Below are 56,351 nucleotides of genomic sequence, written 5' to 3' on the forward strand. Positions count from 1 at the left end.
AGATCCGGGTAAAGCCCGCGCACGAGGCGGTTAGCAATCTCGATGGGGTGCTCCTCCCAGAGCTTCGCCAGAGAGTCGAAATACTCCTGGGCAAAGGCCTCGGTGAGGTGGGCCGAGCACGGGGCGTTAAACGCCGCGAGCAGGGAATCCACCTCCGCGTTGGAGTACTTACCCGGCGTGCGTACGAGATCGAAGACTTCGCGCTTGAGCTCGGCAGATGGGAAAGCGTGGGAGGCGCCCAGGTAGGCGGCGGCACCGGTGAGCGTGTTATCGCGCTCCTTCTCCGCCTCCAGCTCATCGGAGTTCACGGCATCGCGGGCGGCCAAGGCGCGGAGGATGGCCCAGCGGATGTCCGGGTCGAGGGCGAGGCCGTCGAGGGAGCCGTCGTAAAGCGCGCGCAGACGTGGCGTGCCGGATTCTGCTGGGTTGGCCGCGAAGGCCTGGATGGCGGCGCGGGCGACGGTGAGCTGCGCATCGGAGCCTGCCGGCGCCTGCTGCAGAACCTCCCAGAGGCGCTCGGCATAATCGGCGCGAATCTCTTCGCGGTCATCCTCGCTCACGAAGTGGTCGATGGCATAGCGGGCATTGGCAAAGGCTGTGGTCAGAAGCGTCGGGTTGGACTCCGCCGGGGCGTGGTTGAGCACCGTGTCCAGGTAGGAACGCACTGGCCACTCGCCATCGCGGGTGAGATTCCACAGGGAAGTCCAGATGACCGCGCGGGAAAGCTCATCCGGAACTTCAGACAGGCGCGTGCGAATGGTCTCCAAGGAGGTCTCGTCGAAGCGGACCTTGGCGTAGGTGTGGTCGCCGTCGTTAAGCAGCAGCAACGCCGGCGCCTGCAGCCCCGATGCCTCATCGAGGATGGTGCGCTCGCCCTCCAGATCGACGTCGAGGGTGGCGTACTTGTTCAGGGAGTCATCGAAGAGTGCCACGTTGAGGCGGTGCGGGCGCGTGGTGTCCTCGGCTTCCACCGCGATGGCGAGCTCGTGGATCTTATCGCCGTCCGTGTGCAGCTCCGGGGTGAGCGTGTCCGGGCCCCACGTGCGCAGCCAGGCTGTGGACCAGGCGTCCAGGTCGCGGTCGGTGTGCTTCTTCAGCGCCGTGAGCAGGTCCTCGAAGGTGGCGGCAGCAAAGGCGTGCTCCTGGAAGTAGTCGCGCGCGCCGGCGTAGAAGTTCTCCCGGCCCACGTAGTGCACCAGCTGCTTGAGCACCGCTGCACCCTTGGCATAAGTAATGCCGTCGAAGTTCTGGCGCGCGGCATCGACGTCCGGGATCTCGGCCTTGATCGGGTGCGTGGTGGGCAGCTGATCCTGCAGGTACGCCCAGTTCTTTCGTTGCCCGGCGAAGTTCACCCACGCCTCGGTGTATTCGGTGGCGTGGACCGAGGAATCCGCGCCCATGAACTCCGCGAAGGACTCCTTGAGCCACAGGTCATCCCACCACTGCGGGGTGACCAGATCACCGAACCACATGTGCGACATCTCGTGCAGGATGGTGTTCGTGCGCCCGGCATGCTGCGCGCGGGTGGCGGCAGAACGGAAGAGGTAATGCTCCGTAAAGGTCACGAGGCCGGGGTTCTCCATGGCGCCCAGGTTGTATTCCGGAACGAAGATGGAATCATACTTGGCCCACGGGTACGGGTAGCCAAAACTGCTGTGGAAGAAGTCCATGCCTTGTGCTGTGACCTGCAGGATTTCATCATCCAGGTATTCGGCCATGGAGGCGCGGGCAAAGGCGCGCAGCTCCACTTCCAAGGAGCCATCGGGGGCGGTCCAGGTGCTGTGCTTCTCGACGTACGGCCCCGCCGCAAACGCCGTCAAATACGTCGACAGCAGAGGGGTCGGCGCGAAGTGTGCCACTTCCCCGCTATCCGTCTTCTCGCGGCTGATCTCCGGTTGATTGCTGAGCAGCTGCCAGCCTTCCGGGCCGGTGAGGTGCACCTCGTAGCTGGCCTTGAGATCCGGCTGGTCAAAGCAGGGGAAGATGCGGCGGGCATCGGATGGCTCGAGGTGCGAGTAGAGGTAGGTGGTGTCATCGGCCTGGTCGTGCATGCGGTGCAGGCCCTGGCCGGTGCGGGAGTAATAGGAGGAGCCGGTGATCTCCACGGTGAGTTCCTCCCCCACTGGAAGGTTGCTCAGGTAGACCCGTCCACCGTCGAAGGTGTTCTCCACCTCCTTGTCGTTGACGCGCACTGCGTGCACGGCCTTGCCCAAGTAATCCACGAAGGTCTCGGGCTTAGTGGTGGTGAACGTAATACGTGAGGTGACCTCGTAGGAGTCGGCGTCGGTTGGCGCGCTCGTGACGTCGAGGTGCAGATCGTAGGTGCTCAAACGCAGCGCGGTGCTGCGGGCGGTGGCTTCTGCATGGGTGAGGTTTGCGGTAGTCATGCGCTACATCTTAAACGTCGCTGCGGTGCGTATCACAGGTAAGCTGCCCGGAGTTGTTTATTACTCGGTTGTGGCGCCTTAGTCGTCAAAAAGTTGTTGCCCGTAGTGCCGAAATGGGCACTACGGGCAACAACTAAAAACTACTTCTCAAGGCGAGGTATCACGCCTGACGGCCTACTGCTTGATGGCAGAAACCTCGAGCTCGATCTTGATCTCCTCGGAGACGAGCACGCCGCCGGTCTTCAGCGGAGCGTTGAAGTCGATGCCGAAGTCGGTGCGGTTAATGGAGGTCTTAGCCTCGAAGCCAAGGCGGGTGTTGCCGAAGGGATCCTCGGCCACGCCGGTCTCTTCTACCTTGAAATCAACGGACTTGGTGGTGCCCTTGATGGTGAGGTCACCGGTGACGGTGCCCTCACCCTCGTCGTTAACGTCGAACTTGGTCGCGGTGAAGGTCATCTCCGGGAACTTCTCTACGTCGAAGAAGTCCTCATTCTTTACGTGTGCATCGCGATCAGCGTTCTTGGTATCGATGGACGCCGTCTTCACCGTGGCGGTGGCGGCGGAGTCAGTAATGTTCTCCCCTACGGTCAGGGTGCCTTCGAACTCGTTGAAGTTGCCGCGCACCTTGGTGATCATGGCGTGGCGGGCAACAAAGCCGATAGTGGTGTGTGCCGGGTCCAGTGCGTACGTTCCTGCGGTGATAGTCATGGGTTCCTCGTTTCTTCTAGGTTTCTCTAGATTGTTGACGTGACAACAAGAATTATACGCTCCTTCACTTATCTGTCAAGGGAAGAAATTGCAAGAACACTAAAGCCCCAGACCTGCTACCCGAAACCTGCAGGTGGGCGTCGTCAAGCGCGTGGCGCGTCTGAGTCAGCGAGCAGGGAGTTTCGGGATCGAGGTCTGGGGAAATGCGTGAGGTGGTGGGTTAGTTGGTTGGGATGCCCACCAGGGTGGCCTCCTTCAGTGTGACGGAGCCGGACTTGGGCATGTCGGTGAAGACGATGAGGGCGCCGTCGAAGGCCACGGGCTTCTCCTTGAGCTCGATGTCTTGGCGCGCGTTGGTTAGCGTGCCGTGTGCGAGCTCGGTGAGCTTGCCGGAGTCAGGATCCGTGGGGTCAAAATCTTTGGTATTAACGCCATAGACTTCGTACTTGGCGCCGGTGGACTTGCTCTGCTGAAGCGGTAGCGCGCGGAGTTGCGTGGGCTTGTCAATGCTGAGCAGGAGTCCAGTGTCTGCCTTCTTCGTGGACCATGAACCAGATACTTCCTTGCCCTCCGGAACGGAGGTGGTCTTGACGTCCTTCAGGAGCACCGGCGGCACGTTGGGGAATGAGGTTTCAGTCGTCGATTCGCTCTTCGTCACCACTGGGGAAGTCTTTTCATTTCCCACATGAGACAGGATCCACACGCTGAGCGCGGCCATTGCCACGACGAAGAGGGTGGCCAGCGCGCCTAGGACGATGATGCCGGAGCCAGAGTAACCGCGGCCGCCGAAGCCCGGTGCGGGGCTCGGGTCCTCCTTGCGCGGGGTCTCCTCGACTGGAATCTGGAGGGTCTCCTCGCCCTCGTCGCCATCGCCGGCGAAGGCCGCCAAGCGGTTGGCGATGTCCTCGAGATCGGAGTCCTGGCCCTCCTCGGCGTCGGCAGCAATCTCCTGTAGCACCTCCGGTGTCGGACTGGTGGACTCCACGAGGAGCGAGATGGCGGAGGCCAGCGCCGAGCGGTCAGTCTCCTCATCGTTGCTGTGCAGCACCGCGGGGAAGGCCAGGGTGGCAATGCCCTCAGTGGAAATGCGGATGCGGTTGCGGTTCTCAATTCCCAGCACGAGGCCCGCCGCGTGGGCAGCAGCCGTGGTGCGCACCAGCGGGACTAAGGCGTGGGCGACGGCGCGCGGATCGAGGTCCTCATCCTCCGAGACCGTCTTCAGGGAGGTGCCCTCCACCCAGTCCGCCACGACGAGGCAGCCCTGGCGGTAGGACAGGATGTCGATGTTCTCCGCCATGGCATCCAGTTCCATCTCAGCCAGGCGGCGCGTGGCGCGGGAGACTTCGGCGGAGCGGCGGGCGGCTACCGCCGGGGTGGCCGGTGCCATCGGGGCCTCGCCCGTGGTGTCCACGAATGTCAGCGATACCAGGCGGCCGGTGGCCTGCTCGCGGGCCTTCCAGAAGCGGGTACCCGCGGCAGAGCCGTAGTCCTTGAGAAGGCGGAAGCGGCCATCGGAGACCGGGGCGCCCGGCACCAAGCGCGGCCCGCGGACAATACCGGCGGACATCGGCGGCGGTACCGGCGAGGAGTTGAAGGCATCCACGCTGAAGATCGGCTGGATCTCCAGCTGCTCTGGGGCCTCGACCTCGATGGCCTCGGCATGCTCGATCTTGATGATGCGGGACATGCCGGGGATGCGCTGCAGCTGGCGGCCAAGGTTGATGACTTCCGGCAAGCCCGAGCGCGAAAGCACGATGCCGGTAACAGCCACGAAGATGAGGCCCGCCACGGCAAGCTTCAGCAGGTACACGAACGGCGGCACCTGCTCCGGGAGCACGAGGTTGATGACGTAATTGATGACGAAGGCCACCACGAGGCCCACGAGGGAGGCCAGCACTGACCAGATAGTCGTCGCGATAACCGCGCGACCGCCCAGGCTGCCCAGCTTTCGCTTGAGCAGGAAGCCGCCGATCACCGCGCCGGCCACGAAGCCGAAGCCATTGGCAGTGCCCAGAAGGACGACCACGCGGTCGGGGGAATCCGCCACGTGTGGGGCAAGCAGGGAGAGCACCGACTTGGTCAGCGTGATGCCGGCGATAATAAACGTCGGCGTCCACGCTTCCTCACGGGCGTAGAACACGCGCAGGTGCAGCAGCACGAGGGCGTATGGGATGAGGGTAAAGGCAGAGAAGCTCAGCGTGAGGCCGAGTACCTCGGCCGCCTTGGCGTTGAAGGCGCCGTACTGGAAAAGGCCGCGGGCGATCGGGATGCCGAATCCCGTCATGAAGATGACGATCGGAATCAGGGCGATAAACGTCAGCTTCGTGCCCAGCGTGAGATCCCGGACCACGGCCTTGACGTCACCGTCCGCGGCGTTGCGGGACAGGCGCGGCATAATTGCGGTGAGCAGCGTGACGCCAATGACGCCATAGGGTACCTGCAGGAGAAGCCATGCCTGCTGGTAGATAAACGGCGCTTCTTTGTCCGCATGGGCCGCCACGCGGGAGGTGATGACGTAACCCAGCTGGGAAACCGCTACGTAGGCCACGATGGCCATGGCCATCCCGCCGAATTGCTTGAGGCGGTCATCCAGGCCCCACAGCGGCTTGAGGTTAATGCCCGCCTTCTTGAGATAAGGGAAAAGGATGAGGCATTGCACCACCACACCGGCCGTGGTACCTAGGGCTAGGAGCAGCACGTGCCGGTCTGTGATCGGCGAAGGCGCATCGGGATGCAAGCTGCCCGGGAGCAGCTGGTAGGCCACGAGCACCGTGATCGAGATGATGTTATTGACCACCGGTGCCCACGCGCCTGGCCCAAAGATGCTCTTGGTGTTGAGCACCGCTTGGAAGAGCGCGAAAAGCCCGTAGAAGAAGATCTGCGGCAGCAGCAAGTAGGCAAAGGAGGTGGCCTGCACGGCATTGACCTCGCCGTCCTCCGGCAACATCATGCGCGTTAACTGCGGGGCAAAGATGCAGGAAAGCACCGTGATCGTGGCCAGCAGGGAGAAGGCCAGCGTGAAGAGGCGCCGGACAAAGTCCTCGCCACGGTCAGCGTCTTCCTTTTCCGCGCGCACCAGCACGGGCACCACGAGCGAGGTCAGCACCGCGCCCAGCACGATCTCCGTGATGAGGTTGGGCAGCTGGTTCGCCGTGGTGAAGGCGGAGGAAATAGCCGGGCCGAGCGACGAGCCGATGAGCACGTTGCGGATGAATCCCGTGATGCGGGAAATCATCGTCGCAATGGCCATGGAGCCGGTTGCGCGAACGACGGCGCCGTCGGAGTTCTTTTCGCCGGAGGGCTCACTCGAGGCAGCGGCTGCCTTGCCCTTCAGTCCCGAGCGGTCCTCGAGTTCGTCGTCGACAGCAACGACGCCACTCGGCGCGCGCTTTTCCGGTACCGGCGCCGGCGGCGAAGGCGTGACAATGCGTCGGCGGGCACCAGACTTAGGTTCATGTGTCATTGAGAAAACTATCCGTGAGACTTCTTTTTCTTCCGCTTACCCAGACGGAACAGGGCAGCTAGGATGAGGGCGAGCGCGGCGATTGCGCCGACTCCATAGACGCTAACGATACCGGCACGCGTCTGCACCGTGATATCGATTGGATCCGATATGAGGTGCTCAGATGGTGTTGCAAGCCATAGGCGCAACGACATCTGGTCAACGTTGCTGGGCAGGTCAGCGGTCATGGACACGGTAATAGATCCCTTGGCTGGGATGTGAATCAAGTCCTGCGTGTTCAACGTGGCGCCGTCGGGGGCGTCGTAGGCTAGGTGGGCGTCGACAGGCAGCGGCAGGCCGTTCTCCGCCACGATGAGCAGCGGTGATGACTCCGAAACGCGGGTAAAGACGTTGCCCGGCGGGATGAGCGCCACGGAGGCGCGAAGCTCGCGGAGCATATCCGCGTTTTTCTCCAGCCGGGCGCGGCTCTGCTCCACCGAGGATGGAAAACCGTGGAGGCTGGAGCGGTCGGTAGCGCTGAGCGCCGTGAGGAGATCGCGGCGCAGGGGTGCCGTGAAGTTATAGCGCGTCATGGCGATACCGGGATCGTTGACCATGATGGACATCAGCTCATCGGTATAGCGCGCCTGCTGTGTTACCTGTGTGATCTCGGCGTCGTGGAAGGCTGCGGGATCTGGGTAGGGACTTCCGGGGTTGCCGCTGCCGGGCTCGATGGGCAGGGCGGCAACGGGACGGGGCTCGAGGCGCCCGGAATTGAGCAGGCGCTGCGCTGCTTCCATCACCGCGCGCGCGGCGGCAGGGTCCTGGAAGTTCGGCAGCTTGGCCACGGTCTCCTCTTGCGCGGACGCCACGCTTATCGATGCCCCCGCCGTCAGCGCCCTCGCCTGCTCCGAATCCATCGAAAAGTCGTAGCGCAGCTCCGGGTTGGAGTACCCAGTGGTCTGCGGCTTAGAACCGGTCTGGGCCAAGAGGGCTCCGAGGGAGGCATCAAAGGTGGCGGCCTCGCCGGCCCACTCGGAATTATCCGCCAGCAACAGAGGGACGGGCATCGCGTGCTCGCTTGTCCCTGAGGCAGGCGCGGTCAGTGGCGTGCTGAGCGGGGCGCCGAGGACGCGTTCGATGGTGTCAGCGCCCTGCTCGACGGCCTCGTGGGTGAGCCACTCGTTTCCTACCTGGGCCACGGCATCGGTGTCTGCGTTAGCCCACGGCATGAGCATGCGGCAGTCCACCTTTTTCAATTTCTCCAGCCACGCGGCGGCGTCTTGGGCGCCCGCGCCCGGCTTGCCGCGATTGGAATCGGTGCTGCTAAACCAGGAATCGCGAAGGCGCGTGGGGTGTTTGGCAGTGGAGGGGCGGGTCTCGTTGACGGTGTAGCCGGCGGACATGCGGTCGGCGGCGTCGACGAGCGCGGGGTCCAGGGCCACGCAGCCTGAACCGTGCAGATCATGCTGCAGGTAGGCGTCGAGCAGCTGATCGAGGCGCCCGCCCGGTGAGAGCTGTTCAGCGAGCTGCTCGCTTTCTAAGATGAGCTCTTCGCCGCCGGTATCCCCCGGCACGACGTCGACCTGGGCGGTGAGGGGATAGATCAGTGAGAACTCGTGTTTGCCGTCGTCTTCTGCGTCGGGCGTCGGATCCTGATTTCCGCCCCTGAAATCCAGGATTGTCCGCTCTTCTGCAAAACTCGCGGCCTGGCCGTCGCGGGTGCCGGTGAGCGTAAATAGGAGCGGGTAGGCGCCGGGATCGGTGATGGCCAGCGTGGAGTCATCTCCCAACGCGGTGGGAACCTGAACGGTTACGTCGCGACTCTCCCCCGGCTCCAGTGCTCCTGCGCCGAGCGAAGCCCCATAATAAGGAAAGGACCCAGCTGCTAGCTGCTGGCGAGCCTGCGACGTTGACTCCACGGCGTCGCTGCGCCGGGAGGTTATTTGCAAATCATCAACGGCGCTCTCGGTTGGGTTGTGGATGCGCAGCTGGACTTTAAGCGTCTCACCTACTCGCGCCTCCGTCGCGCTGAGCAAGCTGAGTTCGAGCTCATCGGGGCCGCGGGAGCCGAGCCAATAGTGGGAGTCGTTGCTCTCGGCGTCGGGAGTTTGTGCCTGGGCCACGGGGACGGCGCAGCCCACCGCCAGCGCCGTGATGGCAACCGCTGCGCGCCAACTCACCGCGGAGTCGCCTTTCCTGCGGCAGCTTCCTTTCGCGCGAGATCAGGGAGGAGGTCGTGGGCGATGCGGGCCAGCTTGCGCTCGTCCGCATAGGCAAGGTGCTCGATGAGCTCGGAGACCGGGATCCAGGAGACCTCGGTGACCTCCGGATCCTCGTCATTCATGATGCCGTCCACGAAACGCAGCAGGTGGTGGTGCACGGTCTTGTGAATGCGCACGCCATCGGAGACGAACCAATAATCAATCATGCCCAGGTCCGCGAAGACCTTGCCGTGGATTCCGGTCTCCTCCCATACTTCGCGCTCGGCGGTGAGTTCCTTGGCCTCGCCGTTTTCCACATGGCCCTTGGGCATGGACCACAGCAGGCGCCCGCGGCGGTCCAACCTGCCGATGAGTGCCACATAGATCTGGGACAGGTCGACGTTGCCGTCTTCGTCGACGGCCTCCGCCAATCCGGACACGACGAGTCCGCCTGCGGACGTCTCATCCCGCGTGGTCATGCGGTTGGTGGACGTGCGCTGGGGGCGTCCCGTGCGGTGGTTCCGGTGGCCCGCGCCCCGCCGGCGGCGGCGCTTGGACCCTGGCGTGTTCTTAGTCATCCCTGCTAATCGTAGTAGACTTCGATCCGTGAATTTTCAGGACACTCAGCTAATCGGCGTTCTTGCTCGCGCGGACGCCACCGTCGCCCAGCTCAGTGGCCTCCTCAGTGGCCTGGTGGAACGCTTCGCGCTTCACGACGCCCCCCTCTACCTCGTCGGCGGCTCCGTCCGCGATGCCCTGCTCGGCCGCCTGGGCAATGACCTCGACTTCACCACCCCGGCCCGGCCCGACGTGGTGTATTCGATTCTGGAGGAGTGGGCGGAAACCGTGTGGGATACCGGCATCGACTTCGGTACTGTCTCGGCGGCTTATAAGGGCCAGCAGATTGAGATCACCACCTTCCGCTCTGATAGCTACGACGGCGATTCCCGCAACCCCGAGGTGGTCTACGGTGACACGCTCGAGGGCGATCTCGTGCGCCGCGATTTCAAGGTCAACGCCATGGCCATCGAGCTGCGCCCGGACGGTACCCGCGAATTCCACGATCCAATGGGCGGACTCGATGACCTGGCGAATCGCATCCTCGATACCCCGGATGCGCCGGAGATTTCCTTCCACGATGATCCTCTTCGCATGCTCCGCGCTGCGCGATTCGCGGCGCAGTTGGAGTTTGACGTCGCCCAGCGCGTGCGCGATGCCATGACAGACATGGCCGCTGAAATCCAGCGCATCACCGTGGAGCGCGTGCAGGTGGAGCTCAACAAGCTCATCTGCGGCACCGCGCCCTGGAAGGGTATTGACCTGCTCGTTGACTCAGGTATTGCGGACTATGTGTTTCCGGAGATCCCGGCATTGCGCATGGCCCCCGACGAGCACGCGCAGCACAAGGACGTGTACGCGCACTCGCTCACCGTGTTGCGCCAGGCCATGGAGCAGGAAGAGGACGGCCCCGACCTGATCCTGCGGTGGGCTGCCCTGCTTCATGACATTGGCAAGCCGGATACCCGCGACACTACCGACGGCAAGGTCAGCTTCCACCACCACGAGGTTGTTGGTGCGAAGCTCACCCGCAAGCGCCTGCGCAAGCTGAAGTTCCCCAAGGCCACGACCGAAGATATCGGCCAGCTGGTCTACCTGCACATGCGTTTCCACGGTTTCGGCGATGGTCAGTGGACCGATTCCGCCGTGCGCCGCTATGTCACCGATGCCGGCGATCTTCTCCCGCGCCTGCACAAACTTGTGCGCGCCGATTGCACCACCCGCAATGAGCGCAAGGCCCGCCGCCTCCAGCGCACGTATGACCAGCTGGAGGAACGCATCGCGGATATCGCGGCCAAGGAAGACCTCGCTCGCGTACGCCCTGATCTCGACGGCAACGAGATCATGGAGATCCTCGGCCTTGAACCCGGCCCGGAGGTCGGCCAGGCCTGGTCTTACCTCAAGGAGCTGCGCCTCGAAGAAGGCCCCTTGGAGCGCGAAGTTGCTATTGCGAAGCTGCGCGAGTGGTGGAATTCTAGATAGGGATGTACGCAGACAGACTTTTCAACGCCCTTGAGCGCAATGATCCCGCCCCTGGCCAGCTCCTCGTGGCGGCTCCCGACGTCCTCGCGCCCCAGTACAATCGCTCCGTCATCCTCATCACCGAGCAACATGCCGGGCGCACGTATGGAGTGGATCTGACCAAGCGTTCCGAGGTCGCGGTCTTCAACGTCATGCCGGAGTGGCTGCCTGTGGTGGCTAAGCCGCAGGCCCTCTACATCGGTGGTCCGCACGACCAGCAGGCTGCCATTGGCGTGGCGCTGACCAAGCAGGGCGTCGACATCGAGAAACAGCCTTCGTTGAGCCGTCTCGCCCCACGTGTGGCACTCGTCGATCTGCGCGTGGGTCCCGATGTCGTCACCGAACTGGTGGAAGGTATGCGCTTTTTCGCCGGTCATTTCGAGTGGGGACCGGGCGAACTCGATGAGGAAATCGATCGCGGTGAGTGGTACGTGGCCCCTGCGCTGCCCCAGGACGTGGTCTCCTCCGGATCGACAGATACGTGGTCAGACGTCATGCGCCGCCAAGCTATGCCCCTGCCGTTGTTTGCCACCTTCCCGCGCTATATCGATGAAGATAATTAGAGTTCCTCTCTACCCTCTGCGCTAACATCTCTGCCATGCGTGCGGAGATCATCAAGGCAATACGGACCTGCATGCCCATCGCCGTGGGGGTGGTGCCGCTGGGCCTCGCCTTCGGCGTGCTCATGGTCCAGACCGGTTTCGACTGGTGGTGGACCCCCATCTTTTCCATCGTTATTTACGCTGGTTCGATGGAATTCCTCGCCATTTCCATGGTGACCGGCGGCGTGACGCCCGCCGTTGCCGCGGTGACGGGTTTCATGGTGAACTTCCGCCACATCTTCTACGGGTTAACCTTTCCGCGCGATGAGATTCGGAATCGTTTCGGCCGCGCCTATTCCACGTACGCGCTGACCGACGAATCCTATGCCGTCCTTTCTGCCTTCCCCCGAAACTCGCAGCCGAGCGGCGTCTTCGTCTTCACCGTGCAGCTTTTCTGCCAGGTGCTGTGGGTTGTCTCGGGCATCATTGGTGCGCTGGCAGGCCAGGCTATTCCGCCCTCGGTGAAGGGTCTGGATTTCGCCCTCGTCGCCTTGTTCATTGTCCTGGCGATTGATTCCTTCCAGAACAACAAGGATTATTCGCTTCCGCTGTCCGCGGCGGTCCTGGGTGTCCTCGCGGGCTGTCTGTTTCCAGGGCAGCTACTCATGGTGGCGCTGAGCGCCTATTTCCTGCTCTTGGTGGTGCGCTACCTCTCTCCTCGTGTCGACAGCGCGATGATTCTACGCAGGGAGTCCTAATGCCAGCTGGAGTAACCCTGCTCAGCATCCTCGCCGTGCTTATCCCCGTCGGGGTGGTGACGGTTGTTTTGCGCTGGCTTCCTTTCGCCTTTGTGAAGGCCCTAAAGGATAGCCAATTCATTAGCATGCTGGGCTTCACTATGCCCGTGGGCGTGATGACGGTCCTGGTGGTCTACACCTTGTTTAGTCAGACCCAAGACACGGGAAGCTTTGTGGCTCCCCTTGTAGGCGCCGCGGCTACTGCTCTGCTGCACCTGTGGCGCCGCAACTCCGGGTTGTCCATCTTCGGAGGCACCGCCGTGTACATGCTGTTGGTGAACGTGGTGCTTTAAAAGTCCCCGTACAGGGCGATGGCCTCTGTCCACAGGGAGTGGAACTGGAAGGCGTCGATAAGCTCGGCATTGATGTCGGGGAATGCGTCGTAGGTGTCGGGGTGTGGAACCACGCGCTGTGGGACCTCGGCATTGCCCACTGAGGTCTCCGGTGTTGCAGCGCCGACGATAGAGTCATTCGGGGCGAGGGCGATCATGCGCAGCATGGAGCAGGCCTCAGCGTTGATTTCCTCAAGCTCCGCGATGTGTGTGGCGGTTCCGACCTCCGGGATGGTCATGGTGGTGCGAACATAAAGCTTTTTCATGTGCTCTCACTCTACCCGGGCGTAGCGAGCCGCCATAGACGCGCAGATCATTAATTGGACCTGGTGGTAAATCATGAGGGGAAGGATGAGCAGCCCCAACGAGGTGCCGCCGGAGGCAAAAATCACCGAGGCCATGGGCAATCCGGTGGCCAGGGATTTCTTTGACCCGCAGAACTGAATAGCAATGGTGTCTTCCCTGTCGAACCCCAGCTTCTGGCTGACCACCTTGGTGAACCAGAGCATGAAGAAGACGAATGCTGTTGAGAAGACAATCTGGAATAGGATTTGCCACACGCTAATCGACGCCCAGATCCCGTCCACCATTCCCTTAGAAAAGGCCGCATAGACGACCATCGCGATGGAGCCTCGGTCCACCACTTTCGTGGCTTTGCTTGCCGCGAGTTTTCCCACCCATTTTCTGGTGAGCTGGCCGAGCACGAAAGGTAGGAGCAGAAGAACAGAAATCTCAAAGAAAACGGAGCTATCGATGTGAATCCCATCGCCGGCCCCTATGAGTGCCATGACGAGCAATGGCGTAAGCAGAACTCCAGCGAGGTTTGACGCAGACGCAGAGACGATTGCCCCGGGAACATTTCCGCGGGCGATCGAGGTAAAGGCTACGGACGATTGCACTGTGGACGGTACAAGCGTGAGGTAGAGAATTCCCAAGTAAAGATCGTTTGGGATGAACGCGGTGAGCGGGCGCAGCGCGAGGCCGATGACCGGGTAGACCACAAAGGTAAACGCCAGAATAGTGAGGTGGAGCTTCCAGTGTTTGATCCCGTTGATGGCTTCGCGCGTTGAGAGTCGGGCGCCGTAGAGAAAGAAGAGAAGAGCGATCGCTATATTCGTGAGGACATCGAAGCTGTCTGCAAAGCTTCCCCGCGCGGGAAAAACAATAGCGATTGCGACGGCGCACAGGATGAGGACGATGAGGGGGTCGAGTCTTTTTAGGCGCTCAATCATAGAAGAGAGTCTAGACGCCCCTCACGGTTTCACGTGAAACATCTTTTCAAACCCCCTGAGCCTCCGGGGGTATCCATTAGGCGGAGACGTTTTTGACTGTTCCCCCGTTGTTTTCCACTCCGTACTCAGTGAGCGGTTTAGGGCTGGGGCCGCCGGTGACTTCGCCGCTGCTGAGGTCAAAGCTTGAGTAGTGGCTCGTGCATGTGGCGGTCAAGCCTTCAATCTTCGTGATGAGGGATCCCTGGTGCGGGCAGGTCTGCGAATATGCCTTGAACTCTCCCTCGGTGGGTTGAGCGAAGATCACCTTGTCCACAATGATGGCGGAGCCAACGGGGATTTCCGTCGCTGCGACTTCCGCGGAAGGTTCCTTACCGCAGGCGGCGAGGTAGGCCCCAGCAAAGGTGGTCGCAGTACCGAGCAGGAAAAGGCGGCGTGAACACGTAGTCATGTGGATTACTCTATCTGATTCGTTGGCTGTGTAGGGAGAGGACAATGTGCTGTTAGCTAAGTTTGCCGTCCCACACGGGAAGCTCCTCTTCCCTGCTGCCGCTGAAATCGTAGGCACCGTATGATGTGCCGACATCGCTATAGATCGTCCCAGCTTCGTTGTGTGCTCCGCGACGTTCTCCGGCGAGTGCATACGTGGCCCCCGCGCCGAGGATGCTGAGGCTGAGCGCTGTTGCAGCGACGAGCCGTAGCGCTTTAGTTTTGGTGCTCGTGGTCATGAACACGATCGTGCGCCGTCCGACTCCTGTTGTCACGTCACACTGCCGTGTTCCCACGTAATTTATGTTTAGCTCTCAGCGCTCGCACAGGACAAAGAAAGGTGGCCACACCAATCATCGGGTCTACCCGGTGTTGAGCTAGCCACCTAAAATATAGTTTGTGATGAAATAATATGGGGACTTCTGTCTGCCCAGATTACGTCACTGTGCTTAAAAAGTCGCTCTAGTCTCGGCCCGTCTTGTCGGCGTGTTGTGCTGCGGCACGGATCGCGGAGACGTCGACAGCCGGCGCCTCTCCCCCGCAGCCGCCGTCGCCACAGTTGCAGGAATCGCCGCAACCATCGTCGTCTTTATGGGCTTGGTCCCACAGGTAGGCCGCGCGGGCACCCATGTTGGAGCCGATGGAGAGCGCGAGGATAGCTACGACGGCTGTGAGTGCGGGGATTAGCCACATCCAACCTTCGGCGCGAAGCGCGATAACGCCACCGAAAACGAGAGCGATGCCTCCCAGGAACCAGAACGGGCCCGCAATAGCGTGGGCGTTGTCCCATGCCTCCCGGGTTTTGCGGATCTCCGCGAGACGCAATCCAACAACACTGTTGCCGGGGAGTTTACGGAGTGTGGCAAGGCCGCCGACGATGATGAGGACCGCGGCAAGGATGAGGAAGATGATTCCGACTACGAGCATGCGTCTAAGTCTATCCCGCCTCCTAGCTAGCGAGAAAGCTGGTTCAATTTATTCGTTTCGTGCTGTAATATACATTTCGTGTCGCTTGGTAGATAAATAAGCGTTTATCGCCGGGCGAGAAACTCGTAGTGGTATCAACCATAGAAAAGACTCAATCATGACATTCAAGAGTGTTCTCAATTCTCTGCTGTTCAAGATTATCGTAGCGATAGTCTTGGGCATCATAGTTAGCCAATTCGCCCCCGAGTGGTTCGGCAGGGCCTTCGCAACATACAACGGACTGTTCTCGAATTTTCTTGGCTTCTTCATCCCCATTCTGATTCTTGCTCTCGTGGCACCGGCAATCGCGGGCCTCGGGCGCGGTGCCGGCAAGTGGCTGGGTATTACTGCCGGAATTGCGTATGGTTCCACTATCGTGGCGGGCCTCGTTGCCTACGGTTTGACCCAGGTCCTGTACCCCACGTTGCTGGGTGGGCAGACGCTCAACACTGATGTGGCTGACATCGATGCCGGAGCGCTCGAGCCCTACTTCACCGTTGAGATGCCGGCTCCATTCGAAGTTATGACGGCGCTGCTGTTGTCCTTCTGCGTTGGCGTGGCGATGACCACTGTGAAATCCGACAACCTTTACGCGATTACTAAAGAATTTGAGAACGTCGTCATCAAGGTGATCTGGGGCTTTGTGATTCCCCTCCTGCCGTTCTATATCTTCGGCATGTTCCTCTCCTTGGGTATGAATGGCAATATCGGGACGGTCCTCGTTGCCTTCGCCAAGGTTCTCTTGCTTGCGGTCCTCATGACGCTGGTTTACCTGGTGCTTCAATACATCATTGCCGGCGCAATCGCGGGTAAGAATCCATTCCGCGCATTGAAGAACATGGCACCGGCCTACTTCACCGCGTTGGGTACTTCCTCTTCGGCGGCGACGATTCCGGTGACATTGGACGCCACGTTGAAGAACGGTATTACCAAGCCCGTTGCTGGCTTTGTCATCCCCCTCTGTGCGACCATTCACCTGTCAGGTTCGATGATCAAGCTGACGTTGTACGCCTTCGCGATTGTGTACATGGCTGATGGTATGGAAGCAGATTTGGGTAAGGCCTTGGGCTTCATCCTGCTTCTTGGAATCATGATGATCGCGGCCCCCGGTGTTCCGGGCGGTGCCGTGATGGTTGCCGTTGGTCTGTTGCAATCCAATATGGGCTTTGATGATTCGATGGTGGCACTGATGATTGCCGCTTACATCGCTATCGATTCCGTGGGTACGGCCGCGAACGTTACTGGCGACGGCGCCATCGCCATGATTGTCGACCGTTTCGCTCGCAATAAGATTGTTGGGTTGGAGGCCGAGGCCGACGCCTCTGCTGCCGACGAGGAGCTGAGCAAAGCTTAGGTTTCAAGCTTAGGTTTCACGTGAAACCCTGAGAGCTTCCCCCTCCCCTAGCTTGCGTTCCATTTCTGGTCTATACGTCTAGACCAATCAATTGGAAGGTTGGCTGCGGGAGGGGGATTTTTGTATGCCTTGTTGCCGACGTCGCGGGCCGCTCGGTTGCGCTAGGGGTTACCGAAAACTTCGACGAAAGCCGAAATAACTCTTGTGGAACGAGCTTAGAATATGTATTCTAAAGGTGGGAGTGGGGGAAGCAATTATCCGGCTAATTTAGGGATGCAGCTCCCCATGGGAATCACAATAAATTCTTCAACCTCGCTACCTACTGCGTATTTTTCTCACTCAAACCCGCATGATCCAGAATGTATGGCGGGTCAACTCATGCGAAGAATAGAGTATGAGTTTTGGTCACGTGTCCAGCCACCGCTCAACGCAGATTCAGACACTGCATTTATGACCCTGGGCCAAAAGACGGGAAAGTCTCCGGCACATGTGGCGCGGAATGTCATGGGGCTTATTCGTCTCAGTGAATTGCCGAAGGTGAAGGCGATGCAAGACTCTGAATACCTACTCGATATGCAAGCCTTGGTTGCTATTGATCAAGTACTGGCAAAGCTGGGCAACCCTATTCCTTCAGTTATCTCAGAGATCGATAGTCAATTGGCGGCGTGGCTAACACCGACTAAACCCAACCAGGTCTTTCCCAGCGCAGAAAAGATTCGGCGCAAGGTGCGCGACATCGCTAAGGTCTTGGATGATTCGATCGCGTTCCGGGATAAGCGGAAGAACCGGTATTCACTCCTCACCCGGGGAGAACGTGCCTCGATCGAGTTAGAGGTCGATAGTAACGTCGGCGTCGTAATCCACGAGACAATCAAGCTGGCCGCAAAAGAACATGACGTCTCAATGGCGGATGCCTTAGTTCTCCTCATTACGGGCAAGATTCAGCCGGAGGCTGGAAAAGTTGTTGTGCATGAATTCAAAGCCACTGACGTGGAGGGAGCGCCGGTCTATGTTCAGGGACACGGCTGGACCGGTGAAGGAGTGCCGGCGTCGAGAACTGTGACGAGAGACTTTAGTGCAGCACCAGAACCGTGCGAAGGCTACCAGCCCTCAGATGTCACGCGAAAGTATGTCGAGGGGCGCGACGGGACCTGCCGGGCGCCTGGCTGTAATCGACCGGCGTGGACATGTCAATTGGACCACAGGATTAACTACGCCGACGGTGGCCCTACGCACCCATCTAACCTGGTTGCCCTTTGTCAGCACCACCACAACATGAAAACTGACGGACGGGCTTTCTATATCCTGGACCCAGTTACTGGTGATGTTGTCTGGTTGTTCGAGGACGGCACCTGGGCGGTGACTGAAGCAACCGGTCCTCTGGCCCCGGCATCTAAGGTGTGGGCACGAACCGTCGCGGAAGACTTCATTGCTCACCGGCGGAAGATGCACGAAGAGGCCAAAGCCTTGAAGGTTGAGCTTGATGGCGGAGAGTTGGTCGAAGTCTTCGACAGGACGGACCCGGCGGATCGCTACTCGAACGCATCCGATGATATCCCCTTCTGAGGGCCAAGAGACTATCGCTGTTGGGGATTAGGGAATTAAGGAGGCTTTGGAAGGCACAGAAGGCGGCATTATTATTGATTGCTGGCTACAACGACGGTAGCCGATGGGCTTGTGCATATGGAACACGCGCTGTTTCACGTGAAACGACCCCTTCCATCGTGACGCGTGGTGGCGCACGACGTGATGGAAGAGGCCGAGGTGGGTCAGGATTGTTCGGGAAAGCGCTTAGCCAACGGCACGCTTGGTAGCAGCCTTCATCTTGGATACGAAGTCGGTGACTGCAGAGGCGAGTCCGTCGGTGGGCTTGTTGTTCTCGTCGAGGTGAGCGTCGACAATCTTCGTTAAAGCAGATCCGGTGATGGCCCCAGCTGCGCCAGCGGAGATGGCATCGGCGACATGCTGAGGGGTTGAGATCCCAAAGCCAAGGAGAATCGGTGCCCCACCAAAGCGTTTCACGTTGTTCACTACATCAACGAGCCCGCGGGTTTCCGATTCCTTCTCGGTGCCGGTGACGCCGTCGCGAGAGATTGCGTAAATGTAGCCCCTCGAGTATTGAGCCACGCCCTGGAGGGTCTGCTCCGAGGCTTGTGCCGGGGCGATGAAGATCGGGTCAATGCCGGCCTTGTCGGCGGCGGCGACGAAAGGTGCGCCTTCGCGGACGGGGACGTCGGGAAGCAAGATGCTATCAGCACCCGCTTCTTGAAACTCGGAGTAGAAGGTCTCCAACCCACGAGTGAAGGGAACATTGCCATAGATGAGCATGCCAATCGGAAGGTCTGGGAATTCGGCTCGAATCTGGCGGATTTGGGCGATGGCGGAATCAACCGTTGCCCCTCCTTCGAGCGCGCGGATGTGTGAGGCCTGAATGGTGGGACCGTCGGCAACAGGGTCCGAAAAGGGGACGCCGAGTTCGAGCGCATCGGCCCCGCCGGCGACGGCCGCGCGAACGATGTCGAGGGCAGTGTCTGGGTCGGGATCGCTCAACATGATGAAGGGAACGAAGGCCCCTTCATTGCGGGCGGCAAGGTTGGAGAAGAGTTTCTCGTATCGGCTCATTACTTGTCCTCCGTGATCTTGAATTCGGGGTGCGCGTCGAGGGTGCGGCGGACGTGGTCGATGTCTTTGTCGCCGCGCCCGGAAAGGGAAACGAGAATGGTGATGTCCTCATCTTTGCGCTTAAGCGCATAGGCCAGGGCGTGTGAGGATTCAAGGGCGGGAATGATGCCTTCGCGGCGGCTGAGGATCTGGAACGCTTCAAGTGCCTCCGCGTCGGTGATGCCGACATAGGTGGCGCGGCCCGTCTGCGCCAGGTGAGCATGCTGTGGACCGACGCCGGGGTAATCGAGGCCAGCGGAGATGGAATAGGACTCCTCTACTTGACCGTCGGCATTTCGCATGAGGTAGGAGCGGGCGCCGTGGAGGATGCCAATGGTTCCGTTGTTGATCGTGGCACCGTGGTGTCCGGAATCGAGGCCCTCTCCCCCAGGCTCGGCACCGACGAGTTCGACCGACTCCTCGTCGATGAAATCCGCGAACATGCCGATGGCATTGGAGCCGCCGCCGACGCAGGCGACGACCACGTCGGGAAGCCCGCCCGTGCGCTCAAGCATTTGGGCCTTGGCTTCCTCGGAAATCACCCTGTGGAACTCGCGGACAATCGTGGGGAAAGGATGGGGGCCGGCAGCGGTGCCGAGCAGGTAGTGGGATTCGTGGAACGTTGCGGTCCAATCGCGCAGCGCCTCATTAACGGCATCTTTGAGGGTGCCAGATCCGGAGTCCACGGGAATGACCTTCGCGCCCATGAGCTCCATGCGGTAGACATTGGGCTGTTGCCTCTCGACGTCTTTAGCGCCCATGTAGATGACGCACTCAAGATCGAGCAGCGCGCAGGCGAGCGCAGTCGCGGTCCCGTGCTGGCCCGCGCCGGTCTCAGCGATAATGCGGGTCTTTCCCATGCGCTTGGCCAAGAGCGCTTGGCCAATCACCTGGTTGGTCTTGTGGGCGCCGCCGTGGACGAGGTCCTCCCTCTTGAGGAAAATACGTGCCTTTCCACCGAGCTTGGTCGCCTCGGTGAGAGGGGTGGGACGGCCAAGGTAGTCACGAAGATAGCCGGACAGTTCTTTGCGGAAGGCGGGATCGTTTTGCGCTTCGACGAAGGCCTTCTCGAGTTGGTCGAGTGCGGGAATGAGAGACTCGGGAACAAATTGTCCGCCGAACTCGCCGAAATACGCGGGAAGGAGGGTTTCCCTGGCGTCCTGTGGGTTAGTCATGGTGTTCCTTTTGGGTAGGTTTGGGTTAAGGGTTAATACGTAAAGTGACGAATGGTGTTGAAGGCCGTAGCGATGAGGGCGGTGTCCTTCCTGCCGTTAACTTCCACGCCGGAGTTGATGTCCAGTCCGGCTGTGCCAACGCCTAGCGCATCGTGAAGGTTGTCGGGTTTAAGGCCACCCGCGAGAAGTGCCTTTTCTTTGACGTTGTCGGGAATTGTTGACCAATCGAAGGAGTTACCCGTACCGCCGGCGCCAGAGTCGAGGATGAGCATGTCGGAGGCGTCGGCAAGCGCAGTGGCGAGCTCCGGGCCGTGCGGCGCTGTCATATCGATGGCGCGCCATACCTGCCGCTCCCCCGCTACCGCGCGGACAGACTCTATGAGTTGAAGTTCGGCGGATGTGCTTCCCTGGTAAGGGGCGTGGATCTGCAGGGCGGAGATGCCGTCGAAAGCGAGCTCCTCCCAGCCAGTGGTGCGGCGAGAGACCGCGACGTAGCTGAGATCGGGTTCGTGGGCGATGATGTCGAGCGCGGTTTCACGTGAAACATTGCGCGGCGATGCCTCTTCGAAGATAAGCCCGCCGTAGACTGCGCCGGCGGCGCGGGCGGCCTGAGCTGCAGACCACGCCGTAAGTCCGCAGACCTTATTGTGGCCATAGACAAGCTCGCGTGCAGCACGATCGATATCAGGCGTACCCGTGAGTTGGGAGCCGACAAGGAATGCGTTGGCATGAGACCCAAGGCGGCGCACAGTCTGATTGTTGCGGATGCCGGATTCCGAAACCACAACTTTGCCGGAGGGCACAAAGCGAGACAGGCGCTCGGACCGGGTGAGATCGATGCTGAGGTCGTGGAGGTTGCGGTTGTTAATGCCAATGACGTCCACGCCAAAGGCAGTGGCGCGCTCGACTTCGTCCTCAGTGATCGCCTCGGTGAGAACGTCGAGCCCAAGGGAATCTGCCAAATGTTTGAGCTCTGCATAGGTTTCATCGTCGACGATGGACATCATGAGCAGTATGGCGTCGGCGCCAAAGTAACGCGCGGCATACACCTGGATCGGATCGATAATGAAGTCTTTGCACAAGACCGGCAGGTGCGTGGACAGCGCCACGGTCTGCAAATGGTCATAGTCACCACCGAAACGGTCCGGTTCGCAGAGAACAGAGATGGCTGAGGCATAGCGCGAATATACGCGGGCGATGGCTCCCGGTTCATAATGCTCACGGATGAGGCCGAGTGACGGGGACGCGGACTTGCATTCCATGATGAAACGGTTGGTCCCGTTGAGCGCGTCGTAGAAGGAACGCTCGGAGCGCGGGAGAGCCGTGAGGTCCACGTGGGCGAGGCGCTCACGGATGGCTGGTAGATGCGTGCGGCGCTTGGCGACGATCCCCTCAAGCACGGTCGGCAGAGCCATAGTTCGCCTCCTCGTGCTTCTTCAGCCATGCGGCCACGGTGCCGTCCTGGATGAGTTGGTTGGCGTGCGCGACGCCCTCTTGGATGGAGTCGGTCGTGCCATTGAGATAGAACATCGCACCGGCGGTGGCGACGATCGCGTCGTGATGGGCCGGCTTGCCCGTACCGGCGAAGACCGCCCGGAGGGCCTTCGCGTTTTCTTCCCCGTTGCCGCCGGCAAGGTCGGTCAACTCGTGGCGGGAAATGCCGAGGTCTTCGGGGGTGAGCTCGTAGTGGCTAATGGTGCCGTCGCGAAGCTCCCAGACCTGGGTGGTGCCGTGAACGGCAATCTCATCGGTGCCAGCACCGTGGACCACGAGCGCGCGGGTGCGGCCGAGGTCCTTGAAGACCTCAGCGATGAGCTGGCCTTGCTCGGGGTTGGCTATGCCCATGATTTGGAACTCCGGGCGGCCGGGGCTCAGGAGCGGGCCCATGGTGTTGAAGAGAGTGGAGACGCCGAGGCCCTTGCGCACCGGTTGCACGTGGGCAACGGCAGGGTTGTAGGCCGGCGCAAAGAGGAAGGTGAAATTGGATGCCTCGAGCTGGCGGACTGCGCGCTCGGGATCGAGATCAAGCGGGATGCCGAGGGCTTCCAGGACGTCGGCTGAGCCAGACTTGGAGGAGACAGAGCGGTTGCCGTGCTTGACCATCTTGACCCCGCCGGCGGAGGCGACCAGCGATGCACCGGTGGTGACGTTGATGGTGTTGGCGCCGTCACCACCGGTTCCCGCGGTGTCCATGAGCCCCTTGCCAGTGACAGGGAAAGGCCGGCCGGCCTTGATGAAAGCGCGTGCCGCGCCGGCGACATCAGCGAAGGTCTCTCCGCGGGTGCGGATGTGGGTCAGGAGAGCGGCGATATGGATATCGTCATACTCCCCTACCGTCAGTGGGGTGAAGACCTCGATGGCTTGCTCCAAGGTCGGCTCTTGGATGTCGAGGAAGGCTTGCAATGTCGTCAGTGCCTTATTGTCAGTCATTACTTGGATCCTTCAATGGTGGGGTGAATAGAAAGTTGATTAATACACCGCTCGATCATGATTGGTCCCGTCGGCGTGAGGAGTGATTCTGGGTGGAACTGGAGGCCGAGAGCCATGCCGTCGAGTGTTTCTGCGGCCATGGTGACGGGACCAATGGCGGTCTCGGTCTCGGCGAGACTGCGCATCTGGGCGGGAACGTTCGCGCAACCTAAGGAGTGGTAACGCGCAACGGGGACGAGGCGCCCAACATAGTTCGGGTTATCGGGCTCGGAATCGGTGGTGAGACCCTGAAAGAGAGGGTGGCTGGCGCCGGCGTCGGTCAGCGTCATGGGTACGGAAGAACCGTGGACTGGGCCGCAGGGCTCGACGGTGCCGCCGAAGTGATCAAGGAGCGCCTGGAAGCCCAGGCAGATACCGAGCATGGGGATGCGGCCGAGGGTGGCGTCGATAAGCTGCATCATCGATCCGGCGTCGCGGGGATGACCCGGGCCGGGCGAGAGGATGATGATATCGGGCTGGGCGGCGAGGACCTCCTCCACGGGCACGATGTTGCGGAAGACGGTGGTGTTATAGCCGGCGAGGGCGTCGACGAGGTTGTAGACGAAGGAATCGTGGTTATCGATGAGGACGACGTGCGGATTCATCGGATGACCTCCAGAGATGCGTTGTGTGCCTGGGCGATGGCGCTGAGCACCGCGTAGGCTTTATGTACCGTTTCATCGGCCTCGGATTGGGGGACGGAATCGCGCACGACGCCCGCGCCGGCCTGGACGACGGCCGTGCCATCCTTGACGTAGGCGGAACGGATGACGATGCAGTTATCCATCGAGCCATCACCGCGCAGGTAGCCGATTGCTCCGCCGAAGGAGCCGCGGCGAGTACCTTCGGTTTCGCGGATGAGCTCCATGGCGCGCAGCTTCGGAGCGCCGGTGAGCGTGCCCATATTCATGCAGGCTCGGTAGGCGTCGAGGGCGTCGAAATCCTCGTGCAGCGTGGCGACGACCCTGGAAACCAGGTGCATGACGCGCGAGTAGCGGTCCACCTGGAGCAGGTCGGCGACCCTTCGGGTGCCGGGAACGGCGACGCGGGCGAGGTCGTTGCGGGCTAAGTCCACGAGCATGATGTGCTCCGAGACTTCTTTGGAGTCGGTGCGCATCTCCAGTTCATTGCGGATATCCAGCTCGTGAGTGGCACCGCGCGGCCGAGTGCCGGCAACCGGGTAGAGCTGAACCTTTCGGTCAGAGGCCGTGTACTTCAGGTTGGACTCAGGGGATGCACCAAAAAGCTCGTGTTCCTCCCCGCGCAGGTAGAACATGTACGGCGAGGGGTTGGTCTCGCGCAGCGTGCGGTAGGCAGCGAAGGCATCGGGGCAGTCGAGGCTGAAGGCGCGGGAAGGAACGACCTGATAGATATCGCCGGCATGGACGTTGCCCTGGAGGCGCTCGACGTGGCGGCGGAAAGCAGCGTCATCGATGCTGGCGCGTGCGCTGATGGTCTCGCGCGGTGCCGGGGATTCTGGGGTGACGGGCTCGGTGGCAGCGGCACGGTCGAGCTCCCCTTCGAGCGCGCGCTTGTCGACGCCCCACCCCTCAATCTTTGCTCTCTTGGTGAGGTGGTCCACCGTGAGGACATGCTCGCCGACGAGAAACTCATAATCCGGATACGCGTTTGGGCCGTCCGGTACCGGTGGCAGTTCTTCGAACGTCGCGACGTAGTCGAAGGCGAATCCGCCACCAAGGAACGGGAGGGAATCGCCGGAGTAGAGCTGGCTGAACTGCAACGTGCGCAGAATATCGGCGGTGGAGGTGGCGCGGAGGCGGGCGCGCTCGTCGTGCTCGGTGGGGAGAGCGAAGCGGAAGGTGACGCTGCCTTCTGAGCTGTGGATGATCCGTGATTGGAAGTCCGCGCGGAGTTCGTCGATAAGAAGGTGACCCGATGGTGTCAACGCGGTGGCGGTGGCCTCCTGGCCCCGGCACACCACCTTGAGTGCGGCCTTGGTGATGGCGATGCACGTGAGGTTTTTCTTGGACTCGATGTCCGCGGACTCTAAGAGCAGGGAGTTCTGTGGGGTGGCGAGGGCATAAAAGAGTGCGCTGGCGTCGGATGTGTACCTGACCTCGCGTGTGGCTGTGTACGGCATATTCTGTCTTTCTTTAACGGTTTTGTGTGCTGCCGCGAGCTTCGCAAGAGAGCAAAACGCCGAAAAGCCCGCAGCTGCGGGCCTTAAATATGGGAGAACAACGAGGCCCGCGGGTTACGCGCGCCACCACCAAAGGTTAACTGTGTTCTTCATATCACTGACTCTAACACCGATACCTTCCGCCGTACAGATAATGCACCGGCGGGTACCCCCGTGGTGAGAGAAGGGGCGGGCTGAAGGGACCGATGCGTGAGTGTTTCACGTGAAACCTAGGTGCTGTACTTGGCGGTCCTGACCTCCCTGTGTCCATGAGGGCGGTTTCGGTAAGGCGGCAAAAGGGCCCAGCGCTATGCCGGGCCCTAAGGAGTGCAGCGAGAGTTGAACGTGAATGAGGGACTACTTGAGCTTGATGAGCGCGGAGGAGAAGTAGTCCTCGACCGCTGATGGATCATCGAGTGGGAGGACGGCGCCGACGTACTGGTCCGGGCGAACGATGACGACGGCTCCGTCACGGGAAATGCCGCGGCCTTCAAAGATGTCCTTGTCCCCGGGGAGTGCGTTGAAGACGTTCTCCCAATTCGGAACATTGAACTTGCCGTTGCGGGGGCGGAAGAGAAGAGGGGCGTCGAGAATCTCGTAGTCGTGGTGGTTCGTCTGCTGGTAGATGGCCTTCACATCGAAGTAGGTATTCTCGTCAGCCCCTTCGGGGGTGAACTTGGCCAGGATGGGCCCGACCTTCTTGGCCCACTGGCTCAGCGTGGAGTCCTCGCCGGCCTTGGGGGCATCGGCAAAGGCGTAGATGCGGTAGCGGCCATCCGCGGTGTGCTGGTGGCCCAGGTGCTGAGGGTAGGCGTCGCAGCGGCGCAGGACCTCAAAGGACTTGAAGCGCTTGCCCACCGGGAAGCCGGTAGCAAGGTCTTGGTGCTGGGTAGTGCCGACGATAAGGTTTTCCTCGTATTGCGTCATCATGCCGGCGGCGAACTCCTCCGCGGCAACGTAGTACTTCTCCACTGCCTCCGGATCATCGAGCTCCTCTGTCGGGGTGGCCATGAGGGTCGACCACTCGCGGTCGAAGTTGATGAGGTTCTGGGCGGCCGGCTGGCGCTCACCGTGGTACGTGCTGAGAAGCTCCTTCGGCGCGCGGCCGTCGAGGACGTGGCCGAGCTTCCATCCAATGTTGAAGCCATCCTGCATGGAGACGTTCATGCCCTGTCCCGCCTTTGCCGAGTGGGTATGGCAGGCGTCGCCGGTGAGGAAGACGCGTGGGTCGTCGTCGTTATCGTCGAAGGCGTCGACAAGGCGGTGGCCCACCTCGTAGACGGAATGCCACGCCACCATCTTGACGTCGACGAAATAGGGGGCGTAAATCTCGTTCGCCTTCTCGATGATCTTCTCAATCGGCGTGTTGCGGACCTTGTGGTTGTCATCCTCTGGCACCACGCCGAGATCGACGTACACGCGGCAGAGGTAGCCGCCCTCGCGCGGGATGTGGAGGATAGAACCGGCCTGGGAGTGGATGGCGCACTTGGTGCGCCAGTCCGGGAAATCGGTGTCAACGACAACGTCCATGACACCCCACGCGTGGTTAGCCTGGTCGCCCTTGAGCGAGCGGCCGATGGACTTGCGGACGCGTGACTTAGCGCCATCGCAACCGACGACGTACTTAGCGCGAACGTCGCGCGGGTTGCCGTCGACATCCTCGAGGTGCACCGTCACCGGGTATTCGCCCTCCCCTACCTCTAGGGAGACAAAATTCCAGCCATAGTCCGGGGTGATGCGGCCGGGCGCGCGGTGTGCATAGCGGGCGAAGTAATCCAACACACGGGCCTGGTTGACAATGAGGTGTGGGAATTCGGAGATTCCTTGTTCATCATCAACAGGGCAGGCACCGCGGACAATTTTGGAGCGATCATTCGGATCCGGGTTCCAGAAGGCCATCTCCGTGATTTCATAGGCCTCTTCCGTGATTTCCTTAGCAAAGCCAAAGGCCTGGAAGGTCTCTACGGAACGGGACTGGATGCCGTCGGCCTGGCCGAGCTCGAGGCGATGCGGGCGACGCTCAATGATGCGCGTATTGACGCTGGGAAACATCGCGAGCTGTGCCGCGGCGATCATGCCTGCGGGCCCGGAGCCCACAATGAGAACGTCTATTTCATCTGGAAGTTCAGAAGCGCGATCGACGCCGTACCCGGCGGGCTCGTGCACGCGGGGGTCTTCCGAAACGTAGCCATTGTGGTGGAACTGCACTGTGGACTCCTTAGTCAGCGGTTGTAATGAACGAGAACGAAGGGGTGGTGGGGGTAGCGGCCACTCCCCTACTGCCATGTGAGCTTTGCTCTTGAGGGTGGTGACTCAGTTCAAGGCGTCTCTGAGATGTGAGCTGGGTCTTAGAAGGGAATCATATATGATATGCCCGCCTCGCACAATGGCCCTTGTTAAATCGTGAGGGCTCATGTGGAGGGGCGTCGTCTAGCGCGGGCTGAAGATGAAGTGTCCTCGGGATTGCTCGGCCTCGTGTTCCGCGCCGAGCGCGATTCCCTTGCGCTCACGCAGGATGAAGGTGCAGATGAAGCCGACGATCGAAGCAGATACGAGGTAGCCCGACACCGCAAAAGTGGTACCAGTTGCCTCGACGAGCGAAGCGGCAATCATGGGGGCGAAGGCGCCGCCCAGGACCGAGCCGAGGGCATAGGTGATGGACACACCCGTGGCGCGAATCGAGGCGGGGAATAGTTCTGCGTACATCGCGGATTGCGCGCCGTAGGTCAGGCCCAGGCCCACGGTGAGGAAGAGGAGTGCGCCGTAGAGAAGCCCGAGGCTTCCGGTATTGACCAGTGGGAAGAGGGCGGCAGCGCCGATGCCCTGCAAGATGAATCCCAGGAGGTAGGTATTTCGGCGGCCGATGTAGTCCGAGATGAAACCGGCGAACAAAGTGGTCAAGGCCCACGAGAAGGCAGACACGGTCACGGCGTTGAGGACATCACCGCGGTCGAGTGCGACGGGGCCCTCCGGGTCGGTGGCGTAGCGCTGGATGTAGCCGCCCGTAGTCATGTATCCGACGGTGCCGTTGCCTGCGAAGACGAGCGCGGCGACCAGGACGAGCGGGGTGAACTTCTTAAACAGCGTGCCAATGGGGTTGGTGGCTTCTTCCTCTTCGCGTTCCGCGATCTCCGCGAACACCGGGGACTCGTCGACGCCCATGCGGATGAGGTAGCCCACCAAGACGAGGACGAAGGAGAGGAGGAAGGGAACGCGCCAGCCCCAGTCCATGAAGGCGTCGCCAGGCGCGATGGTGTTCATGATGGACAGCACGCCGGAGGAGAGCAGCAGGCCGGCGGGCACGCCGATCTGGGGGCCTGCGCCGTAGAGGCCGCGCTTGTCAGTCGGGGCGTGTTCCACTGCCATGAGCACCGCGGAGCCCCATTCGCCACCAGCAGAGATGCCCTGGATGATGCGCAAGGTGATGAGGAGAATCGGCGCCCAGATGCCGGCGGTTTCATAGGTTGGCAGAACGCCAATCAGGGTGGTTGCGCCGCCCATGGCGATGAGCGTGACCATGAGGACCACGCGGCGTCCGAAGCGGTCGGCAAAGTGCCCGGCCAGGAAGGCGCCGACCGGGCGGAACAGGAAGGACAAGCCAACGGTCAGGAAGGAGATGATGGTGGCCAGGCCGCCTTCGAGCGGACCGAACATGAGGTGGTTGAACACGAGTCCGGCCACTGCTGCATAGAGGAAGTAGTCGTACCACTCGATGGCGGTACCGATGGTCGTCGCGGCGACGACGCGGCGGCGTTCGGCCGTCGAAATTGTCGGCGTGACAGTTGCGTGCGACATAGTGAGATTCCTTTCGGCATGGGGTGTGCCATATACGGAAAAGCGTGTGAGTTGAACCACTTGCGGTGGTGCCAAGGATAATATACGATCTGGGCAAGGATTTGTTCACAATTAAGGATTCTTCATGGCTGTACCTGAGTTCTTGCCGGTTAAACCGGGCAAAATGATCGCTGTCCATGTGGCCTTTGAGTCCCGCGCGGCACAGCGCGGTCGCTGGCCCAAGACCCCGAGTTACTTCCTCAAGGCGACGAGCACGCTGGCTGAGTCGGACGGGGTAGTCGAGCGCCCCGAAGGAACCGAACTGTTGGCCTTCGAAGGCGAAATCGCACTTATCATCGGCACTCCGGCCCGCAACGTATCCCTCGAGGATGCGTGGAAGCACGTTGCCTACGTGACCGCCTCGAACGACATTGGCCTGTATGACTACAAGGTTCAGGACAAGGGCTCCAATACCCGTTCCAAGTCGCGCGATGGGTACACCCCCATTGGGCCGGAGCTTATCGACGCCCAGGGGATCGACCCCAAGGGCCTTCGCCTGCGCACGTGGGTCAATGGTGAGGTTGTTCAGGAGGGAACCTCGTCCGATGAAGACCTCATCTTCCCTCTCGCCCAGTTTGTTGCCGACCTTTCCCAGCACATGACACTGGAGACTGGTGACATCATCCTCACCGGCACCCCTGCTGGTTCTTCCGTCATCGAGCCTGGTGACGTCGTGGAGGTTGAGGTCGACGTTCCAGGAGGCGTGAGCTCCGGCAAGCTGAAGACCACCGTGAAGGAAGTCCCCGCCTCCTTCGATCCGCAGCTGGGCAATCTGCCCTACGTGGACGATAAGCAGCGCGAGGATGCCTACGGTGACCGCGAATCTGCTGGCCTTCCCCCCAAGGATGAGGGCGGCCTCGACCCGGAGCTTAAGGCTGCTCTGGAGAAGGCCCCCACCGCCGGCTTGTCTGCTCAGCTGCGCAAGCGCGGAATCAACCAATCCGTGATCGAAGGCGTGTACCCGCAAGCCAAGGGAACCAAGATGGTGGGCGTCGCCCGCACCTTGCGCTTCGTGGCCGGCCGTGAGGATCTGTTCAAGTCCCACGGGGGTGGCCTCAACGAGCAGAAGAAGGTCTTCGACACGGTCAAGGAGGGCGAGGTCATCGTCATCGAGGCCCGCCAGGAATCCGGTTCCGGAACGCTCGGTGACATTCTGGCGCTGCGCGCTAAGGTGCGCGGTGCTGCTGGTGTTGTGACCGATGGCGGCGTGCGTGACTACGAGGCCGTCAAGGAGATTGGCCTTCCCGTCTTCACCCAGGGCGCGCACCCCTGCGTTCTCGGACGCAAACACGTTCCGTGGGATAGCGACATCGCCGTCTCCTGCGGTAACGCCACCGTCCTTCCCGGGGACGTCATCGTCGGCGACGATGACGGCGTCGTGGTGATTCCCCGCGACATCGCAGCCGAGGTTGCCGAGGCCGCTCTGGCCAAGGAGCACGAGGATGAATGGGTTGCTTCCCAGGTGGAGACGGGAGCCAGCTTGGATGGCCTCTTCCCGCCGACCGGAGCGAACAAGGAAGCCTACATCGCGTTCCGTGATGGAAAGGCGGGTGGTCAATGACGGAACCCGCAGCACCAGCTGGGGAGAGCAAGTCCCAAAAAGCCTATAACTGGATAAGTGAAAAGATTCGTACTCGCGAGTATGAACCCGGCTACCGCCTCGTGCTGGCAGCAATCGCGGAAGACTTGGGAATCAGCGTGGTCCCTGTCCGCGAAGCCATTCGCCAGCTTGAGGCGGAAGGAATGGTCACATACGAGCGCAACGTCGGTGCCAGCGTTACCACGTATAACCGCGAGGCCTATTACGAATCCATGGACATCGTGGCCACCGTGGAGGCCAACGCCACGGCGCAATCCGCCCCGCATCTTGGCCCAGAGGATATTGCCAAGGCGCGGGAGATTAACCAGCGCATGCGGGAGCTTGATATCCACCACGATCCAGAGGTATTTACCCAGCTCAACAAAGAATTCCATAGCGTTCTCTTTTCCAAGTGTCCGAACGAGAGGCTAAAGAACTTGGTGGTGGACCAATGGAAGCAATTGGAATACCACCGCGTCTCCACCTTTCGGTACGTGCCCGAGAGAGCCCAAGAGTCCACACGAGAACACGAGCAATTGCTCAGCCTCATCGAGGCTGGCGCGGAACCCACCTACATAGAAAAGGTGGCCAGGCAACACAGACTGACCACCCTCAGCACCTATCGCAAGAAAAACGATTAAGGAGTGTAAACCACCCATGGCTACGAACAACGATGCAGCTAAGCCCACCGATCTCCCCGAGAAGATTCTTCACTACATCAACGGCGAGTTCGTCCCGTCGGTAGACGGTGATGAATTCGAGGTCTTGGATCCGGTCACGAACAAGCCCTACATCAAGGCTGCTTCCGGCAAGCCGGAAGACATTGAGAAGGCGGTGGCCGCCGCTAAGGATGCTTTCGAGAACGGCCCGTGGTCCAAGGCCCTGCCGCGCGAGCGCGCCCGCGTCTTGAACAAGATTGCGGACATCGTCGAAACCCGCGCGGACAAGCTTGCCGCGTGGGAATCCTTCGACTCCGGCCTGCCCATCACCCAGGCCAACGGTCAGGCCAAGCGTGCAGCGGAGAACTTCCGCTTCTTCGCAGACCTGATCGTGGCGCAGGCTGACGACGCCTACAAGGTGCCGGGCCGCCAGATCAACTACGTCAACCGCAAGCCGATTGGCGTGGCGGGCTTGATCACCCCGTGGAACACCCCGTTCATGCTGGAGTCTTGGAAGCTGGCACCGGCTATCGCCACCGGTAACTCCGTCGTCCTCAAGCCGGCCGAGTTCACTCCGCTTTCCGCACAGCTGTGGGCAGGAATCTTTGAGGAGGCCGGCCTGCCGAAGGGCGTCTTCAACCTGGTCAACGGTTTCGGTGAGGAAGGCTATGCCGGTGACCCGCTGGTCAAGCACCCGGATGTTCCGCTGATTTCCTTCACCGGCGAGTCCCGCACTGGCCAGATCATCTTTGGTAATGCGGCCCCTCACCTCAAGGGTCTGTCGATGGAGCTGGGCGGCAAGTCCCCCGCCATCGTCTTCAGCGATGCCGACTTGGAGACCGCGATCGATGCCTGCATCTTCGGCGTCTTCTCCCTCAACGGTGAGCGTTGCACCGCCGGCTCCCGCATCCTGGTTCAGCGCGATATCTACGACGAGTTCGTGGAACGCTACACCGCACAGGCCAAGCGCGTGAAGGTGGGCCTGCCTTCCGACCCCACCACCGAGGTCGGCGCTCTGGTCCACCCGGAGCACTACGAGAAGGTCACCTCCTACATCGAGATCGGCAAGCAGGAGGCCACGCTGGCCGCCGGCGGCGAGCGCCCGGAGGGCTTCGAGGAAGGCAACTTTGTTCAGCCGACCGTCTTCGTTGACGTCAAGCCGGACGCCCGCATCTTCCAGGAAGAGATCTTCGGCCCCGTCGTGGCCATCACCCCGTTTGATACCGACGAAGAAGCCCTCGAGCTGGCCAACAACACGAAGTACGGCCTTGCCGCCTATGTGTGGACCTCGGATCTGAAGCGCGCCCACAACTTCGCTCAGAACGTTGAGGCCGGCATGGTGTGGCTCAACTCCAATAACGTCCGTGACCTGCGCACCCCGTTCGGCGGCGTCAAGGCCTCCGGCCTGGGCCACGAGGGCGGCTACCGCTCGATCGACTTCTACACCGACCAGCAGGCCGTTCACATCAACCTGGACAAGGTACACAACCCGGTCTTTGGCAAGCAGGACTAAGCCGTCCACTCTCTACTCCCCCACCACTAACTAACTAAGGAGCCATCATGGCTGACATTCAGGCCCCCGACATTCTGCGTTGTGCCTACATGGAGATCATCGTTACCGATCTCGCTGCCTCCCGTAAGTTCTACGTTGACACCCTCGGTCTCGTCGTGACCGAGGAGAACGAGAACGAAATCTACCTCCGCACTTTCGAGGAGTTCATCCACCACAACCTCGTGCTGCGTCAGGGCCCCGTCGCTGCCGTCGCTGCCTTCTCCTTCCGCGTCCGTTCCCCGGAAGACCTGGACCTTGCGGAGGAGTTCTACAAGGCGCGCGGTTGCGAGGTGCGCCGCAACAAGGATGGCTTTGTCAAGGGCATCGGCGATTCCGTCCGCGTCCAGGATCCGCTGGGCTTCCCGTACGAGTTCTTCTACGAGGTAGAGCACGTCGAGCGTCTTGCCTGGGCATACGACGCCCACATCCCTGGCGCGCTGGTTCGTCTCGACCACTTCAACCAGATCACCCCGGACGTTCCTTCCGCTGTGAAGTACATGGAGGAGCTTGGCTTCCGCACCACCGAGGACATCCGCGATGAGGAGGGAACTGTCTACGCTGCATGGATGCGCCGTAAGCCGACGGTGCATGACACCGCCATGACCGGTGGCGATGGCCCGCGTATGCACCACATCGCATTTGCTACCCATGAGAAGCACAACATCATCGCGATTTGTGACAAGTTGGGTGCGCTGCGCGAGTCCGACCGCATTGAGCGCGGCCCGGGTCGCCACGGTGTCTCCAACGCGTACTACCTGTACCTGCGCGACCCGGACGGCCACCGCGTAGAGATCTACACCCAGGACTACTACACCGGCGACCCGGATAACCCGGTCGTGACCTGGGATGTTCACGATAACCAGCGCCGCGACTGGTGGGGAACCCCGGTTGTTCCTTCTTGGTACCGCGATGGCTCCACGGTCCTCGACCTAGATGGAAACCCGGTGCCGCTGGTTGCCCGTGAGGATGAGTCCGAGCTGGAGGCCACCATTGGCGCGGATGGCTTCTCCTACACCCGCAAGGAAGATGCGGAGGAGATGCCGGAGTGGAAGCAAGGCGAGTACAAGCTGGGACACCAGCTCTAAAACGACCTAAGTACTCAGGTTGATGAACGTGGCCCCGTGGCGTCGAGAAGCAAGCGCACATATCGCGGGGCCGCGTTGTCGTTTCACGTGAAACCTTCAGGTTCAACAAACCTGTTAAACAGAACAAACACGTTCTACAACACCTTAAGGAGCGAAGTACATGCTGGATGAGAAACAGCACATCGCTATCGCAGATGAACTGGCGCAAGCCGAAAAGGACCGCACGATGGTCCCGCTGCTGACTGCCCGTTTCCCGGAGATGAGCATCGAGGATTCCTATGCGGTGCAACGCGAATGGGTACGCCGCGGTGAGGAAAGTGGGCGCCGCCTCGTGGGCCGCAAAATTGGCCTGACCTCAAAGGTCATGCAGGAGGCCACGGGAATCACCGAACCCGATTACGGCGCGATTTTTGAGGACCAAGTCTACGAGAACGGCTCCACCATCGAGCACGCACAGTTCTCCAATGTTCGCATCGAGGTCGAACTGGCCTTCGTGCTCAAGGAAGAGCTGAAGGGGCCGAATTGCAGCATTTTCGACGTGCTGCGCGCGACGGAGTACGTCATCCCGGCGCTGGAGATCCTCTCCTCCCGCATCGAGATGGAGGGCCGCACGATCGTCGACACGATTTCGGATAACGCAGCCCTCGGCGCCATGATCTACGGCGGCAACCCGGTGGATCCCGCGGACGTCGACCTGCGCTGGGTGTCCGCGCTGCTCTATCGCAACGAGTCCATCGAAGATACGGGCGTGGCCGCGGCTGTGCTGAACCACCCGGCCATGGGTGTGGCATGGCTTGCCAATAAGCTCCACGCGCACGGCGATAGCCTGGCCGCCGGCGACATCATCCTGGCCGGTTCCTTCACCAAGCCCATGTGGGTCGAACCGGGCGATACCGTCCACGCAGACTACGGAAAGTTGGGGTCCATCACATGCCGATTCCAGTAAAGTTGCCGCCCACCTTCGCGGACGTCCTCGAGAAGGCCGAGCAGCCACTCGTTGGCGCATGGATTTGTTCTGGCTCGGAGGCCGCGGCAGAGATCATCGCCTCAGCTGGCTTTAGCTGGACGCTGATCGACGGCGAGCACTCGCCCTATGGCCTCGAAACCATCCTCTCCTTGCTGCGCGCCACCGATGCCTATGGCCTGACGCGCGTGGTTCGCGTGCCGGTGAACAACACGGCGCTGATCAAGCAGTACCTGGACCTGGGCGCACAAAACCTCATGGTGCCCATGATTGATACGGCCGAGGAAGCTGAGGCGGCAGTCGCGGCTATGCACTACCCGCCCCGCGGTGTACGCGGAGTCGGCTCGGCTCTGGCCCGCTCCTCGCGGTGGAACGGCGTGGAGGACTACCTCACCAACGCTTCGGACACGGTGAGCCTCACGGTGCAGATCGAGTCTGCGACCGCAGTGGAGAACGTGGAAGACATCGTGGCCGTCGAAGGCGTGGACAACATCTTCGTCGGGCCCTCGGACCTAGCGGCCTCGATGGGGCTTCTGGGCCAGCAGACCCATCCGGATGTACTCGAGGCGGTCAATCACACATTTGAAGCAGTCCGCGCTTCCGGAAAGAAGGTAGGCGTCAACGCTTTCAACCTTGAGCAGGCCCAGAAATATTTAGAATCTGGAGCATCATTTGCCCTGGTTGGGGCTGATGTTCAGCTTCTTTCAGGTGCGGCGCGCCAACTGGCAGACAAATTCTATTTGGGAGGGTAAAAAAGAACCATGAGTGAAAACAACAAGGTCAATATTGACGAGCTGCTGGCCAAGGTTCCGACCGGCTTGCTGATTAACGGTGAGTGGGTGGACGCCTCCGATGGCTCCACCTTCGATGTAGAAAACCCGGCAACCGGTGAGGTTATTGCCACCCTTGCGTCCGCTACTTCTGAGGACGCGAAGAAGGCTATGGATGCCGCCTGCGCCGTGCAGGATGAGTGGGCACGCACGTCTACGCGTGAACGTTCCGACCTGCTGCGCCGCGCCTTTGACCTGGTGCAGGAGCGCAAGGATGAGTTCGCTGCGCTGATGACCCTTGAGATGGGCAAGCCGCTGGCGGAGTCCTATGGTGAGGTCACCTACGGCGCTGAGTACCTGCGCTGGTTTAGTGAGGAAGCCGTACGCAACTACGGCCGCACCTTGCCGGCGCCGGAGGGCACCCTGCGCATGATTACCCGCCGCAAGCCCGTGGGTCCGTGCCTGCTTATTACCCCGTGGAACTTCCCGCTGGCTATGGCTACTCGCAAGATTGCCCCGGCCATCGCCGCTGGTTGCACCATGGTGGTGAAGCCGGCCAAGCTGACGCCGCTGACCACCCAGTACTTCGCACAGACCATGATTGATGCCGGCGTTCCGGCAGGCGTGGTGAACGTGGTCTCCGGTAAGTCGGCCTCTGCCATTTCTGAGCCGATCATGGCGGATTCCCGCCTGCGCAAGATTTCCTTCACCGGCTCTACCCCGGTGGGCAAGACCCTGCTCAAGGCAGCCGCTGACAACGTCCTGCGCACCTCGATGGAGCTGGGCGGCAACGCTCCGTTCATCGTCTTTGAGGACGCTGACATCGACCAGGCCGTTGAGGGTGCAATGGGCGCCAAGATGCGCAACATCGGTGAGGCCTGCACCGCGGCTAACCGTTTCATCGTTCACGAGTCCGTCGCTGATGAGTTTGCGGAGAAGTTCGCCAAGCGCATCGGTGAGCTCAAGGTGGGCAATGGCCTTGATGAGGGCGTTACCTGCGGTCCGCTTGTGGAGAAGAAGGCACTGGATAACATCACCGCGCTTGTCGACGACGCCGTGGCCAAGGGTGCCAAGGTCCTCATCGGTGGCAAGCCGGGCGAGGGCAAGGGCTACTTCTACTCCCCTACTGTTCTCACGAACGTCTCCCGTGATGCCCGCGTTGCCCAGGAGGAGATCTTCGGACCGATCGCTCCGATTCTGACCTTCTCCGATGAGAAGGAAGCCATCGCGCTTGCGAATGACACGGAGTACGGCCTGGCCTCCTACGTGTTCACCGAGGATTCCAACCGTATGTGGCGCGTTGGCGACGGCCTCGAGTTCGGCCTCATGGGCTTCAACGCTGGCGTCATCTCCAACGCCGCCGCCCCGTTCGGTGGCGTCAAGCAGTCCGGCATGGGCCGCGAGGGCGGTGCCGAGGGCATCGAAGAGTACACGTCGCTGCAGTACATTGCCATGCCTAACCCTTATGCGAATGCATAACTAGTGCAATAGCTTCGCGATACTGATGAAGGCCGCCCTACGGGGCGGCTTTCTTTTTCTTCAATCTCTTCTTGGTATGCATTCTGCACATTTAGCCAAAGTGTGTGCGCTATCACTCAAGCCCTGTTGATGTGTCGCAGAATATATTCCAAGTCATCGGCTCACGCGGAGTCGTCTGCACCCAGGGAGGTTTGAATTTGTCTCAAGAAAAAACCAAGAGCTTTGATTACATCGTTGTAGGAGCTGGGTCAGCCGGGTGCGTTATTGCCCGTCGGCTTGTTGACGCGGGAAAGAATGTCGTAGTTCTTGAAGCTGGCGATTATGACGTCAATCCCGACATTGAGAAGGTGCACACCTTGGGACTCCTTTGGGGTTCACCTCAAGACTGGAACTATCGTACGGTTCCTCAATCGTGGGCAGCTGGCCGGAGCCTGCACATTCCCCGCGGAAAGGTAATGGGCGGCTCGCATGCGCTCAATGCCACCATTTGGGTCCGTGGCGCTAAGCAGGACTACGACACATGGGCCTATTTAGGCAATGACGGCTGGTCCTGGGAGGACGTGCTGCCCGTTTTCAAATCGATTGAAAACTACGATGGTGGCGCTTCGGAGGTCCGTGGAAGCGAGGGATTGCTTGATGTAATGGAGAATTACACTCGTCACCCGCTTCAAAATGACCTTTTCCAAGCAGCTCAGGAAGCGGGTATTCCACTTAACGAGGATTACAACTCCGGTGACGTGGAAGGCGTGGGCAAGATTCAGGCAAATGTTCGCAACGGAAACCGCTTCAACACTTGGCACGCGTACCTGAAACCAGTCGAGGATGCACCCAATCTCACCATTATCACAAGCGCGCACGTCCACGGACTGCTCGTTGAAAGTGGTGCCATCCTTGGCGTTAATGTCGAAGTTGCTGGTGAACTTCAGGAGCTTCGTGCTGATGAGACGATTCTTTGTGCGGGTGCGTTGAATTCGCCGGAAATCCTCCTGCGTTCCGGTATTGGGCCGGCAGAAGAACTCGAGGCGTTGGGGATTACCTCGACTCATGATCTTCCTGGCGTAGGCAAGAATCTCCATGATCACTTACTCTCCCCTGTTATCTTCACTACGACGAAGAAGGAAGTACCCGTCCCGGAAGTTCTGCCAGCCGAGGTACACGTGTTTTCAAAGTCGCGTCCTGAGGCTGCCGTCCCTGATACTCAGCCGCTATATTTCTCAATCCCCATGTACAACGAAGGCATGGAGGGGCCAGATAATGGATTTACGCTAATGGGTGGCATTGTTAGGCCTGCCAGTCGCGGTGAGTTGACCCTGACGGGGCCAAATCCCTCGGATCCCATTGCTATTGATTTCGGCGCTTTGTCGGTGCAGGCAGACGTCGATGCATTGGTAGCTTCCGTAAAGCAGTGCCGCGAAGTTGGCCGCCAGCAGGCATTGGCCGAGTGGGGGCCCGAGGAAGTCTACCCAGGTCCAGATGTAGCCGACGAGGATCTTGAGGACTATGTTCGCAGCACCGCTATCACGTATCACCACCAAGTTGGAACTTGCAAGATGGGAATTGACTCGATGGCTGTAGTTGATCCGCGCACTCTTAAGGTCTATGGGCTTGAGGGGATCCGAATCGCCGATGCTTCTGTAATGCCACTCGTGCCGACGGGAAACACTAATGCGCCCTCTATCATGATCGCTGAAAAGGCCGCGACATACTTATTAGGGTGAGGGCTCTTTGCGGCTACATGTGGGCATTGCCTTCGGTGCAAATAGCAGTGTAGCTGCATTAATGAAGGCCAATTTAAATGGGAAAAGTTACTGCGCCTGATTGTATGAACGATACGCACTCGGTGATTCGTGGTACTCCGCCTTGAAGATGCGCGAGAGGTGCGAGGGATCGTGCAGGCCATAGCGGGCGCTGATGTGGCTGATTGATTCTTCGGAGTGCCGCGGGTCCACGAGTTCGCGGCGGATGTGCTCGAGGCGCCTGGTTCTGATGTAGCTGCCGACCGAGAGGCCTTGTTCGGAGAACTTGGCGTGGAGGTGGCGCACCGACACGAAGAGTGCTTGGGCGATGGTGCTGGGGCCTAGGTCCGGGTCGCCCAGGTGCTTCTCGATGTAGGCGGTTGCCTGGTTGAACAACAGTGTGCCCGCTGAGGGTTCATCGGCCACATCGGAGGCGAGGACCGAAACCAACATGGTGAGAGCGGAGCGGACCAAGGCTGTGGCGTGTGGGCCCTTGAGAAGGTCGAGGTTCTTGGCCAGCTGCTCAAAGAGGGGAACCGCCACTGCACCCAGGCCATGTGAGCGTGAGATGGGGTTGGCGGTGAGGCGCTGAATCTGTGCTGGTGAAATGTTGAGGAAGCTCTGTGGGAAGTGCACGATGAGGGTGTTTTGCTCTTCCGGATAGTGCAGAGTGTAGGGCCGCTGGGTCACATACAGAGCCAAGTCCCCTGGGTGCAGCGCACAGGTTCGCCCGTCTTGGCTCATGGTTGAGGATCCGGTGATTTGCAGGCTGAGCTTACAAAAGGGGGCCTCGTTGGCGGCTATCTTGGAGCGATTCACGGTGTGCGGGGAGGTACACATATCGAAGAGGGATATGTCCCCCACTTTCGTTGAGCGCAGCGTGGCGTGAAAGGACGAGGGGTCTTCGGTATCCACGTCGAGTTGGCCAAAAGACTCGGATGACGCCGTGCGCCATGACGCGATATCGAAGTGCTCAACGGCGGAAGTAGACATAAGTGGCATCATATCGTGAGAACTGGCACATTTTTGGACAAATTGTGTGCACTCAGAGTCAATTGATTCAATGTGGTGCAGGTAACATCCTAGGTAAAAGTTTCTTTGGGCCTTGCTCGCGGGGCTCTCGACTGCTTCACAAGGAGATCTCATGACTCAGTTCGCCACCTACGCTGATCTGCTCGACGCCATCACGGATGAAAACGGCCGCGAAATCCTCAATCCCGCCACCGGTGAGGTTGTTGGCCGCGCCCCAGAGAACACCGTTGAGGACCTCAACGCTGCAGTTGAGACCGCACGCGCAGCGCAGAAGGACTTTGCCAAGCTTAGCGACGCTGAGCGTTGCGAACTGCTCACCAAGGCAGCCGCCGCCATCGATGCCCATGCAGAGGTACTCGTGGAGCTGCTCTCCCGTGAGCAGGGCAAGCCGCTCAACGGCCCGAACGCCCGCTTCGAGGTCGGTGCCTGCTCTGGTTGGCTGAATGCTACCGCCTCTTTCGAACACCCCAACTACACCGCCGTCGATGATGACATCACCGCCACCGTCAACTACCGCCCGCTCGGCGTCGTCGGTGCTATCGGCCCGTGGAACTGGCCGATGATGATCACCATCTGGCAGATTGCGCCGGCACTGCGTATGGGTAACGCGGTCGTCGTCAAGCCCTCCGAGTACACCCCGCTCTCGGTGCTGGGTCTGCTTAAGGTAGTCAACTCCGTGCTGCCGGAGGGTGTGCTCCAGGTCGTCAGCGGTGCCGGTGAGGTTGGCGCGGCACTGACCACCCACGAGGGCGTCGACAAGATCATGTTTACCGGTTCCACCGCCACCGGCAAGAAGATCGTGGAGGCCAGCGCCGATAATCTCACCCGCCTCACGCTGGAGCTCGGCGGCAATGACGCCGGTATCGTGCTCGATGACGCCGACCCGAAGGAGATTGCCGGCGATCTCTTCTGGGGTGCATTCATCAACACCGGCCAGACCTGTGCGGCGATGAAGCGCGTGTACGTGCCGGAGTCGCTGTACGACGCCGTCTGCGAGGCCCTCGTCGAGGTAGCCAAGGCCTCCCCGATGGGCGTGGGCCTCGAGGAAGAGAACGTGCTCGGCCCGCTGCAGAACAAGCAGCAGTTCGACATCGTGGACAAGCTCGTCAACGCCGCCAAGGATTCCGGCGCCCGCGTACTGCTGGGCGGCGACCCGGACTATGACGCGCCGGGCTACTTCTACCCCACCACCCTGGTGGCGGACATCGACCCGGATAACCCGCTGGTCGTCGAGGAGCAGTTCGGGCCTGCCCTGCCGATTGTGAAGTACACAGACCTGGATTGGGCCATCGAGCAGGCCAACAAGCTTGACGTGGGCTTGGGCTCCTCCGTGTGGTCCTCCAACCGTGAGCGCGCTCTGGACGTCGCTGCGCAGCTGGAGGCTGGCACCACCTGGATCAACAGCCACGGTGCTGTGGATCCGCGCGTGCCGTTCGGCGGCATCAAGTCCTCCGGCTACGGTGTGGAGTTCGGTACCGAGGGCCTCAAGGGCCTGGCCTACCCGCAGATCATCAACGGCTAAAACCGCCATGGCGCTGCTATTCTTAGCGCCATGAGCACCGCCAAAGTTCCGGAGATCGAGTACGCAGCCTTCGACGCCATGAAGGAGGTTGCGTCCTCGCTGAAAGCTGCCTACCTCACTCGGGCCGCTGAAGCAGGCAACGATGTTGAATCACAATGGTGGATTCGTCAGAATTGGCTGGTAGAGGACATAGTCAGTGGTGTTGATTCAACCGACATTGAAGCCATCCGCGCCGCTGCGGCTCTCTTTGCGCAGCGGCTTGAAGCCCTCTCCTCCGAGCACAAAGCGGCATAGCCTATGCTTTCCGCCGCTGACTTCCCCGTTGATCCGCAGGTCATGGAGCAACGGCTAAAGACTCTGCAAACTAGCTATTTTGGTCGGTCGAATGCTCATGGTCCGGCTGTTCCAGAGGTCATTTATGTGGCGGGGCAGCCAGCGTCAGGCAAATCAACGGCTATTGAATCTGTAAAGAATGGTCACGCGGTCCTTGATTCCGATGAGGTTCGGAAGCTGCACCCCGCCCTCGACGAGATCATGGAGCGCGACCCCCTGCGCATGGACGTGCTCACCAATGGACCGGTGCCCTATTGGATGTCCTCGCTGATTGAGTATGGTCGGCAGCACGGGCACTCTCTCATCATTGAGAACACGCTGTCCAACCCGGAATTCATCGCAGGAGAGATAGCCAAGTTTCGCTCCGCGGGTTTCCGCGTGAGGGTCGTGGGCTTGGCGGTGGCGCAGGAGGTCTCCAGGCTCGGTGTCGTCCAGCGCTACCTGGAGGCGCAGCGCGTGAGCCGCTACCCGCGCTGGACCAATGAGGTTTCCCACACGTCGGGTTTTAAAGCCATCGTCCCAGGACTTCAAGCGATTGCCCCGCTTGTCGACGACCTCGAGATCCGCACCCGCGATGGCCGCACCTTGAGCGGCATCGAGGATATTGAAGCCGAGCGCGCAACCTGGTTCGATTCCCCCGCCATTCGTGCTGACTGGCTGGCCCGCTTCGACAGCTGCGATTTGAGCGGCCTTGAAGCGGAGAAACTCACGCAGAATCTCGTGGCTGATGCAGAGCGTATCCGCAAACTTTAAGGCTGTGCCCGTAGAACTGCGCGCCCGGTAGGCGGTGAGAGCTTCGTGTCAAAGCGGCTGCTGGCGGTCTGCGAGGTCTAGCAGGCTGAGGATGTCGTCTGCGTGGAGTTTAGATTCAACGTGTGATCGACCGCCGATTATCGGGCACGCTGGACTTCAGTTCATCTGTGGTCGAGCGGCCCAGGCGTTGACATTGCATTGCTGCTCGGTGTGGTCGCCCGCAGCCCGAGCGAGTGTCTCGCTCCGGCTGCGATCGCTGTGATGCCGGTCCATGACTGGACATCGCACTGGCCTCTGCTGTCGTCGCTGACGGCGACGACGGTGCCGTCTTCGTGTAAGCCGACGGTGTGTAGGTAGCCGGCAAAGACCCCGGACACGTGTGTCCACCGGGCGACGTCGGTCTGCCCTCGCTGATTGTTGCCAGTTGCGAGGGCTGTGCCGTCGCGTCGAACTGCGATTGTGTGCCAGTCGCCGCATCCGATCTCAGTTGACCATGATCTCGCTGTAGATTGTCCTACGTGGGGGGCATGTGGTGGAGTAAAGATTTTCGACCTGACATCTGGCCGCAAGACAGGAAGGAGCCCGGGACCGGGAGTACGATGCCTAATGATCCTCTCAACCTCGACAAGGCCGGCGAGTGGGCTGGCGTGTGGTGGCTGCCGGAAGCCCCTAGCGAGAAGGTCCCGGGTGTCCTACGGTACGACCCGGAAGATGGTCTCTCTCTGTCGCTGATCGGCACCTTCGAGGATCGGATCTTGACGACGGACTCGTCTGGATGGACTGCTGTTCACGAAGGAACCCGCACCTGGGAAGTCATGCACGGTGTGGCCGAGCTCAGGGAGATCACACTGCTTGGCTGTGTTCCTAGGAGCACCAGAAGGACCATGGGTGCGCGAGTGGCGAGCCCTGATAAGCAGACCGTGACCGCGACGGTCGCCATCATCGGCGCGCATGTCAGCGGTGACGCGGATCCGGCGTTCGCTAGGGCAGAAGTCTCAGTCGAGGATCTGAGTCTCTGGGCGGCGTCTTCTGTGTTCGAAGGATCCCTCGGGGCTCCCGACGGCAAGATCGATGGGACCGGGCGTATCTCGGTGAAGCCGGTCGAGGCGCAATCGGTCGTGGTCGACGACACTGAGTATCGCCTTCAGCACACGCACACGCTTCCATTCTTCGACCAGCGCAAGGGAGGAAGCGTCGGACGTATGCGGGACACGGTGTCCATCTGCGTCGTGCCAGCCGAACCATTCTCTCTGAGTGTTGCTCTGCAGGAGGCGAGCCTGGTGCAGGACCTGATCTCCCTGGCGACGCATCGCGCGGCCGGAGTGATCTGGCTCCGACTGGAAGTTGCCGGGACCGAGTCGCACTTCCCTGATGGCCGCCCGCTGCCGCGCCGACGTGCCGATGTGCTCTACTCACCGGCCGCGCTTGGAAAACACGACGCGAAAGTCGTCGATCACCACCGAATGTTCTTCACCTGCGGCTCGATCCCATTTGAGGAGGTCATGCCCCGATGGTGCGAGGCCCATGGCCGCCTGGAGGCAGCGACAAACATGATCTTGGGCTTGCGCTACGCACCGGCCCGTTTTGTTGAGAACAATCTTCTGACGGCAGTCGATGCTGCCGAGGTGTTGCACCGCAACCTCCGCATCGACGAGAAACCGTTCCCCAACGCGGAGTTCAGGGCGATGCGAGAGGCGATGCTGGCGCAGGTTCCCGATGAGCACCGAAACAGGTTCAAGGGGGCGATCCGCAACGACCCGACCCTCCGTGATCGGCTCCATGCCCTCGCCGCGCGACCCGATCAGGAAGCGATCGCACAGCTCTTACCGGATGTCGACCATTGGGCGAAGTGGACGACGCGCGCCCGCAATGACCTCGCGCACGAGGGCAGAACGCCCAACCATTCCATCGAGGAGCTGATCGCCGTCGTCGAGGTGACGACCGCGGTCGTAATCCTCAACGTCTTGCACGAGCTCGGGTTGCCGGCGGAGCGGCAGCGAGAGATCGTGCGGGAGCACCCGCAACTGAGGGCTACGTTCCGTACCGCTGCCGAATGGCTGGTTCCCTCACCAAACCCTTAGGTGCACTGCGATAGCCGCTACTTCGGAACCTCCGTGACGCTGCTGCCCGGTCGTTTAGTGCGAGACGCGTGTAAGCCTGCTCTATCGCTCGTTCGTTGAGTGCGTCATGGCGGGCGGGCGAGACGACCGGCTGTAAGTGGTGGCAGCGCGTCAGTGCCGCCTGGTGCGGCGGTGAGACGGGAGAATGTCGTCGGCCCTTAAGAACGCGGTGGAGTTCCGCTTCAATGTCAAAGCTCCATGTCGACGTGCTGCCGGGCCCGTTTCCCCCGGAAGCATGTCTGAGACCGTCATGACGCCTGAGACGCTTGCCCTACGCGGGATTCTCGTTGCGCGTCTTGACTAGTTCCAGGTGCTCATCGATCGGTACGGCGCGACCAACCCGAAGTTGTTCGGGTCCGTCGCGCGCGGCACCGCGTCTGCAGGATCGGACATCGACATCCTCGTCGGGATGGACCCTGCGGAGGGACGTCTCCTGATGCGTGCGTCTGGTCTGCTCGAGGAGAGTCGCGCTCTGTTCGGGCGCGATGGCATCGACGTGTTTCCTGCCCAGTTGCTCAGGCACCCGGTATCCGCTTCGACGCTCGCCGAGGCGGTGCCGCTGTGAGTCGCAGTCCGGCGAAGCCGTGAACCATCTTCCCGATGAGATCACCGGCGCGCACCCTGAGATCGTCTGGCCTCAGATTCGGGATTTCCGCAACATCCTGGTGCACCAGTATTTCGGCGTCGACATCGACGTGGTCCGCGATATCGTCGATACTCATCTGCCTCCTCTTGCCTAGGCGCTGCGGTGCCACATCTCTGCTAACTGACGGCGCGGCTCCAAAGGTTATTCGGCTACGGAACGTGGTCGAGTTTAAGTTCAATGTTAGCTAAGGGCCTTATTAAAAGCGTTTGGCAACACGCGCTCCTATTTACCTTCGTATCTCGCGAGACGCTGACGTGGATGGCCTCACCATCGACCGGCAGCGTCAGGACTGTGAAGCCATTGCAAAGCAGCGTGGCTTGGACGTTGGACATAGGACATAACTACGTCGATCAGTCCATTTCCGCGTCAAAGAAGAATGTGGCTCGCCCCGACTACGACGCCATGGTGGCATCCTTTGAACGCGGCGAAATCGACGCGATCATCTGCTGGGACCTCGAACTACCCGCCCCACGTCGGTGGGTAGTCCGATCAGTCGGACAAAACTACTCCCGCACCACAGCGTAATAAGGGGTGCACCTTAAAAACATCCGGAGGTGGGGGTAACTCCCCCTCGTTGCCCAGAGACAAAATACGCCAGTGGCGTCTGTACGACGAGCCGAAGGTAGGACAAATTCCAATCCAGAGAGGTCTTGCACTGTTGCGGTGCGGTTGTCTTCTTTCTCACCGTATTGGACCCTGCGAAATTAATTGGATACGATAGGCCCATGTTGATTTCAGGTTCCGTTTTCATGCGGCCGCTCACCAGCCGCTAAGGCGGTTTTCTCCCTCCCGCAGGTTAGAAACCGCTCCGGTCCTTTAGCCGGGCGGCTATTTGTCATGCCCGGCTCCGTTTCAACTCCAAGGAGCACACCTGATGTCTGCATACGGATACGGCCGTCACGAGCATGGCCAAAATTTTCTCACAGACCACAAGATCATCAACTCCATCGTCGATCTTGTGAAACAAACCTCCGGCCCCATCATTGAGATCGGGCCAGGAAGCGGTGCCCTCACTCACCCGATGGCCCACTTGGGGAGGGCGATAACGGCAGTTGAGGTAGACGCAAAACTAGCTGCCAAACTCACAAAAAAGACCGCCTCGGCGGCGGTCGAAGTGGTCCATGATGATTTCCTTAACTTCCGGTTACCCGCCACTCCCTGCGTCATTGTGGGAAACATTCCCTTTCACCTCACCACTGCCATTCTTCGAAAGTTGTTGCATGCGCCGGCATGGACTGACGCTGTACTCCTCATGCAGTGGGAAGTCGCTCGCCGCCGGGCCGGGGTAGGTGCAAGCACGATGATGACGGCTCAGTGGTCCCCATGGTTCACGTTTCACCTTGGTTCCCGAGTACCAAGGTCTGCTTTCCGGCCACAGCCAAACGTTGACGGGGGGATCTTAGTGATCCGCCGGGTGGGTGACCCGAAGATTCCGATAGAGCAGCGCAAAGCCTTTCAGGCGATGGTGCACACCGTTTTCACTGCCCGGGGACGCGGGATAGGGGAAATTCTCCGAAGGGCAGGGTTGTTTTCATCACGTTCAGAGACACAATCATGGTTGCGCTCGCGAGGAATCGACCCCGCGACCCTACCTCCCAGATTGCACACCAGCGACTGGATCGATCTCTTCCAGGTGACTGGTTCCTCTCTACCTCACCATCGGCCCATTTCACCATCGGGAAGTAGTCAACGACCTCCTCAACGGAAAAATCGAGGCCGGCGGCGGTAATCCCCCCACCACCAAAACCGAAATCCACCAGTAGTAGTGAACGACCCATGTTCGTCTACCGTGAGCCGCGTTATGGCAGTGACGTGTTCTCGTCGGGCACAGTCATAGTTCCCGGCGTTGCCAGCGACAGGGTTCTACACCCAGCAGCGGGACCGATCAAAATCACCCGCACGGGGAACGACCCTGCTGGTGGTTTCGATTTTGATGAAAGCGAGGAGACATAGCCCCTCGCCAACTCCCCGTAGCTGGCGAACAGTAGCTCCTGGCGCTGGCGCTCGTTGGTGAGTTTGCGTGCCACATCGAAAGCCTTATCGACTTCCCGGTCCAAGTTGTTGTGAGCCTTGAGCAGAATTGGGTCCATCGATAACGGGTTGTAGTGCTCCGCGAGTGACCGCTGGGGGTGCCGCTCGCGTGCCCGCAGCACCAACTGTCCAGCGTCGATGATTCGCTGCTGCGCCTTCTCATCTAGTTCACACAGAGCTGGTCCGCAGTTGTAGCTCCCGATGTACTCCGAAAAACGGAAAAAATAAATAGTGGGGATACATCAACCTTCCACTTTCCATTCTTCCGGCTCAGAGTATTGAGGGGTCTGGGACCGGGTCCGTAAACCCTTTATGTTTTTCGCGCACAGCGGTTTTTAGCGACGCACCCTATAGGTTTTCCGCAGAACTTATATGTGTTTCTGTGCACCCCATATGTTGTCTGTTTTAGCGGTATTTCGTTGTTAATTCCGCACGCGCGCATCAAATGGTTATTTATCGACGACACTCCGTCGAGTTCAAGTTCAACGTGTAACGCGAGGCGTTAATGACGTTTCGCGTTATTGGGGGTAGGTTGAAGAGCGCTGTCTCTAACTCGGGTTTTCGTTCGGCCTCGGTCCATTCCGCTACCTCGTGTGAAGAATCTGCAAGCGGTATCGAACCGTTGAACTATTAGGTTCCCCCACAGTTCCCGTGCCTGCACGCATCGAGAAGGACCAGGTGGTGAACTCGAATGACTCGCCTGGTCCAACGTGTGTGCGCTCGGCGCGTGGTTTAACCCTTATAAGACTTGCCGGTCACAGCCTCAGCGTTTCGCTCGTGCAGCCCGCAGGCCGTTCAAGATCACGATTACTTCGGCGACTTCGTGTACCAACACGACGGCGGCCAGGCCCAGTACACCGCTGATCGCCAGTGGCATCAACACGATGATGATGGCCAGAGACAGCACGATGTTTTGGTTGATGATCCTGCTGCCTCGGCGGGCGTGCTGCAGCGCCTGCGGGATCAGCCGGAGGTCGTGGCCAGTGAAGGCGACGTCAGCGGACTCGATCGCGGCGTCAGAGCCGGTTGCTCCCATCGCAATGCCCACCGTTGCGCCCGCCAGTGCCGGCGCGTCGTTGATGCCGTCGCCGATCATCGCCGTCGGCGTCTTGGAGGAGAGTTCGGCGACGATGCTTGCCTTGTCCTCCGGTCGCAGCTCGGCGCGCACGTCGTCGATTCCGGCGATTTCAGCCAGCGCCCGGGCGGTGCGAGTGTTATCGCCGGTGAGCATGCTCACTTCCACGTCGTTGTCGTGCAGGGACTGCACGGCATCGGGCACCTCGGGCCGCAACTCGTCGCGCACCCCGATCGCCCCGGCGAGAGCGTCATCGACGGTGACTAGGACGCAGGTCTGGCCTTCGGACTCCATGCGCTCAACGTCCGCCTTCAGTGGCCCGGCGTCGATCCATCGGGGGCTGCCGACCAGCACCCGTCGGCCTTCGACGGTGCCGCCGATGCCATGACCGGCTTCCTCGCTGATATCCAAGGCGGTGGGCGCTTCGGGCTCCGCTGCCACGATCGCCGCGGCGAGGGGGTGCGTCGATTGCTGCTCAACCGCCGCCGCGAAGGAAAGCACCTGCGCCCGATCGAATCCGTCTGCCGGGACCACTCCGGTAACCTCGGGCTGGTTGCGGGTAAGGGTTCCGGTCTTGTCTACCGCTAGGTGACGGATGCCGCCGAGTCGCTCGAACGCCGCGCCGGACTTGATGACTACTCCGAACTGGCTGGCCGCGCCGATCGCGGCCACGACCGTCAGCGGCACGGAGATTGCCAGCGCGCACGGCGACGCTGCGACCAGGACCACCAGCGCACGGGTGATCCAAGTCTCGGGGTCGCCCAACAGCGAGCCGATCACGCCGACCAGCACCGCCAGGATCATCACCCCGGGCACTAGGGGTTGGGCAATTCGGTCGGCGATCCGGGCGCGGTCACCCTTCTCCGCCTGCGCCTGCTCGACGAGGTCGACGAGTGTGGTCAGCGAGTTGTCCGTTCCAGCTGCGGTCGTCTCGACCTCCAGCACACCGGCGGAGTTGATCGCTCCCGCGGGTACCTCGTCGCCGGGCGCAACCTCCTCCGGAATGGATTCTCCGGTGATCGCTGAGGTGTCAAGGCTGGAGCGTCCGGACCGAATGATGCCGTCCGTGGCGATCCGCTCCCCGGGGCGTACGACCATTAGCTCGCCAACCTCAAGGTCCTTCGCAGCGACCTCGGCCGTCGTACCGTCGCGCAGCACGGTCGCGGTTTGCGGTACCAGCTTCAACAGTGCCCGCAGTCCGCCTTGGGCCCGGTCCATCGCCTTGTCTTCAAGCGCCTCGGCGATCGAGTACAGGAACGCCAGCGCCGCGGCCTCTCCGACGAAACCAAGGATCACCGCGCCGACCGCGCTGATCGTCATAAGCAAGCCAATGCCGAGCTTGCGCTTCGTGACAAGGTTCCGGATCGCTCCAGGTGCGAACGTGTAAGCGCCCAACAGCAGGCCAAGCCAATACAGTACCGTCGCGGGCGTCTCCAAGTCGGACCAGTCCAGCGCCAGTCCTGTAATGAGGGCTACGCCGGAGAAGATCGGTAGCAGTAGCTCGGGGTCCTTCCACCATGGCCGATCGAGCTCTTCGATCTCCGTGGCGGGTTCGTGTTCGCATCCACATGCTGAACTCATGCGTCCGTTCCTTTCTCGCCGCAGCCGGGCACCGAGCACTCGGTGTCGATGCAGGGGGCATTCTCGTCGACGGCCAGCGTCGCGTTGACCAGCGCTTCGAGCGCCGCCGCGAGGTGCGGATCGGCAATTTCGTAGCGGGTCTTACGGCCCTCCGGCTCAGCGACGACGATGCCACAATCGCGTAGGCAGGACAGGTGGTTCGAGACGTTCGAGCGGGTCAGATCCAAGCTTTGCGAAATCTCGGCCGGGTAGCCCGGACCGTCGAGTAGGGTCATCAGGATTCGGGAACGCGTCGGATCAGCCATGGCCCGGCCGAGCCGGTTCATGACGTCGAGGCGCGAAGCAATAGTCAGCATGTGCTGAACAATACAACGTGTGTTGAACTATTCAAAATGCACTGAACTGACGGTTCCGCGAAGGTCCTGCGACCTGCAGGAATTAGTCGATGGGATAGCAGATGACTGATCCTTTGTGGTTCGGCTGCCACCCAACGCGGGAGCGACGTGATCGGCGGGGTCAGTTCAGCATTCGAATCAACGACCAGTGGCGGATCTGTTTTCGGTGGTCCGCCGCGGGGCCAGAGGAGGTTGAGATCGTTGACTACCACTGACAAGCTCCCTCCGGTTCACCCCGGTGAGATCCTCATGGAGGACTTTCTCAAGGAAATGGGGATCACCCAGCACAAGCTCGCCGTCTCCATCGGCGTTCTGCCCCGCCGGATCAACGAAATTGTTCACGGTAAGCGCGCTGTAACCGCTGACACGGCCCTTCGTCCAGCGAAGTTTTTCGAGATGAGCCCCCAGTTCTGGCTCGGGTTACAGGCTCAATATGACTTGGACGTGGCGGAAGACAAGATCCTCTCGGAAATCGAGCGGATTCAACCGGTCCAAGCTGTCTCAGCGTAGCGGTTACCCGAACCAGGTCCGTCTGCGTGAGGATATGCACGCGGATGGTTCGAACTAGAGAATTTGGGGCCGCCGTCGCGTGGACTTGAGTTCCGAGCGCCGCTTTTTCGCTTCGAGACGGCGTCGCACCGAGCTCTGCGTCGGCTTGGTCCTGCGCCGCGGGGGAGGAGGCGGAGCGAGCGCCTCGCGCAAGAGGGCGGCCATGCGTTCGCGTGCCTCGGCGCGGTTGCGTACCTGCAATCGCTGGGTCGATGCGGTAACGGTAAGGACGGTGCCGTCTAGGCGGTGCTCGAGGTTGTGAAGGACGCGGTGACGCAGGGCGTCGGAAAGCGATGAGCACGTAGCGATATCGACGGAAAGCTGCACTTTGCTGTCCGTAGTATTGACGCCTTGGCCGCCTGGTCCCGACGACTTCGCGAACCGCTCCGTCAGGTCGGCGGCGACGATGACCAGACCCCCGGGGATCCCTGGGCCAGGCGCGATGGTCAGGTCGTTCATACCGCCCAGCGTAGTTAGAGTTGTTTCCGGATCAGACCCGCCGTGCGAGATCAGGGTAGTGTACGACCACTCCGTCACCGTCGACCTCCAACTCGACGTCGACTCCCCGTGTTCCGCTTTTGTATCGGACAGTTTCAGCATCGACGGAGCTGTAGTACTGGTCTGATGCGATCACCTGGAGGGACGGCATATCAATCCAAGCCATGATCAGCTGCGTTTTCGGAACCTGAGTCTCAAGCAGCGTCAAGCGACGAATAGGCATTGTGTTGGTGAGAGGGCACAGGCCGAGATCGCAATCGAGTGCGGCTTTCAGGTCGGCTGACTGGACGATACCGGGGGAGGGCAGATCTTCAGGCTGGGCGCCCTCTTCATTGGTTTCCGCCGACCACACGCCTTGTTCGGACCTAAACAGCTCGAGGCTTCGCCCCCATCCGTCGCCTTCAACGTTCACCGACACACGTTCGGTCACCCAGTTCTCCGCGGCGTGCAGCTCCCACGTGGCCTCGTATCCATCGCCGTATTGCACTCCGGAAGCGGTCAAACCGGCTCCTAAAAAATGAACTGCGGCCTCGTTCCGGATGAGGGGAGTCTCGACATGCTCCCACTTATACGTGCGCTCCATGGTGAGGATTTTACAACGCTCGATGGTGCGAAAAGGCAGGTAGCTTTCGATTTAGACCGCGTACCGAGGAGGAGGCTTACCGGCAGAATGGTGTACTTCGTAAGCCCGCGGCGCAGAAGAATTCCATGAATGAGAGCAGGGCCAGCGTGCCCGTTGCCGTCTGCAAAGGGATGAATCGTTTCAAACTGAGCGTGAGCAATTGCGGCCTGGATGAGAGCACCGTGCGAAGCGCCATCGAGGTAAAGACATAAGTCGTCCACGAGGTCATGGACTAGGCCTGGGGGCGCTGGGATGAACTCGGCCCCAATGGGTGTGTGGTTACTTCCACCAATCCAGTTCTGAATAGTGCGAAGACCAGTGGGGATAGAGCCCTTCTCCCCCATCAACTCTCTTTGGAGCTTTTCAAGAAGGCCGATGGAGATGTTGGTTCGGTGGCAAAGCTCTTCTCAATGGAACACAGAACGGTGAGGTTACGCGCAACCTCTTCCGCGCTTTCCTTAAAGCCGCGGACTTCCTCCTTTTGGGCGAGTTCCGCGAGGACAACCTTGTCGACGTTGGGCGCAATACCTTCAATGCGTGAGGAAGAAATCGCCTCAGAACGCATGAGTAAGCGGGCCACAGACTCCAACTGGCCAGAAGCAGCATGACGGTTGAGATCCAAGATCTCTCGCTCGATACGTGCTGCCCGGCTGGTGAGCTCTGGGGAAAACTCCATGCCTTACTTACAAGATGGTCAGGGACATAGACCTAAAAAGGGCCTCCGGCCTTATCGCGCCGGGGAGTGCCGGAGCCTGATTCGGGGATCCAGCTCTCGGTAACGTAGTGAGGCTTGTAGAGGCTATCCATTCGTCAGACAGCAAATGAGTGGTTGGATAACTCTTATCCAACCACTCATTGCGGTTTATGCGCTAGATAAAGCTTAAACATACGGGGTTTCAGGGCCATAATTTGGCCTCAATGAGAATGTCAATGACACCTCAATGGGAAGATCAATGAGAACTCTTGTCATTGAAGAGGAATGAAGTTAGCATTGAGCCGTCATTGTTAACATTGAGGGCGGGTATTCATCGTGAACAATTGGTCCGAGAATCAGCTGAGAGAGCTATTGGCTGAGCTTGAGTTGCGCGGCGGTGATTCAACAACAGTCGAGGTCAAAACCGCTCAAGGGGGCATTCCGGACTCTCTACCGCAGACATTGTGCGCGTTCGCAAACATGCCGAGTGGCGGCCTTATCATTCTCGGTGTCAATGAGAAGGAAGGATTCATTGTCACTGGCATTGAGAATCCTTCGGAGATGGAGGCTGCTCTGGCCTCGCAGGCGCGTCATGCCATCACCCCTCCAGTCACAGTGCATACCGACAGTGTGGCAATAGATGGCACGCATGTCGTGATTGCGGAGGTTACGGGTCTTCCGATTATTGATAAGCCTGCTATCTACAGGGGAGAAGCGTATCTTCGAATGGCTGATGGGGACTACCGTATGAGTGCCTCGGAGCTGCGCATGATGGACGTGGCAAAGCTGCATGCCGAAGAGGCAGTGTCCTATGACACGACGATTGTGGAAGGCACGAGCCTTGCAGACCTAGATAGCGACGTGGTGCAAGATTTCTTGGTTCAGGCGCGGAAAAAGAATCGGCGACTATCGGGACTTACTCAAGATGAGGACGTCTTACGGGCGCTAGCGGTGACGACCGCGACTGGAGAGCTGACGCTTGCTGGCCTGTATGCGCTGGGTTTCTATCCCCAAGGGCATTTTCCCTCCTTAGCAGTAACGGTGGCGCAAAGGCTACCAAATGGTTCGAAGCACGGGCGAGTGTTGGGGTTGGAGACCTTTGAGGGGCCCGTTCCGGTGCTGTTGAACTCGGTAATGGGATGGGTAAGGCAACGTTTAGCCGCCGTACGGCGATATCGAGAGGACGGATCAATGGTGGAAGTTCCTGAACTTCCCCTTCCGGCCATTCGAGAGGCCGTGGCTAATGCATTGGTGCACCGTGATCTTGGGCCAAATACGTTGGGTGCGGGTAAATCGATTGATGTCCGCCTATTACCGGACAAGATGGTTATCTCCAGTCCAGGAGGCCTACGGGATCTGACGGTTGAACAGCTCAAGTCGAGAGATCTGGCGCGCCAGGAGATTAACCAGCGGCTCTATAGACTGTGCCGATATCTCAAAGCAGACGATGGCTCTTTTGTTATTGAGGGCGAAGGCGGCGGCGTGCAGCTCATGCTGGATGCCGCGCGAGAGCAAGGATTACCGGAGCCTGACCTGATAGATTCTGGCGTGCAATTTACGGTGAAGATGTGGCGGCCGGACACTCGTGGAGAGGCCCGTATCTGGGAGCCACTACGCAAGGAGGAATCAGGCACCGGCCCGGAACGACGAGTGGACGCACCAGCGAACGTGGATGGCCTAGGAGTCAACGCCCCGCGCGTAGCGGAGGCGCTGAGTGCGGCGGCACAACCCCTGTCCATTGGTGAAATAGAAACAGCCACAAACCTCACTCGAGCGCAGGTCCGATATGCGCTGAAGTCACTGGTGAAGGCACGATTCGTGCGTATGGATGGTACGCGCGGCTCACAAGCGACAACCTATGAATGGCTAGCTAACCGCGGGATTGCAGGCTCTTAACCAGCTGGTCGTGATGAACGGGAGCGAGGCAGCCGGCGTCGACGACGCGCCGGGCCAGCTCCTTGTCCCCCATCTTGGCGGCGAAGGCCATGCCCATGGTGATGTCATGGTCGGGGCGGCCGATAAGCGAAATTTCATCGCCAGGGTTGATGCGGCCAGGCTCGATGATGCGCAGGTAGGAACCGCAATCACCGCGCTCCGTGAAGGACTTGAGCCAACCGGGCTCGTCCATCCAGCCGGAGAAGGTGGCACAAGGCGTGCGCGGGATAGACACTTCAAGCACGCACTCCCCCACCTGAATCTGCTGGTTGATCAGCATATTCGACCAAGAAATCCCTTCGGTGGTGAGGTTCTCCCCGAAGTAGCCATCACGCAGCACGCGGTTGAGCGTGCCCTCCCAGTAATCGAGCTCCTCACGGGCCACCGCATACACGGCCTTCTCAGCGCCGCCGTGGTGGGCGTGGTCACCGATGGAATCCCCCACCACGCCAGAGCCGTCACCGTAGTTGGGCCCGGGTATTTCCAGATCCAGGAGGGGGCGTGGCTGCTTATCGATGCCCGTGTACTCGTGCCGCCCGTGCGGCTCGGGGCGGCGGACAGCGACGTTCGTGGAGATAACCTTCATGCTCACCTATTGTGGCACACCTCACGCGGTTATAGGTCGCGATTGTGGAAGAGCGCCTCTGCGGTCACGAGGTCGTAGAAGAAGAGGCGGGGGGCGAGGGGGAGGACGTCGGCAAGCATGGGCATGTCCTCCTTGAGCAGCGGGCTTTCCATGATGATGTCGTTCGCCGCGGCGCGGGACGCCAGTGCGAAGGCATAGGAGATGTAGGGCATCCACGCAGCGGCATTGAGTTCATCCGCCGTGTTTCCGCTGGCAAAGGCGCCCAACGCGATAAGGGTGTGGCTGACGGACATGTCAACGCCCGCGTTTTGCACCAGCGAGGCCAGTGCCGTGGCGTCCTTGCGCAGGTGCTCGATGGTGCCCAGCGCATCGAGGGCGCCGTTGTTGGCAAAGCACTCGCGCAGCGCGGCGACGCGGCCGGCCTCCCCCATCAGGTCATCGACGGGCGGTGTGGGGCTGTGAATGGTCGCAGCATTGAGTAGCATCGGGCGGGTCAGTCCATCAGCGCCGGACTCGCGCACGGCGGTGAGCTCGGGGTTCTCGCTGGCGGAGGGACCGAGGAGGAGATCCAGGTAGCTATCGACACCGGATTCGGCGGCGGCCTCCAGCGGGGAGTGGAACAAGCGCGTGCGCGCAAGCGAGCGGGCCTGCTGGTTGACGCTGACGCCGGTGCGCGCCAGGGCGTGGACCGCGGCCTCCGGTTGGGCGCGCAGACGATCGATGGTGCTGTCGAACATCGCCTGCAGCTTCGGGTTGGGGCTGCGCTGGGAGAGCACGTGGAGCGCGCGGAAGGTGTCCCAGAGCTGCTCCGGGGTCCAGTCCTTCGAGGCGAGCGCCGCCGGTGAGCCTTCCGGTGTGATCACAATGGAGGCGCTGGAGGGGCGTGCAGGGGCGGCGAGGTTGGAGGAGGCGCGAAGCTCGCGGACATCGACAAGCAGCGAGCCATGCTCAGCAAGCTCCGCGGGCAGTTCAAACCCCTCTTCAGTGGGAGTGAGTTGGGTAGGTGCCACGGTGGGCTCGGCCAATGGCCAGGCCCAGCCCACTAAATCTGCCTGCGGTTCTGCGTTCTGTTCAATGATGATTTCATCGCCATTGAGCAGACCACGGCTGACGAAGGGGGACTTGCGGACGGTGGCTAGTGCTGCATAAATCAGGCTGGTGGATGCGGATGCTTCGTACTCGACGATGCGCCGCTCCAAGCTGCGGGCCTGGTGAGCCTCGCGCTCCTCCGCCGGGAGGGAATCCAGGTAGTCCTCGTAGGACAGCGTGGACCACATGAGGAAAAGCTCGGCCGTTGGCTGTTTGCGCACGGCGTTGGCCAGCGCGGCGTTGGGGACGGCGAGGCTG

General features: G+C 60.6%; 53 protein-coding genes and 1 pseudogene (2 of these 54 cut by a window edge). 25 read left to right on the forward strand and 29 right to left on the reverse strand.

The features are described from left to right. The 5 genes from pepN to HMPREF2760_RS01415 form a co-directional block, all read right to left on the reverse strand. Window positions 1-2,387: the 5' portion of an aminopeptidase N gene (gene pepN / locus HMPREF2760_RS01395; protein ID WP_070596424.1), read on the reverse strand. The gene continues 124 nt to the left of window position 1, outside the view; only the first 2,387 of its 2,511 coding nucleotides appear in the window; it begins with the start codon at window positions 2,385-2,387; its stop codon lies off the left edge, out of view. A 174-nt stretch (window positions 2,388-2,561) separates the two neighbouring features. Beyond that, window positions 2,562-3,095, reverse strand: coding sequence for a YceI family protein (locus HMPREF2760_RS01400; RefSeq protein ID WP_070521904.1), 534 nt, complete (start codon window positions 3,093-3,095; stop codon window positions 2,562-2,564). 220 nt (window positions 3,096-3,315) lie between these two features. Further along, complete coding sequence (murJ, locus tag HMPREF2760_RS01405) at window positions 3,316-6,558, reverse strand: murein biosynthesis integral membrane protein MurJ (RefSeq protein ID WP_070533611.1); 3,243 nt, start codon at window positions 6,556-6,558, stop codon at window positions 3,316-3,318. An 8-nt stretch (window positions 6,559-6,566) separates the two neighbouring features. Continuing rightward, entirely contained in the window at window positions 6,567-8,720 is a 2,154-nt protein-coding gene (locus HMPREF2760_RS01410; RefSeq protein WP_070596426.1) for a hypothetical protein, read from the reverse strand. Continuing rightward, window positions 8,717-9,319: an NUDIX hydrolase gene (locus HMPREF2760_RS01415; RefSeq protein ID WP_010188049.1), complete on the reverse strand. Its 603-nt coding sequence runs from the start codon at window positions 9,317-9,319 to the stop codon at window positions 8,717-8,719. The genes HMPREF2760_RS01410 and HMPREF2760_RS01415 overlap by 4 nt, the downstream gene beginning before the upstream one ends. A 28-nt stretch (window positions 9,320-9,347) precedes the next feature. Here HMPREF2760_RS01415 and HMPREF2760_RS01420 point away from each other — a divergent pair, with 28 nt between their 5' ends. From HMPREF2760_RS01420 to HMPREF2760_RS01435, 4 genes are read left to right on the forward strand one after another with little or no spacing between them, the layout of a single operon-like run. Beyond that, entirely contained in the window at window positions 9,348-10,781 is a 1,434-nt protein-coding gene (locus tag HMPREF2760_RS01420; RefSeq protein WP_070596428.1) for a CCA tRNA nucleotidyltransferase, read from the forward strand. A gap of 2 nt (window positions 10,782-10,783) precedes the next feature. Then, the gene (locus HMPREF2760_RS01425) at window positions 10,784-11,383 is read left to right on the forward strand and encodes a YqgE/AlgH family protein (protein WP_070596429.1); all 600 of its coding nucleotides are present in this window, start codon (window positions 10,784-10,786) and stop codon (window positions 11,381-11,383) included. A gap of 35 nt (window positions 11,384-11,418) precedes the next feature. After that, window positions 11,419-12,120, forward strand: a complete 702-nt coding sequence (locus tag HMPREF2760_RS01430) for an AzlC family ABC transporter permease (protein WP_070596431.1) — start codon at window positions 11,419-11,421, stop codon at window positions 12,118-12,120. After that, window positions 12,120-12,452, forward strand: a complete 333-nt coding sequence (locus tag HMPREF2760_RS01435; RefSeq protein WP_070596433.1) for a branched-chain amino acid transporter permease — start codon at window positions 12,120-12,122, stop codon at window positions 12,450-12,452. The genes HMPREF2760_RS01430 and HMPREF2760_RS01435 overlap by 1 nt, the downstream gene beginning before the upstream one ends. Here HMPREF2760_RS01435 and HMPREF2760_RS01440 read toward each other — a convergent pair. The 5 genes from HMPREF2760_RS01440 to HMPREF2760_RS01460 form a co-directional block, all read right to left on the reverse strand. Further along, window positions 12,449-12,757 (reverse strand): hypothetical protein, encoded by a 309-nt coding sequence (locus HMPREF2760_RS01440; RefSeq protein ID WP_070521880.1) that lies wholly within the window; start codon window positions 12,755-12,757, stop codon window positions 12,449-12,451. The genes HMPREF2760_RS01435 and HMPREF2760_RS01440 overlap by 4 nt on opposite strands. 6 nt (window positions 12,758-12,763) lie before the next feature. Then, window positions 12,764-13,723 carry a bile acid:sodium symporter family protein gene (locus tag HMPREF2760_RS01445; RefSeq protein ID WP_070596436.1) on the reverse strand — a complete coding sequence of 320 codons (960 nt, stop codon included), beginning with the start codon at window positions 13,721-13,723 and terminating at the stop codon, window positions 12,764-12,766. 76 nt (window positions 13,724-13,799) lie between these two features. Further along, a complete protein-coding gene (locus HMPREF2760_RS01450) occupies window positions 13,800-14,171 on the reverse strand; it encodes a Rieske (2Fe-2S) protein (protein WP_070521874.1) in 372 nt (123 codons plus the stop codon). A gap of 52 nt (window positions 14,172-14,223) precedes the next feature. Continuing rightward, window positions 14,224-14,448, reverse strand: a complete 225-nt coding sequence (locus HMPREF2760_RS01455) for a hypothetical protein (protein ID WP_070596438.1) — start codon at window positions 14,446-14,448, stop codon at window positions 14,224-14,226. Between the two features lie 223 nt (window positions 14,449-14,671). Next, window positions 14,672-15,136, reverse strand: coding sequence for an SdpI family protein (locus HMPREF2760_RS01460; protein WP_070596440.1), 465 nt, complete (start codon window positions 15,134-15,136; stop codon window positions 14,672-14,674). Window positions 15,137-15,293: 157 nt separating this feature from the next. Between HMPREF2760_RS01460 and HMPREF2760_RS01465 the strand changes: the two genes are divergently transcribed. Both HMPREF2760_RS01465 and HMPREF2760_RS01470 read left to right on the forward strand, forming a co-directional pair. Beyond that, on the forward strand, window positions 15,294-16,529 hold the full coding sequence (locus tag HMPREF2760_RS01465) for a dicarboxylate/amino acid:cation symporter (RefSeq protein ID WP_070596442.1): 1,236 nt from the start codon (window positions 15,294-15,296) through the stop codon (window positions 16,527-16,529). A gap of 450 nt (window positions 16,530-16,979) precedes the next feature. Beyond that, window positions 16,980-18,095, forward strand: a complete 1,116-nt coding sequence (locus tag HMPREF2760_RS01470) for an HNH endonuclease signature motif containing protein (RefSeq protein ID WP_246823602.1) — start codon at window positions 16,980-16,982, stop codon at window positions 18,093-18,095. 225 nt (window positions 18,096-18,320) lie between these two features. Here the strand turns inward: HMPREF2760_RS01470 and trpA are convergent, their stop codons facing one another. The 8 genes from trpA to HMPREF2760_RS01510 form a co-directional block, all read right to left on the reverse strand. After that, a complete protein-coding gene (gene trpA, locus HMPREF2760_RS01475) occupies window positions 18,321-19,151 on the reverse strand; it encodes a tryptophan synthase subunit alpha (RefSeq protein WP_070563645.1) in 831 nt (276 codons plus the stop codon). After that, window positions 19,151-20,365: a tryptophan synthase subunit beta gene (trpB, locus tag HMPREF2760_RS01480; protein WP_070565648.1), complete on the reverse strand. Its 1,215-nt coding sequence runs from the start codon at window positions 20,363-20,365 to the stop codon at window positions 19,151-19,153. Before trpB ends, trpA begins: the two co-directional genes overlap by 1 nt. A gap of 32 nt (window positions 20,366-20,397) precedes the next feature. After that, window positions 20,398-21,780 carry a bifunctional indole-3-glycerol-phosphate synthase TrpC/phosphoribosylanthranilate isomerase TrpF gene (trpCF, locus tag HMPREF2760_RS01485; RefSeq protein ID WP_070596444.1) on the reverse strand — a complete coding sequence of 461 codons (1,383 nt, stop codon included), beginning with the start codon at window positions 21,778-21,780 and terminating at the stop codon, window positions 20,398-20,400. Beyond that, window positions 21,758-22,795 (reverse strand): anthranilate phosphoribosyltransferase, encoded by a 1,038-nt coding sequence (trpD, locus tag HMPREF2760_RS01490; RefSeq protein WP_070596446.1) that lies wholly within the window; start codon window positions 22,793-22,795, stop codon window positions 21,758-21,760. The genes trpCF and trpD overlap by 23 nt, the downstream gene beginning before the upstream one ends. Then, the gene (locus HMPREF2760_RS01495) at window positions 22,795-23,439 is read right to left on the reverse strand and encodes an anthranilate synthase component II (protein ID WP_070596448.1); all 645 of its coding nucleotides are present in this window, start codon (window positions 23,437-23,439) and stop codon (window positions 22,795-22,797) included. The genes trpD and HMPREF2760_RS01495 overlap by 1 nt, the downstream gene beginning before the upstream one ends. Continuing rightward, window positions 23,436-24,935 carry an anthranilate synthase component 1 gene (locus HMPREF2760_RS01500; RefSeq protein ID WP_070596450.1) on the reverse strand — a complete coding sequence of 500 codons (1,500 nt, stop codon included), beginning with the start codon at window positions 24,933-24,935 and terminating at the stop codon, window positions 23,436-23,438. Before HMPREF2760_RS01500 ends, HMPREF2760_RS01495 begins: the two co-directional genes overlap by 4 nt. Window positions 24,936-25,331: 396 nt before the next feature. Continuing rightward, window positions 25,332-27,182, reverse strand: coding sequence for an FAD-binding monooxygenase (locus tag HMPREF2760_RS01505; RefSeq protein WP_070596452.1), 1,851 nt, complete (start codon window positions 27,180-27,182; stop codon window positions 25,332-25,334). Between the two features lie 222 nt (window positions 27,183-27,404). Further along, on the reverse strand, window positions 27,405-28,769 hold the full coding sequence (locus HMPREF2760_RS01510; RefSeq protein ID WP_070596454.1) for an MFS transporter: 1,365 nt from the start codon (window positions 28,767-28,769) through the stop codon (window positions 27,405-27,407). A gap of 124 nt (window positions 28,770-28,893) precedes the next feature. Here HMPREF2760_RS01510 and HMPREF2760_RS01515 point away from each other — a divergent pair, with 124 nt between their 5' ends. The 8 genes from HMPREF2760_RS01515 (at window position 28,894) to HMPREF2760_RS01550 (ending at window position 38,614) form a co-directional block, all read left to right on the forward strand. Next, on the forward strand, window positions 28,894-30,369 hold the full coding sequence (locus tag HMPREF2760_RS01515; protein WP_070596457.1) for a fumarylacetoacetate hydrolase family protein: 1,476 nt from the start codon (window positions 28,894-28,896) through the stop codon (window positions 30,367-30,369). Beyond that, on the forward strand, window positions 30,366-31,028 hold the full coding sequence (locus HMPREF2760_RS01520; protein WP_070596458.1) for a GntR family transcriptional regulator: 663 nt from the start codon (window positions 30,366-30,368) through the stop codon (window positions 31,026-31,028). The genes HMPREF2760_RS01515 and HMPREF2760_RS01520 overlap by 4 nt, the downstream gene beginning before the upstream one ends. Before the next feature lie 16 nt (window positions 31,029-31,044). Further along, window positions 31,045-32,559, forward strand: a complete 1,515-nt coding sequence (hpaE, locus tag HMPREF2760_RS01525; protein ID WP_070533651.1) for a 5-carboxymethyl-2-hydroxymuconate semialdehyde dehydrogenase — start codon at window positions 31,045-31,047, stop codon at window positions 32,557-32,559. Window positions 32,560-32,606: 47 nt separating this feature from the next. Then, window positions 32,607-33,683, forward strand: coding sequence for a 3,4-dihydroxyphenylacetate 2,3-dioxygenase (hpaD, locus tag HMPREF2760_RS01530; RefSeq protein ID WP_070563615.1), 1,077 nt, complete (start codon window positions 32,607-32,609; stop codon window positions 33,681-33,683). Window positions 33,684-33,843: 160 nt separating this feature from the next. Further along, window positions 33,844-34,629 (forward strand): 2-oxo-hept-4-ene-1,7-dioate hydratase, encoded by a 786-nt coding sequence (gene hpaH, locus HMPREF2760_RS01535; RefSeq protein ID WP_070563612.1) that lies wholly within the window; start codon window positions 33,844-33,846, stop codon window positions 34,627-34,629. After that, a complete protein-coding gene (locus tag HMPREF2760_RS01540) occupies window positions 34,614-35,399 on the forward strand; it encodes an HpcH/HpaI aldolase family protein (RefSeq protein ID WP_070596459.1) in 786 nt (261 codons plus the stop codon). The genes hpaH and HMPREF2760_RS01540 overlap by 16 nt, the downstream gene beginning before the upstream one ends. A gap of 9 nt (window positions 35,400-35,408) precedes the next feature. Then, window positions 35,409-36,896, forward strand: a complete 1,488-nt coding sequence (locus tag HMPREF2760_RS01545) for an NAD-dependent succinate-semialdehyde dehydrogenase (protein WP_070521819.1) — start codon at window positions 35,409-35,411, stop codon at window positions 36,894-36,896. 197 nt (window positions 36,897-37,093) lie between these two features. Next, on the forward strand, window positions 37,094-38,614 hold the full coding sequence (locus tag HMPREF2760_RS01550) for a GMC family oxidoreductase (protein WP_070563721.1): 1,521 nt from the start codon (window positions 37,094-37,096) through the stop codon (window positions 38,612-38,614). An 87-nt stretch (window positions 38,615-38,701) separates the two neighbouring features. Here HMPREF2760_RS01550 and HMPREF2760_RS01555 read toward each other — a convergent pair whose 3' ends face one another. Continuing rightward, entirely contained in the window at window positions 38,702-39,625 is a 924-nt protein-coding gene (locus tag HMPREF2760_RS01555) for an AraC-like ligand-binding domain-containing protein (protein WP_070596460.1), read from the reverse strand. Between the two features lie 151 nt (window positions 39,626-39,776). Between HMPREF2760_RS01555 and HMPREF2760_RS01560 the strand changes: the two genes are divergently transcribed. Genes HMPREF2760_RS01560 through HMPREF2760_RS01570 form a run of 3 tightly spaced genes read left to right on the forward strand, consistent with a single transcriptional unit; the run spans window position 39,777 to window position 42,272 of the window. Next, window positions 39,777-41,186, forward strand: coding sequence for an aldehyde dehydrogenase family protein (locus tag HMPREF2760_RS01560; RefSeq protein ID WP_070596461.1), 1,410 nt, complete (start codon window positions 39,777-39,779; stop codon window positions 41,184-41,186). Window positions 41,187-41,216: 30 nt separating this feature from the next. Continuing rightward, on the forward strand, window positions 41,217-41,480 hold the full coding sequence (locus HMPREF2760_RS01565) for a hypothetical protein (protein WP_070524133.1): 264 nt from the start codon (window positions 41,217-41,219) through the stop codon (window positions 41,478-41,480). 3 nt (window positions 41,481-41,483) lie between these two features. Beyond that, window positions 41,484-42,272: a zeta toxin family protein gene (locus HMPREF2760_RS01570; protein ID WP_070596462.1), complete on the forward strand. Its 789-nt coding sequence runs from the start codon at window positions 41,484-41,486 to the stop codon at window positions 42,270-42,272. A 161-nt stretch (window positions 42,273-42,433) separates the two neighbouring features. Here the strand turns inward: HMPREF2760_RS01570 and HMPREF2760_RS13190 are convergent, their stop codons facing one another. Beyond that, complete coding sequence (locus tag HMPREF2760_RS13190; protein WP_232745421.1) at window positions 42,434-42,841, reverse strand: RCC1 domain-containing protein; 408 nt, start codon at window positions 42,839-42,841, stop codon at window positions 42,434-42,436. A 30-nt stretch (window positions 42,842-42,871) separates the two neighbouring features. Between HMPREF2760_RS13190 and HMPREF2760_RS01575 the strand changes: the two genes are divergently transcribed. From HMPREF2760_RS01575 to erm, 5 genes are all read left to right on the forward strand, one after another. After that, window positions 42,872-44,353 carry an ApeA N-terminal domain 1-containing protein gene (locus tag HMPREF2760_RS01575; protein ID WP_070512995.1) on the forward strand — a complete coding sequence of 494 codons (1,482 nt, stop codon included), beginning with the start codon at window positions 42,872-42,874 and terminating at the stop codon, window positions 44,351-44,353. A 349-nt stretch (window positions 44,354-44,702) separates the two neighbouring features. Continuing rightward, window positions 44,703-44,957: a nucleotidyltransferase family protein gene (locus HMPREF2760_RS13005; protein WP_232745419.1), complete on the forward strand. Its 255-nt coding sequence runs from the start codon at window positions 44,703-44,705 to the stop codon at window positions 44,955-44,957. Next, window positions 44,878-45,132, forward strand: a complete 255-nt coding sequence (locus HMPREF2760_RS13145) for a HepT-like ribonuclease domain-containing protein (protein WP_081636726.1) — start codon at window positions 44,878-44,880, stop codon at window positions 45,130-45,132. The genes HMPREF2760_RS13005 and HMPREF2760_RS13145 overlap by 80 nt, the downstream gene beginning before the upstream one ends. A 197-nt stretch (window positions 45,133-45,329) precedes the next feature. Further along, window positions 45,330-45,563: a recombinase family protein gene (locus tag HMPREF2760_RS01590; RefSeq protein ID WP_224784272.1), complete on the forward strand. Its 234-nt coding sequence runs from the start codon at window positions 45,330-45,332 to the stop codon at window positions 45,561-45,563. A gap of 349 nt (window positions 45,564-45,912) precedes the next feature. Next, on the forward strand, window positions 45,913-46,767 hold the full coding sequence (gene erm, locus HMPREF2760_RS01595) for a 23S ribosomal RNA methyltransferase Erm (protein WP_070517629.1): 855 nt from the start codon (window positions 45,913-45,915) through the stop codon (window positions 46,765-46,767). Between the two features lie 70 nt (window positions 46,768-46,837). Here the strand turns inward: erm and HMPREF2760_RS13195 are convergent, their stop codons facing one another. The 3 genes from HMPREF2760_RS13195 to HMPREF2760_RS01610 form a co-directional block, all read right to left on the reverse strand. After that, window positions 46,838-47,191: a type IIL restriction-modification enzyme MmeI gene (locus HMPREF2760_RS13195; RefSeq protein ID WP_016423158.1), complete on the reverse strand. Its 354-nt coding sequence runs from the start codon at window positions 47,189-47,191 to the stop codon at window positions 46,838-46,840. Window positions 47,192-47,832: 641 nt separating this feature from the next. Next, window positions 47,833-49,725, reverse strand: a complete 1,893-nt coding sequence (locus HMPREF2760_RS01605) for a heavy metal translocating P-type ATPase (RefSeq protein ID WP_016423157.1) — start codon at window positions 49,723-49,725, stop codon at window positions 47,833-47,835. Continuing rightward, window positions 49,722-50,081 carry a Cd(II)/Pb(II)-sensing metalloregulatory transcriptional regulator CmtR gene (locus HMPREF2760_RS01610; RefSeq protein ID WP_005530797.1) on the reverse strand — a complete coding sequence of 120 codons (360 nt, stop codon included), beginning with the start codon at window positions 50,079-50,081 and terminating at the stop codon, window positions 49,722-49,724. Before HMPREF2760_RS01610 ends, HMPREF2760_RS01605 begins: the two co-directional genes overlap by 4 nt. 149 nt (window positions 50,082-50,230) lie before the next feature. Between HMPREF2760_RS01610 and HMPREF2760_RS12455 the strand changes: the two are divergent. Together HMPREF2760_RS12455 and HMPREF2760_RS01615 are read left to right on the forward strand one after the other, a co-directional pair. Then, window positions 50,231-50,335, forward strand: a pseudogene (locus HMPREF2760_RS12455) (type II toxin-antitoxin system RelE/ParE family toxin); the annotation flags it as partial. Then, window positions 50,322-50,630, forward strand: coding sequence for a HigA family addiction module antitoxin (locus HMPREF2760_RS01615; protein WP_083304461.1), 309 nt, complete (start codon window positions 50,322-50,324; stop codon window positions 50,628-50,630). The pseudogene HMPREF2760_RS12455 and the gene HMPREF2760_RS01615, both read left to right, overlap by 14 nt. Before the next feature lie 54 nt (window positions 50,631-50,684). Here the strand turns inward: HMPREF2760_RS01615 and arfB are convergent, their stop codons facing one another. The 4 genes from arfB to HMPREF2760_RS13020 are packed head-to-tail and all read right to left on the reverse strand — an operon-like array spanning window position 50,685 to window position 52,465. Next, the gene (arfB, locus tag HMPREF2760_RS01620) at window positions 50,685-51,128 is read right to left on the reverse strand and encodes an alternative ribosome rescue aminoacyl-tRNA hydrolase ArfB (protein ID WP_070596463.1); all 444 of its coding nucleotides are present in this window, start codon (window positions 51,126-51,128) and stop codon (window positions 50,685-50,687) included. A 31-nt stretch (window positions 51,129-51,159) separates the two neighbouring features. Further along, entirely contained in the window at window positions 51,160-51,750 is a 591-nt protein-coding gene (locus HMPREF2760_RS01625) for a putative glycolipid-binding domain-containing protein (RefSeq protein ID WP_210384563.1), read from the reverse strand. Further along, the gene (locus tag HMPREF2760_RS13015; protein ID WP_083304462.1) at window positions 51,678-52,133 is read right to left on the reverse strand and encodes a Fic family protein; all 456 of its coding nucleotides are present in this window, start codon (window positions 52,131-52,133) and stop codon (window positions 51,678-51,680) included. The genes HMPREF2760_RS01625 and HMPREF2760_RS13015 overlap by 73 nt, the downstream gene beginning before the upstream one ends. After that, a complete protein-coding gene (locus tag HMPREF2760_RS13020; protein WP_005530810.1) occupies window positions 52,133-52,465 on the reverse strand; it encodes a Fic/DOC family N-terminal domain-containing protein in 333 nt (110 codons plus the stop codon). The genes HMPREF2760_RS13015 and HMPREF2760_RS13020 overlap by 1 nt, the downstream gene beginning before the upstream one ends. A 354-nt stretch (window positions 52,466-52,819) precedes the next feature. On the opposite strand from HMPREF2760_RS13020, the gene HMPREF2760_RS01635 reads away from it, so the two are divergent. Next, the gene (locus HMPREF2760_RS01635; protein ID WP_070596464.1) at window positions 52,820-54,379 is read left to right on the forward strand and encodes an ATP-binding protein; all 1,560 of its coding nucleotides are present in this window, start codon (window positions 52,820-52,822) and stop codon (window positions 54,377-54,379) included. On the opposite strand, the gene HMPREF2760_RS01640 is transcribed toward HMPREF2760_RS01635, so the two are convergent. Beyond that, window positions 54,354-55,004, reverse strand: a complete 651-nt coding sequence (locus HMPREF2760_RS01640) for an MOSC domain-containing protein (protein ID WP_070596465.1) — start codon at window positions 55,002-55,004, stop codon at window positions 54,354-54,356. The genes HMPREF2760_RS01635 and HMPREF2760_RS01640 overlap by 26 nt on opposite strands. 29 nt (window positions 55,005-55,033) lie before the next feature. Continuing rightward, window positions 55,034-56,351, reverse strand: the 3' portion of a protein-coding gene (locus HMPREF2760_RS01645; RefSeq protein ID WP_070596466.1) for a hypothetical protein. 1,211 nt of this gene lie beyond the right edge of the window; the window shows 1,318 of its 2,529 coding nt (coding positions 1,212-2,529); its start codon lies beyond the right edge, outside the window — the gene reads right to left on this strand; its stop codon occupies window positions 55,034-55,036.

Origin of the sequence: Corynebacterium sp. HMSC065D07 (assembly GCF_001810695.1) — a bacterium.
In the GTDB taxonomy this organism is placed as follows: Bacteria; Actinomycetota; Actinomycetes; order Mycobacteriales; family Mycobacteriaceae; genus Corynebacterium; species Corynebacterium hesseae.

Coding starts and splice junctions, on each gene's coding strand:
- murJ (WP_070533611.1), bottom strand. CDS start 6,558: ATGACACATGAACCTAAGTCTGGTGCCCGCCGACGCATTGTCACGCCT.
- HMPREF2760_RS01575 (WP_070512995.1), top strand. CDS start 42,872: ATGCCTAATGATCCTCTCAACCTCGACAAGGCCGGCGAGTGGGCTGGC.
- HMPREF2760_RS01540 (WP_070596459.1), top strand. CDS start 34,614: ATGCCGATTCCAGTAAAGTTGCCGCCCACCTTCGCGGACGTCCTCGAG.
- trpA (WP_070563645.1), bottom strand. CDS start 19,151: ATGAGCCGATACGAGAAACTCTTCTCCAACCTTGCCGCCCGCAATGAA.
- HMPREF2760_RS01610 (WP_005530797.1), bottom strand. CDS start 50,081: ATGCTGACTATTGCTTCGCGCCTCGACGTCATGAACCGGCTCGGCCGG.
- HMPREF2760_RS01455 (WP_070596438.1), bottom strand. CDS start 14,448: ATGACCACGAGCACCAAAACTAAAGCGCTACGGCTCGTCGCTGCAACA.
- HMPREF2760_RS01510 (WP_070596454.1), bottom strand. CDS start 28,769: ATGTCGCACGCAACTGTCACGCCGACAATTTCGACGGCCGAACGCCGC.
- HMPREF2760_RS13020 (WP_005530810.1), bottom strand. CDS start 52,465: ATGGAGTTTTCCCCAGAGCTCACCAGCCGGGCAGCACGTATCGAGCGA.
- hpaE (WP_070533651.1), top strand. CDS start 31,045: ATGGCTACGAACAACGATGCAGCTAAGCCCACCGATCTCCCCGAGAAG.
- HMPREF2760_RS01515 (WP_070596457.1), top strand. CDS start 28,894: ATGGCTGTACCTGAGTTCTTGCCGGTTAAACCGGGCAAAATGATCGCT.
- erm (WP_070517629.1), top strand. CDS start 45,913: ATGTCTGCATACGGATACGGCCGTCACGAGCATGGCCAAAATTTTCTC.
- HMPREF2760_RS01450 (WP_070521874.1), bottom strand. CDS start 14,171: ATGACTACGTGTTCACGCCGCCTTTTCCTGCTCGGTACTGCGACCACC.
- HMPREF2760_RS01570 (WP_070596462.1), top strand. CDS start 41,484: ATGCTTTCCGCCGCTGACTTCCCCGTTGATCCGCAGGTCATGGAGCAA.
- hpaD (WP_070563615.1), top strand. CDS start 32,607: ATGGCTGACATTCAGGCCCCCGACATTCTGCGTTGTGCCTACATGGAG.
- trpD (WP_070596446.1), bottom strand. CDS start 22,795: ATGACTGACAATAAGGCACTGACGACATTGCAAGCCTTCCTCGACATC.
- trpCF (WP_070596444.1), bottom strand. CDS start 21,780: ATGGCTCTGCCGACCGTGCTTGAGGGGATCGTCGCCAAGCGCCGCACG.
- HMPREF2760_RS01435 (WP_070596433.1), top strand. CDS start 12,120: ATGCCAGCTGGAGTAACCCTGCTCAGCATCCTCGCCGTGCTTATCCCC.
- HMPREF2760_RS01555 (WP_070596460.1), bottom strand. CDS start 39,625: ATGTCTACTTCCGCCGTTGAGCACTTCGATATCGCGTCATGGCGCACG.
- HMPREF2760_RS01400 (WP_070521904.1), bottom strand. CDS start 3,095: ATGACTATCACCGCAGGAACGTACGCACTGGACCCGGCACACACCACT.
- HMPREF2760_RS01625 (WP_210384563.1), bottom strand. CDS start 51,750: ATGGAGCGCACGTATAAGTGGGAGCATGTCGAGACTCCCCTCATCCGG.
- HMPREF2760_RS01430 (WP_070596431.1), top strand. CDS start 11,419: ATGCGTGCGGAGATCATCAAGGCAATACGGACCTGCATGCCCATCGCC.
- HMPREF2760_RS01640 (WP_070596465.1), bottom strand. CDS start 55,004: ATGAAGGTTATCTCCACGAACGTCGCTGTCCGCCGCCCCGAGCCGCAC.
- HMPREF2760_RS01425 (WP_070596429.1), top strand. CDS start 10,784: ATGTACGCAGACAGACTTTTCAACGCCCTTGAGCGCAATGATCCCGCC.
- trpB (WP_070565648.1), bottom strand. CDS start 20,365: ATGACTAACCCACAGGACGCCAGGGAAACCCTCCTTCCCGCGTATTTC.
- HMPREF2760_RS01560 (WP_070596461.1), top strand. CDS start 39,777: ATGACTCAGTTCGCCACCTACGCTGATCTGCTCGACGCCATCACGGAT.
- HMPREF2760_RS01500 (WP_070596450.1), bottom strand. CDS start 24,935: ATGCCGTACACAGCCACACGCGAGGTCAGGTACACATCCGACGCCAGC.
- HMPREF2760_RS01545 (WP_070521819.1), top strand. CDS start 35,409: ATGAGTGAAAACAACAAGGTCAATATTGACGAGCTGCTGGCCAAGGTT.
- HMPREF2760_RS01495 (WP_070596448.1), bottom strand. CDS start 23,439: ATGAATCCGCACGTCGTCCTCATCGATAACCACGATTCCTTCGTCTAC.
- HMPREF2760_RS13015 (WP_083304462.1), bottom strand. CDS start 52,133: ATGGGGGAGAAGGGCTCTATCCCCACTGGTCTTCGCACTATTCAGAAC.
- HMPREF2760_RS01440 (WP_070521880.1), bottom strand. CDS start 12,757: ATGAAAAAGCTTTATGTTCGCACCACCATGACCATCCCGGAGGTCGGA.
- HMPREF2760_RS01465 (WP_070596442.1), top strand. CDS start 15,294: ATGACATTCAAGAGTGTTCTCAATTCTCTGCTGTTCAAGATTATCGTA.
- HMPREF2760_RS01470 (WP_246823602.1), top strand. CDS start 16,980: ATGACCCTGGGCCAAAAGACGGGAAAGTCTCCGGCACATGTGGCGCGG.
- hpaH (WP_070563612.1), top strand. CDS start 33,844: ATGCTGGATGAGAAACAGCACATCGCTATCGCAGATGAACTGGCGCAA.
- HMPREF2760_RS13145 (WP_081636726.1), top strand. CDS start 44,878: ATGGCATCGACGTGTTTCCTGCCCAGTTGCTCAGGCACCCGGTATCCG.
- HMPREF2760_RS01520 (WP_070596458.1), top strand. CDS start 30,366: ATGACGGAACCCGCAGCACCAGCTGGGGAGAGCAAGTCCCAAAAAGCC.
- HMPREF2760_RS01415 (WP_010188049.1), bottom strand. CDS start 9,319: ATGACTAAGAACACGCCAGGGTCCAAGCGCCGCCGCCGGCGGGGCGCG.
- arfB (WP_070596463.1), bottom strand. CDS start 51,128: ATGAACGACCTGACCATCGCGCCTGGCCCAGGGATCCCCGGGGGTCTG.
- HMPREF2760_RS01565 (WP_070524133.1), top strand. CDS start 41,217: ATGAGCACCGCCAAAGTTCCGGAGATCGAGTACGCAGCCTTCGACGCC.
- HMPREF2760_RS01445 (WP_070596436.1), bottom strand. CDS start 13,723: ATGATTGAGCGCCTAAAAAGACTCGACCCCCTCATCGTCCTCATCCTG.
- HMPREF2760_RS01605 (WP_016423157.1), bottom strand. CDS start 49,725: ATGAGTTCAGCATGTGGATGCGAACACGAACCCGCCACGGAGATCGAA.
- HMPREF2760_RS01460 (WP_070596440.1), bottom strand. CDS start 15,136: ATGCTCGTAGTCGGAATCATCTTCCTCATCCTTGCCGCGGTCCTCATC.